The sequence below is a fragment of the Actinoplanes campanulatus genome, from assembly GCF_014647795.1.
Lineage (GTDB): Bacteria > Actinomycetota > Actinomycetes > Mycobacteriales > Micromonosporaceae > Actinoplanes > Actinoplanes campanulatus.
Window position 1 is genome coordinate 1 of record NZ_BMPW01000011.1, and the last position, 55,923, is coordinate 55,923.

The following is a 55,923-nucleotide window of genomic DNA, read 5'->3' on the forward strand; positions in this document are numbered from 1 at the left end:
TCACCCCACGAAATCCCTGTTCAGCGCCCCGCGCCGTGAGAATGCAATAGCCCTGCGCGCAGTCTCCGCATCGCCTCTTTCGTGTGGTGAAACGGTGAGGCCAGCAGAAAGAGGGTGTACTTGACGAGCATCAGGACGGCGAACAGCCGAGTGGTGTTGCGAATGACTTCGTAGAGGGTCGCCGAATCCATCAGGTGCGGTCTCCGACCTTCGAAAGGTGGGCGATGAAGCAGGAGACGGCACCCGTGGTGTCATCTATGAAGGTGACCACGATCGCCGAGTCCGATGCTTCGTCAAAGGGCTTCAACTGCGAAACGTCCGTGCCGACCGCGGTCACCCGGTAACCGAGCTGCCAGCCCTGGGTCGTGACGATGTTCACCAGGTCACCCGGGTATACCTGACCCAGATTCTTCGTGGTCAGCGTGTTCAGGCGCATGTAGATGAAGGCGCTGCCGAATACCTTCTGGCGCGGGCCGGCGTTCAGAAAGGTGTGAGCGATGCCCTTGGTCGCCTTCCACTGCCCACTGTGATACGTGGCCGGTGTGATGCGGATGTGCTTGCCGGCCTCGGGGAGTTTGATCATCTCGGGGGTGCCGAACATGCCCGGGCTGTACGTCGCGCGATAGGCATTGACCAGCTGGTCTTCCGTAGCCTCGTCGGACGTGAAGCGGACGCTCTCGACCACGTCGGACACCGGTATGTCGCGGTTGGCCATGGCCTCGTACGTGTTCGCCGAGGCGTACGCCGAAAAGAGGCCACTGGTAACCATGACGAGGGCGAGCGCTGAAATGCTCGTCATTCGAGCGCGGAATCGGCCCGTGCGTGACGTCTTACCCATGGTGGCTCCCGTAGCGCTCGATCAGTCGTTTCGTCCTGCGGTCTATCAGGTGACTGGTCGTCGCGGCGACGATGTTCGAAAGAACAGTCAGCCCGAAGACGATCAATACCAGCAGGAAGAGGGCGCGAAACGGTGACGCCCCGAAGTTCAATAGGGTGAACATAATCCTTCGACGCGGGGTCGGGCCGGCCCGCTGATATGCGCTGGGCGCATCCAGAGTGCCAACGTTGATGGGAAGGAGGTGTCGAAATCCGCAGCTTCGAAAATCGCGTGGGATCTCTTAGTTCGAGATGACCCGAATCGAGGTGATGCATAATTCGGCGCGGGTCGAACCCGTGACAAAGCGCGTCACAACATCTCCTTCCAAGCCCGTACGCGGTAAAGACAGCTCACGCACCGTACCTGGGAGTTCCCTTGGGGGCGCAACACCGAGTGACATAGACCCGATTGCACTGTGCAGCGGAGGTGATCACTCATCGTGACCGCTGCCGTATTCATCGCGATCGCATCGCCGCTCACCCGTAGACCTGTGAATCGGCGCGGGACCCTATGGAAGCGTTGACCGGCAAGGAGTTTTCGCTCTCGACTTTGGATCGTGAGCGCACTCTCGGGACGGATGCATGGCACGGTCGACGGGCGAGATTTGCGGCAGAAGCCCTGTTTGCCCGTGATGTACATCATGGCCTGCTCACCGGGATCCCGGCATCGTCGAGCAGGCCATGACAGCGGAGAGTAGTTGCGCCCTGATAGCAGAGCGTTAGTTCTACCGGGCTCAGCTCCGGGTGTGGCCGTTGCCGGTCACGATGTACTTCGTCGAGGTCAGCTCCGGCAGACCCATCGGGCCACGGGCGTGCAGCTTCTGCGTGCTGATGCCGATCTCCGCGCCGAAGCCGAACTCGCCGCCGTCGGTGAACCGGGTCGACGCGTTCACCATCACGGCGGCCGCGTCGACACCGGCCACGAACCGCCTGGTCGCGGCGACCGACTCGCTGACGATGGCCTCGGTGTGGCCGGTGCCGTACCGGCGGATGTGGTCCAGCGCGTCCTCCAGCGTGTCGACCACGGCGACCGACATGTCCAGGGACAGGAATTCCGTGCCCCAGTCCTCCTCGGTGGCCGGAACCACCGCGTCGCTGTAGCCGGCCACCCGCGGGTCGCCGTGCACGGTGACGCCGGCGGCCTCCAACTCGTCCAGGACCAGGGGCAGGAACGAGTCCGCGATCTCGGCATTCACCAGCAGCGACTCCGCCGAGTTGCACACCGAGCAGCGGTGCACCTTCGAGTTGAGCACGATGGCGAGAGCCTTCTCCAGGTCGGCGGCGGCGTCCACGTACACATGGCAGTTGCCCACTCCGGTCTCGATCACCGGCACCGTCGACTGCTCCACCACGGTTTTGATCAGCGAGGCGCCGCCGCGCGGGATCAGCACGTCGACCAGGCCGCGGGCCCGCATCAGCTCCTTCACCGAGTCGCGGGTGGTGGCGTCGAGCAGCTGGATGGTGTCGGCCGGCAGGCCCGCGTCGGCGACCGCTTTGCGCAGCACCGAGACGATCGCGGCGTTCGACGAGAAGGCCGAGCCGGAGCCGCGCAGCAGGGCCGCGTTGCCGGACTTGAGGCAGATGCCGGCGGCGTCGGCCGTCACGTTCGGCCGGCCCTCGTAGATCATGCCGACCACGCCGAACGGCACCCGGACCTGCCGCAGCTCCAGCCCGTTCGCCAGCGTCGAGCCGCGGACCACGTCACCGATCGGGTCCGGCAGGGCGGCGAGCTGGCGCAGGCCGTCAGCCATCGCGGCGATCCGCTCCGGCGTCAGCACCAGCCGGTCGATCATCGCCTCGGAGGTGTCGTTCTCCCGCGCGGTCGCCACGTCGACACCATTGGCGTGCACGATGTCGTCGGTCCGCTCGACCAGCCGGTCGGCCATCAGCAGCAGAGCCCGGTCCTTCTCGGCACGGGTGGCCGCGGCCAGGTCGAATGAGGCGATCCGGGCCGCGGAGGCCTGCTCCAGCACGCTCATGGCAAACCTTTCAAAGATCAAACAAGATGAGGGGTACGGCTAAAGCAGCACCAGATCGTCCCGGTGCACGACTTCTCGTTCATATCCCGGCCCGAGTTCCGCTGCCAACTCTGGTGTGGACCGTCCGAGCAGCGCCGGGAGCTCGATGGCGTCGTAGTTGACCAGGCCGCGCGCCACCGGTGTCCCGGACCCGGCGTCCACCAGATCCACCGGGTCGCCGGCCGCGAAGGACCCGTCGACCGCGGTGATCCCGGCCGGGAGCAGCGACTTGCGGCGGGCCACCACGGCCGCGACCGCGCCCTCGTCGAGGTGCAGGCGTCCGCGCGGCGCGGTGGCGTGGGCCAGCCAGAACAGCCGGGCCGCCGGACGGGACGCGGAAGCCTGGAAGAGGGTGCCGACCTCCTCGCCGGCCAGCGCCGGCCCGGCCAGCGGGGCGGCGGTCAGCACCACCGGGATGCCGAACCCGGTGGCGATCCGGGCGGCCTCCACCTTGGTCACCATGCCGCCGGTGCCGACCCCGGATTTCCCGGCCGAGCCGATCGTGATGCCCTCGAGATCGTTGTCGTCGCGGACCAGCGAGATCTTCCGGGACGCCGGGTCCGACGGGTTGCCGGTGTAGAGGGCGTCCACGTCGGAGAGCAGCACCAGCAGATCGGCGTGGGCGAGCGCGGCGACCAGGGCGGCGAGCCGGTCGTTGTCGCCGAACCGGATCTCCTCGGTGGCGACCGTGTCGTTCTCGTTGACGATCGGCAGAGCACCCAGGTCGAGCAGTTTGCGCAACGTCCGGTACGCGTTGCGATAGTGCGCCCGCCGGGTCACGTCGTCGACGGTGAGCAGCACCTGCCCGACGGTCAGCCCGTGCCGGGCGAACCCCGCCGCATACCGCCCGATCAGCAGACCCTGGCCGACCGATGCGGCGGCCTGCTGGGTGGCCAGGTCACGCGGTCGGCGGCGCAGTTGCAGCGGGGCCAGCCCGGCGGCGATCGCGCCGCTGGACACCAGCACCACCTCACGCCCGCCGGTCGCCAGCGCGCCCAGCACGTCGACCAGGGCGTCGACCCGTTGCTCGTCGATGCCGCCCGTCGCGGTGGTCAGCGAGGACGACCCCACCTTCACCACGATCCGGCGCGCACCGGTCACCACTTCCCGCACCCGGCCCATTGTGCTCGGCAGGCCGGTGTCGATCGTTGTCAGATCCCATATCGTGGCGGGTGATGACACCGCAGGAGTACGTCGAAGAGGTCCTGACCCTGGTGGAGAGCATCCCCGAGGGACGGGTCATGTCGTACGGCGCGATCGCCGAGGCCCTGGCCGACCGGTCCGGCCGCAACTCGCCCCGCCAGGTCGGCCGGATCATGGCGCTGCACGGCGGCGGCGTCCCGTGGCACCGGGTGTGCAGCGGCGGCGGCCGGCTCCCACCCGGTCACGAGGCGCGGGCCAGGGCGCTGCTGACGGCCGAGGGCGTGCCGATGCGCGGCGACCGGGTGCTGATGGCCGACGCCGGCTGGATGCCCTGGTGACGGGCCGATCCGGGCCGGGCGCGCCGGTGCGGCGAGGTGTGCGGTGAAAGCGGGTTCGCCGAGCCGTACAGCGTGGAGCGCGGCCCGCTATCGCGCCGCCCATCAGCTGCTCGAAGGCGGTTCGATCTTCGCGGACGCTCTGGCCGTACCGATGCTGGGTGAAGCGGAAGCGGATCTCCTGGCCGACGCCCCGCGCCGCGGCATGCGGCTGTTCATCGCGGCCCGGCACCGGTTCGCGGAGGACGCGCTGGCCGCTGCCGTGGATCGTGGCGTGCGGCAGGTGGTGGTGCTGGGCGCGGGCCTGGACACGTTCGCCTACCGCAACCCGCATCCGGGCCTGTCGGTGATCGAAGTGGATCATCCGGACACGCAGGAGTGGAAGCGGGAACGGCTGGCCGCGGCGGGCATCGCCGTTCCGGGCACGGTGCGTCACATCGGTGTCGACTTCGAGAAGGAGTCACTGGCCGGCCGGCTGCCGCTGGACGGTCCGGCCTTCTTCCTCTGGCTGGGCGTGGTGCCCTACCTGACCGCCGAGGGGTTCGCCGCGACGCTGGACGTGACAGCCGGGCACGAGGTGGTCTTCGACTACGCGCAGTCACCCGATCGGATGGTCGGTGAGCGGCGTGCCCATCTGGAGGCACGCGCCGAACGGGTGGCGCGGCTGGGCGAGCCGTGGCTCAACTACTTCGAGCCCGGGAAGATCGTCGCCGACCTGCGCGGGCGCGGTTTCACGCGGATCGAGGATCTGGGCCCGGCGGCGCTGGCGGCGCGCTATTTCGGCCGCCCGGACGTGCCGCCGGAGACGCCCGGCGGCCACGTCCTGCACGCCTCCTAGCGTCGCCGGGGACGCCCGGCGGGCATGGCTTGCACGCCTCCTGGCGTCGCCGGGGAGACCCGGCGGGCATGGCTTGCACGCCTCCTGGCGTCGCCGGGGACGCCCGGCCGGCCCGATCCGCGCGTCTCACAGCGTGAGCCCGGCCAGGGTCGCCGCGGCGCGCAGCTGGTAGTCGAAGAAGCCCCGGCGGTCCTCCTCGACCGAGTTCTTCAGCTGGCCGAACAGCTCGAAGCTGATGGCGCCGCAGATCTGGAAGAACGCGGCGATGGTGTCGGCGATGACGCGCGCCGGCACCCCGGGATGGTAGGCGGCCGCGATCGGCTCGAGCTCTTCAGCGAAACGCCCGGTCAGCGGTGGTCGCTCGACGATCACCCCGCTCGCGTACGCCTCCGCGATCGTCCGGCCGAGAAGCAGCAGCACCCGGGTCGCCGGCACGACGGTGTCCCGGGGCGCGGCGTATCCCGGGACCGGGCTGCCGTAGATCAGCGCCCATTCGTGCGGGTTGGCGACCGCCCATTCCCGTGCCGCGTGCCCGGCGGCCAGCCACCTCTCCAGCGGACTGTCCGCGCCGGCCGCCGCCTGCTCGGCCGCCTCGCCGACCGCGTCGTACGCGTCGATGATCAGTGCCGTGAGCAGGTCGTCCCGGCTCGCGAAGTACCGATAGACGGCCGACGAGGCCATGCCGAGGTCGCGGGCGACCGCACGCAACGACAGGTTGGCCCCGTCGGTGGCCAGGTGGCGGCGGGCCACCGACTTGATCTCTTCGGTCATCTCGGCCCGGACCCGGGCCCGCAGGTTGGCGGCGCTCATGCGGACCAGTGTGCCACAACGAGAGCAGTGCTCTTGCCTTTCATTGAATCCCATGCGACTGTTGTTCTCGACAGAGAGCACTGCTCGCAAAGGAGAACGCCATGCACCTCGTCGTCGGTTCCGGCCCCATCGGCTCCTCGGTCGCCCGCTTGCTGGCCGAGCGGGGCGAGACCGTCCGGATCGTCACCCGCAGCGGCGGCGGCCCGGAGCATCCGCTGATCGAGCGGGTCGCCGCCGACGCGTCGGACGCGCATCGCCTCACCGAGCTGGCCGCCGGCTCCGCGGTCGTCTACAACTGCGCGAACCCGAAGTACACCGAGTGGGCCACCAAGTGGTTCCCGATGAACAACGCGATGATCGCCGCGGCCGAGTCGGCCGGCGCGGTCTACGCCATCACCGGCAACCTGTATGGCTACGGGCCGCAGCCCGGCGGCCTGATGACCGAGAGCACCCCGCCGGCCGCGACCGGTCGCAAGGGCCGGATCCGCAGCCGGATGTGGCAGGACGCGCTGGCTTCCGGGGTCCGCACCGTCGAGGCCCGCGGCTCCGACTACCTCGGCGCGGGCGCGGCGGGCGTCTTCTCCGCCGTCCTGCTCCCGGCCATGGCCGCGGGCCGCACCGCCTGGGCGCCGGCCGACGTCGACGTGCCGCACACCTTCACCTACACCGGCGACATGGCCCGCGCCCTGGTCGAGCTGGCCGCCGACGAGCGGGCGTGGGGCAGGGCGTGGCACGTGCCGTCCCCGGCCGCGATCACCATCCGCGAACTGGCCGACCGCTACGCCGTGATGACCGGCCAGCCCAAAATCAAGATCCGCAGACTGCCGCGCTTCGTGATGCGCGCCGCCGGCCTGGCCGTCCCGATCGCCCGCGAGCTGGCCGAGATGGACTACCAGTTCTACGCGCCGTTCATCCTCGACTCGTCCCTCACCGAACGCACCTTCGGCCTGACCGCCACCCCGATCGAGGTGGCCCTCCGCGAAACCGCCGCCGACGCCGAAGCCATCGCCGCCCGCCGCATGTGACCACGACAGCCCACCGCCGGTCCCGCGCGGTCGTCGCACTGCCCGCGGCCGGCCGCCCTACCGCCGCCCACGACCGGGACGGGTTGCCGCAGCCCCGCCGTCGCGCCTGGTCAGAGCAGTAGATCCACTCCGCCGCGGTGCCCGGTCAGAGCAGTAGGCCCACGCCGCCGCGGCGTGGGTCGCCGGCCGCCCCGACCCGGCCCACCGCCGTCACCCCGCCGAAGTAGTGGTTGATCTCCGGCCACTCGACGATCTGCCAGCCGGTGTCCGCCAGCGCCGCGAGTTCCGCGGGCGGGCAGCCGGCTTCGGCGTGCACGGTGTCCTCGACGACGTGGAAACGCGGCCGGGCGATCGCCTCCGGCACACTCAGCCCGTCGACCAGCACCCCGAGCAGCGTGTCGACCAGCGCGGTACGGATCCGCGACGCCCCCGCCGACCCCGCCGCCACGGCCAGCCCACCGTCCGGGGCGATCACCACGAGCGGGCACATGTACGACGACATCCGCCGCCCCGGCACCAGATCGTCGGTGAGCAGCTCACCCTCGCCGAGCATCGAGTTCAGGTTGATGCCGAGGCCGGGCAGCCACACCCCGGCGCCGAGGCCCAGCGTCGTGGTGATGACGCAGGCGTTCCCCTCGGGGTCCACCACCGACACGTTGGTGGTGTCACCGAGCCGCTGCTTACCCCGGTTGAGCAGCGCGGACGCCACCCCAGGGGCCCGTCCGGGGCGGGACAGGTCGTCCGGCAGCGCCCCGATCGTGTCGACCGTCCGGTTCAGGTCGTGCCGGGCGTGCACCCGGTACCCGGCCATCGTGGCGTGGTCCACCGGCGTCTCGTGCACCCGGTACTCGGCCAGGTCGGCCGGCCCGATCGCGCCGCCGGCCGCCCGGACCGTCTCCACCAGCACGTCGGCGTACGCCCCGGTGTAGAACACCTCCGGCCCGTCACCGGCGAGGGCGTCCATCGCGGTCGCCAGCCCCGGGTGGAAGAGCAGTTCGTCGCCCTGGAGCAGCCGTCCACCCGGCTGGTAGAGCGCCGCCCCCTCGCCGTACGCCAGCGCCGGCGCACACGACTCCAGCGTGCGTGCGTGCGCGGCGGGCAGCAGCACCCCGGTCCGCGCCAGCCCCGCGGCCGGCGCCACCACCTCCGGCCACGGCAACCGGCCCCAGCGCCGGTGCACCTCGCCCAGCCCGGCCGGAATCCCGGGGACCGCCACGCTCGCCCCGCCGATCGAGTAGGTCTGTGGCAGCCCACCGAAGAACACGTCGACCGCCACCATCGCCTCCGGCTTCCGGTCGCCGTCCAGGCCGGGCACCGCCACGAAGAAGTCGAGGCAGGTGACCTCGCCGGTGCTCGCCTCGAAATAGGTGGCGAAACCGCCGCCGCCGAGCCCCGTGTAGACCGTTTCGGCGACACAACAGGCCAGGACGGCACCCACCGCCGCGTCGGCGGCCGACCCTCCGGCCTGCAGAATCCGGACCCCCGTGCGTGCGGTCGCCGGGTGACTGGCGGCGACGCCGGCCGCAACGCTTTTCATGCGGCGAGCGTAGGAGAAACCGCCCGATCTTGGTTACGATGCGCGTCGATGACGACCAGTGGTCCCCCTCCCGAGGTAACCCGGACGAGTGTTCTTCCCGGCGGCGTTTTGGCTGGGTATGCGCTCGGATCGGTGGTGACGGGCGCCTTCGGCACGGTGCCCGGTTTGCTTCTTCTGCCTTATCTGACCGACACGCTCGGTGTTGCCGCGGGTGTCGCCGGATTGCTGGTCCTCCTTCCGAAGGCTTGGGACGTCATCGTCAACCCGGTGGCCGGCCGGATCTCCGACCGCACCGGCTCCCGCCGGCCGTTCATGCTCGTGGCCGGCCTGCTGCTGGGCCTCCTCTTCGCGTCGATCTTCGCGGCGCCGTTCCCCGGCGGGGGCGCTTCCGGCGCCTACGTCGCCTTCGCCTTCCTCGCGGCGGCCACCGCCTTCGCCTTCTTCCAGGTGCCCTACGTGGCGATGCCGGCCGAACTGACCGACGGCTACGCCGAGCGCACCCGGCTGATGACCTGGCGGGTCGCCGTCCTGGCGCTGACCATCCTGGTCTCCGGCGCACTCGCGCCACTGGTGGTCGACCTGACCGGCGGCGGCCGCGAGGGCCACCGGTGGTCCGGCGCGTTCATCGGCTCACTCATCGTCGCGGGCACGCTCGCCACCTTCTTCGGTACGCGTGGAGCACTCACCCACACGGCCACCGCCGCCGAGCCGAGTCTCCGTGCCCAACTGCGCGTGGCGGCCGGTAACGCCCCCTTCCTCGCTCTGCTGATCTGCTGGGTCGTGCAGGCGGCCGGCATCGGCACCATGCTGGCCGGCGTCAAGTACTTCGCCGACCACGTGATCGTCCAGGAGGCCGGCGCGACCTTCCTCTTCGCCGCCTTCGTCGGCCCGGCCCTGCTGGTCATGCCGCTCTGGACGGCGATCGGGAAGCGGCACGGCAAACTCCGCTCGCTCGTGGCCGCGTCGCTGCTCTTCGCCACCGGGGCCCTGGTCCTGCTCGCCGCCCCGGCTCTGCCCGGCGTCGGGGTCTATCTCATCGTCGCGCTGGTCGGCGCCGGCTACGCGGGTCAGCAGGTGTTCGCCATGGCGATGCTGCCGGACTGCATCGCCCACGACACCGAGCGCACCGGCCGCCGCCAGGCCGGCGTCTTCACCGGTCTGTGGACCGCGGGGGAGACCCTCGGGCTGGCGCTCGGCCCCGGTATCTACGCATTGATCCTCCAGATCTTCGGCTACGTCTCGTCGGCCACCGGCGAATCGGCCGTGCAGAGCGACACGGCGCGGCTCGGCGTGCTGCTGGGTTTCACGGTCGTCCCGGCCCTGCTGGTCGGCGCGGCCGTGCTGTTGCTGCGACGCTACGACGACCGGACCGGCGCCGCCGGTGGGCCTGTGGACAACTCGCCGGTGTGGACAACCGAGAAGTAGGCGTCCCGGGAGGGGTAGCGTCGCGGGCATGATCAATGCGCTGCCGGAGAAGGGCGTGCCGGGCGAGCAGATCCTCGCCGAGCTGCGTGAGCTGCGCGGTGGTGACCTGCCGACACACGGCGGGCGCCTCTTCGCCTATGTCTACGACCCCGCTCTGGACGGCCTGGACGACCTGGCCCGGGCCGCCCACGCCACGTCCGCGCACGTCAACGGCCTCGACCCGACCGCCTTCCCCTCCCTGCTGGCGATGGAGAATGCCCTGGTCGCCGCGGCCGCCACGGTGCTCCACGGCGGTCCGGCGACGGTCGGCAGCGTGACCAGCGGCGGGACGGAGTCGCTGATCCTGGCGGTCAAGGCGGCCCGCGACGCCCATCCCGAGATCGCCGGACCACGCCTGGTCGTCCCGGCCACGGCACACGCGGCCTTCGCGAAGGCCGCGCACTACCTGCGGGTGGAGCTCGACACCGTGCCGGTGAAGGACCTGCGGGCCGATCCGGTGGCGATGGCCGCCGCGATCACCCCGGAGACCGTGCTGGTCGCGGCCTCCGCCCCGAGCTACGCGCACGGCGTGGTCGATCCGATCCCCGAGCTGGCGGCCATCGCCGCCGAGCGTGGCGTGCGATTCCACGTGGACGCGTGCTTCGGCGGCTGGATCCTGCCCTATCTGCGGCGGCTCAGCGCCGACCTGCCCGATTTCGACCTCTCCGTGCCCGGCGTCACGAGCATCTCGGTCGACCTGCACAAATACGCGTATGCGCCGAAGGGCGTCTCGATCCTGCTGCACCGGGACGAGGCGCTGCGCCGCCCGCAGTATTTCGCCTACGCCGACTGGCCCGGCTACACCATGATCAACCCGGTGATCTCATCCACCCGCTCGGGCGGCCCGGTCGCCGCGGCCTTCGCCACGCTGCGCTCCATCGGCGATACCGGCTACCTGGAGCTGGCCACCCGCACCCGCGAGGCGGTCGCGATGCTGGCCGCCGCGGTCGAGGCGACCGACGGCGTCCGCCTCTACGCCCCACCCGAGACCAGCGTGGTCTGCCTGGCCGCCGACGGCGTCGATCTTTTCGTCCTGGCCGACGAGCTGGCGGCCCGAGGTTGGCACACCCAGCCGCAGATGGCCTATGCCGACCTCCCGCCGACCATCCACCTCACGGTGACCGCGGCTGTCCGCGCGACCGCCGCCGACTTCGCCCCCGACCTGACCGCGGCGGTCGAGGCAGCCAGGGCCCGGGGCCCGATCGAGCTGCCCGAGCTGCCCCCGCTCACCCCCGAGATGATCACCCCGGAGCTGATCGCCTCCCTGGCCGAGGGCCTGGGCCTGGCCGGCGGCGACTTCACCCAGATGGCCTCGGTGAACGCGATCCTGAACGCGGCCCCACCGGCCCTCCGCGAAGCGCTCCTGACGGGTTTCCTGAGTCTGCTCCAGCGCCCGGCGCGACCAAATGACGCGATGACGCGATGATTGCTTCAGATAGACTGCGGCGGTGCTGTATCCAACCCCCACGCTGACCGCGGTCGACCAGGAAGTCCTGGCCGACGTCGAAGCGATGCGGCAGGCCATGCGACATCAGATCCGGGCCAACCCTGCTAGGTGGACGCATGGCCTGCGGAAATACCTGACGGCCGACACCATTGCCGCCTCGAATTCGATCGAGGGTTTCCGCGTGTCCACCGCTGATGTCCAGGACCTGATGGACGGGGAACGTGATGTCGAGGTCTCCGACGAAAACCGTGAGGAGACGCTCGCCTACCAGCGCATGATGACCTACGTGCAGACGCTGCACGACGTCACCGACTTCACCTACAGCAAGAGCCTGCTCAACGCGCTGCACTGGATGTTGCAGGGCCATCGGCACACCGCCCGCAAGCCCGCGGGCCAGTGGCGCGGCGGCCCGGTCTACGTCACTGATCCCCGAGACCCCGGCATCGCCGCCTACACCGCTCCTCCCGCCATCGATGTGCCCGGGCTGATGGATGAACTGGTGGAGTGGCTCAACTCTGACGACGGCACTCATCCGCTGGTCCGGGCGGCGATGGCTCACCTGCATCTGGTGTCGATTCACCCGTGGACCGACGGTAACGGCCGCATGTCGCGTTCCCTGCAGACCCTGCTCATCGCGCGGGAGGGGGTGCTCGCCCCGGAATTCTCCTCGATCGAAGCGTGGCTGGGCCGCCCCGGTAACACCTGGGAGTACTACAAGGAGTTGCAGCGCCGGGGTGCCACCTACCGGCCGGACCAGGACGTGTCCGGCTGGATTCGGTTCAATCTGACCGCCTATCACCAGCAGGCCCAAACCGTGCGGGGTCGGATGGACCGTTCGGCCGCGGTGTGGGAGGTGCTCCTGTCCTTCGCCGGCCCGGCGGGTCTGAACGAGCGGGTCCTCTCCGCACTGCACGACGTCGCGGTGGTCGGCCGCATCCGCCGGGCGCGCTACGAGCAGGCCGAAGGACTGACCCTGCAGCAGGCACAACGCGATCTGCGGGACCTGGTCACCGCCGGTCTGCTGGCGCCGGTCGGGCGGACCCGGGCGCGCTACTACACCGAGGGGCCGGGCTTCCCGGAGCGGGTGCTCGAGGTGGCGCGCACCCCGATGACGCTCAGCGAGCCGTACCCGGATGCAGTAGGTTGACGCCGTGGCCCTTCCTGGAGTGCTCGGAGAACCCATCCGGTTCGTGCTGAACTGGGGGCGCCGCTATTCGCTCTGGGTGTTCAACTTCGGGCTGGCCTGCTGTGCGATCGAGTTCATCGCGTCGAGCATGGCGCGGCACGACTTCATGCGGCTCGGGGTGATCCCGTTCGCGCACGGGCCGCGCCAGGCCGACCTCATGGTGGTCTCCGGCACGGTCACCGACAAGATGGCGCCGGCCATCAAGCGGCTCTACGACCAGATGCCCGAGCCGAAGTATGTGATCTCCTTCGGCTCCTGCTCGAACTGCGGTGGGCCGTATTGGGATTCGTATTCGGTCACCAAGGGGGTCGACCAGATCATCCCGGTCGACGTCTACGTGCCGGGCTGCCCGCCCCGGCCGGAGGCGCTGCTGCACGGCATCCTGCGCCTCCAGGAGAAGATCGCCGCCGAGCGCTCCGGCCCGGGAGGCGTCCACCGGCCCGACCCGCTGGCGCTGACCGCCCCGGTGGTCCGTCCACCGAAAGACGCGCGGTAGGGCCGCGGCAGAGTCCGTTGCGAGGCGTTCGGCAAGGCCGCGGCTGTAAATGGCTTAGCAAGAAGTCCGTCAATGCATTGCAATCGGTCGGGTCCGGGCTGAAAGGCTGAACCCCGTTCGTGTGGAAGCACCGATCGGGGGTTCCATGGCACGCGTACTCCGCAGCACGCTTGGCGCGATCATCGCGACCGCGCTGGCGCTGACCTCACTGAACTGGGCCACACCGGCCGTGGCGCGGGGCGCCACGACACCCAACGCCGTCGTCACCTGGCACATCCACGCGCAGACCGCCATCTACGACGTCGGCCGGCAGACGCCGAACGCCGCGTCCCGCAGTTTCGCGATGGTCCAGGGCGCCGTCTTCGACGCGGTCAACGCGATCACCGGCGCCCCCTACAAGCCGTACCTGGTGGCGCCCCGGAGCCGTCGCGGCGATTCGGTTCCCGCGGCGGTCGCCGCCTCGGCGTACCGGGTGCTGGTCTCGCTCTTCCCGGCTCAGGCCGACGCGTTGCGCGCACGGTACGAGGAAGAGCTCGCCAGGATCCCGGACGGTCGCGCGAAGCGCGGCGGGATCGCCGTCGGAGAGGCCACCGCCGCCGCGATGATCGCCGACCGGACCGGTGACGGGGCCTTCGACACCAGCGTGACCTGGCCGGTCAGCGAGGTCCCGGGCGAGTACCGGCTCACCCCGCCGAATTTCGTCCAGACCGGCGCCTGGTACGCGTTCCTCAAACCGTTCGTGATCAGCGACCCGAGCCGTTACCGGGTCCCCGGCCCGCCCGTACTGACCAGCGCCGACTACGCCCGCCAACTGAACGAGGTGAAAGCCACCAGCACGAACCGCACCCCGGAGCAGACCGAGGCGGCGATCTGGTGGGACGACTTCCACATGGTCGAGTGGGAGATGCGGCGGGTGCTGGCCACCGGCCAGCGGCTCGGCAACCTGGCGACGGCCCGCCTGTTCGCCCAGACCGACATGGCCACCGTCGACGCGCTGATCTCCTGCTACCAGCAGAAACGCCGCTGGAACCTGTGGCGGCCGGTGACCGCGATCCGGCTGGCCGACACCGACGGCAACCCGGCCACGGTCGCCGACCCCGCGTGGCAGCCGCTGCGGGTGACCGCGCCGTCGCCGGAGTGGCCGTCCGGGCACGCCTGCTACACCTCGGCCACGATGGTCAGTTTCCGGACCTTCTTCGGCCGGGACGGGCTTCCGTTCCACGCCTACAGCCCGGACTCCGGCACCACCCGCTACTTCGACAGCTTCGCGAAGGCCCAGGCCGAGGTGCAGCTGGCCCGGATCTGGGCGGGCGTGCACTACCGCGAGGCGACCGTCCTGGGCGACCGGCTGGGCACGGCCGTGGCCCGTGAGGTGCTCCGGGACTTCTAACCGAGGATCTCCCGCGCGCCCTGGCGCAGCAGCGAGGCGGCCACCGACGTCCCGAGCACCACCGGGTCGGTGGCCCACTCGTGCGCGTCCAGCACGATCTTGCCGTCCAGGCTGATCACCCGGGCCCGCAGGCTGATCCGCCCGTCCGGCTCGGTGCGCGCGTAGCCACCGATCGGCGAATGGCAGCTGCCCTGGAGGATGTGCAGCATGGTCCGCTCGGCCTCGGTCTCCCGCCCGGTCCGCGGGTCGGCGAGAAGCTCCGCGATCTCCAGCGCCGCCTCGTCGTCCTGCCGGCACTGCAGCACGAGAGTCCCGCTCCCGACGGCGGGCACGAACGTGTCGACGTCGATCGTGTGCCCGACACGTGACGGCATGCCGATCCGGTGCAGGCCGGAGACCGCGAGGAGCAGCGCGTCGTACTCTCCCGCGTCGAGCCGGGCCAGGCGGGAGTTGGCGTTCCCGCGGATCGGCACCGGGGTCAGGTGCGGCCAGTGCAGGGCGAGCTGGGCGATGCGGCGGACGGCCGACGTGCCGATGCGCGCCCCGGCCGGCAGGTCGTCGAGGCTCAGCCCTCCAGGGTGGACCAGGCAGTCCCGTACGTCGTCCCGGCTCAGGTAGGCGGCGAACACGGTGCCCGCGGGCGCCGGCCGGTCGCCCGGGACGTCCTTGACGCAGTGCACGGCCAGGTCGGCCCGCCCGTCCAGCAGCGCCTGGTCGACCTCCTTGGTGAAGGCGCCCTTGCCGCCCAGCTCGGAGAGCGCACCCTGCCATCGGTCGCCGCTGGTGGTGAGGGGCACCACCTCGACGGTCACCTCTGGTCGCCGCTCGGCGAGCATCCGGCGGACACGCTCGACCTGAGCGAGCGCCATCGGGGAGGATCGGGTGCCGATACGCAGCAGGCGTGATGCGGGCATAGCGGAAAGGGTAGCGGCTGACGGCGGATCGGTGAGTAGCGTGACCCGCATGGGTTCTCAGTCGCGCGCAGACTTCATCATCGATGTCCTCACCCGCGAGTTCGGTGAGCTGATGGCGCTCGATCCGCCCGCGTTCCGCCGCAAGTTCCGGAAGATGGCGGCCTCACCGTTCGCGTTCTACCGCGGCAGCGCCTCGCTGTTCTACGCCGACCTGAGCGGTGACCACCGGGACGACAGCTTCCTCGACGAGCGGACCAGCCGGGTCTGGATCCACGGTGACCTGCACGCCGAGAACTTCGGCACCTACATGAACTCGTCCGGCCGCCTGGTCTTCAACGTCAACGACTTCGACGAGGCGTACGTCGGCCCGTACAGCTGGGATCTGAAGCGCTTCGCGGCCAGTGTCGCGCTGATCGGGTATTCGAAGGCGCTGTCCGACGACGCCATCACGGCGCTGGTGACCACGTTCGCCCGGGCGTACCTGATCGAGTTGCGGGCCATCGCCCAGGGGGGTGACGACGCGATCGGCTCGATCACCCTGGAGAACGCGGCCGGTGTGCTGCGGCGGGTGCTCCAGCAGGCACGGCTCAACACCCGGGTCGACCTGCTCGGCGAGCAGACCACGATCGACGACTTCGACCGCCGGTTCTCGATGGGCGACGGCGTCTACGAGGTGGACACGGTCACCCACGCCAAGGTCCGGGAGGCGTTCGACCGCTATCTGGGCACGCTGCCGCAGGGCGCCCGGCCGGTGGCGATGCACATCAAGGACATCAAGCTCCGCAAGGGCGTCGGGATCGGCTCGGCCGGGCTGCCGTCGTACAACCTGCTGCTCGAAGGGCACACCGAGGCCCTCGAGAACGACGTGATCATCTACATGAAGCAGGCGCAGGTCCCGGCCGTCGCCCGGTGGATCGACGACGAGCGGGTGCGCGGCTACTTCCAGCACCAGGGCCACCGGACGAGTGAGTCGCAGCGGGCCCTCCAGGCGCACGCCGACCCGTGGCTGGGCTTCACCGAGCTGGACGGGGTGGGGCAGTTGGTCGCCGAGGTCTCCCCGTACGCCGCGGATCTCGACTGGTCCGAGGTGAGCGAGCCGGAGGAGCTGACCGGGGTGATCGCCGACCTGGGCCGCGCGGTGGCCCGCATGCACTCGGTCGCCGACGACGAGTCCAGCCACGACCTCGTCGACTTCTCCACCGAGGAGGCGATCGTCGCGGTCGTCGACAAGGACGAGGCCGGATTCGTCCGGCACCTGGTGGAGTTCGCGCACCGGTACGGTGACCAGGCCCGCGAGGACCATCAGGACTTCGTCGACGTGTTCCGCAACGGCCGCCTCCCCGGCCTGTGAGCTAATTCGGGACGAACTGCACCATGAAGTCGGTCGATTCCCCTTCGGCGGCGTCGTACGAGATCCGGTAGTAGAGATCCCCGCTTCCCCGAGCCGGCTGGAAGTCGAACCGCTTGGGCGGCCAGGAGCAGGGCACCCGAACGGTGTCGACGTTCTTGCCGGACTTCTTCAGGATCTCGACCACGAGCGTGCCGTGCCCGGTGCAGGCGGAGAGGATCTTGAAGTCGACGCCGACGTGGCTTGGCAGGTCGTCCTTGAAGCCCCCGCGGCCGGCGCTGGTGCTGCCGCCGGACCCGAACCCCTTGTCCGAGGTGAGTTTCAGCGCCGCCGTCGGGTTGGCCTTGTCGTCCCCCTTGATCAGCGGTGCGCCGGTGTCGCTGGTGACCCGGTAGGCGAACCCGGCGGAGCGAGGAGCGGCCGTGCTGTCCGCGATCTTGTAGTCGACGCCGATGACGCCGTTCATCTCGAACTCGGTCTGCACCGGCGTCGGCGGTTCCGAGCAGGGCACCTTCAACCGGGCCAGCTCGACGGGCTCGGTTTGCAGGCTCTCGCTGCCCGGATTGCCCATCACCAGAAGCGTGAACTCCCCGGTCCCGGCGCAGGCGGCACGCAGGGTCAGCACGCCGTGGTAGACGGTGCTCGACGCCGACCAGGTCGGTGTCAACTCGGTGGCCCCCTCGACGGCGGCCGGCGTCGCGGACGTGCCGAGCGCGACCTTCGCGGTCTGCTGCAACCGCACCGGGTCGGCGGGAAGCTCACGTTTCGCAGGGGGCGGCGGGCGCAGACCCACGATCACGCCGCCGACGAGGGCGAGCACCACGGCGGCGGCCACGGACACGACCTGTCGCCGGCGGCGGATCCGTACCGTGCGGCGGGCCGCCTCGGCGCCCGGCGGGCGGATCATCTGGACCGCCATCGGGCGGGTCCGCGCGAAGATCTCCTCGAGCTGGTCAGACATGGGTCACCCCCTCCGCATCGGCGCCGAGCAACACGGCGAGCGTGCCGCGCGCCCGGTGCAGCCAGGACTTGACCGTCCCCTGGGCCACACCCTCCCGCTCGGCGATCTCCGCGATCGTCAGGTCGCCCAGGTAGTGCAGCACCATGGCGCGCCGCTGGGCGGCCGGCAGTTCGGCCAGGGCGGCGACCAGCGCCACCCACTCACCGGTCGGCCCGGGCAGCTGCGGCTCGTCGGTGCGCTGCTTACGCAGGAAGTTCAGGGCGGTACGGGCCCGGCGCCACCGGCTCACCGCCAGGTTCCAGGCGGTACGGCGGACCCAGGCGGCCGGATCGTCGTACCGGGAGATCGAGGACCACCGGGGCAGGGCCCGGCAGAACGCCTCCTGTACGACGTCCTGGGCCTCCTGGCGGTCACCGAAGTACGCGTACAGCTGCACGGTCAGCCGTGTGTAGTGCGCGGCGTAGACCTCATCGAACGTCGGTGGATCGTGGTGCACGGCGGCCGGCGTCTCCGATCGTTGGTCGGCGATGGCTGTCACGGCGACTACACGCGCGTGCCCGGCGGAAGGTTGCGGAAGCCGCCCGGATCATAGGATGAGCGGCATGACGCCCGAAGAGGTCGGTGAGCGCCTGGTCGCCCTGCTGGCGACGGACGATCCGGAGACGGGCCCGGTGACGGCCGAGATCTCCGGCGGCGGCCCGGGCCACGCCCGTGCGGTGGTGGACGTGCCGGCCGCCCGCTGGTGGTTCGCGGCCGAGGTGGTCCGTGACCCGGGGGCGCTGGGCTGCGACTTCTTCGACTGGCTCTCGGCCGTGGACGAGGTGGACGGCGGCTTCTCGGTGCTGGCCCACCTGTGGTCCACCCGCCGCCGGCACGGGCTGCTGCTGCGCACCCGGGTGCCGCGGGAGCATCCGGAGGTGGAGTCCCTGGTGGACCTCTACCCGGGCGCCGAGTGGCACGAGCGGGAGACGTACGAGATGTTCGGCATCTCCTTCGCCCGGCATCCCGGCCTGCGCCCGCTGCTGCTGCCCCCGGAGTTCGAGGGGCATCCGCTGCGCAAGGACTTCGTGCTGGCCGCGCGGGTGGCCAAGCCGTGGCCGGGCGCCAAGGAGCCGGGCGAGTCGGAGGGCGGCACGGCCAAGCGCGCCCCGATGCGCCCACCCGGCGTCCCCGCACCGAACGAGTGGGGCCCGCAGAAGAGCGAGAAGGAGGAGCAGCCGTGATGGAGCTCCTCGTCCGGGTGGGCGCCGTGATGGCCGCCTTCCTGGTCCTGCCGCTGGTCATCGGCCAGGCCGAGCACAAGGTGATGGCCCACATGCAGGGACGGGTCGGCCCGATGTACGCCGGCGCCTTCCACGGCTGGGCACAGCTGGTCGCCGACGGGGTGAAGTTCGTCCAGAAGGAGGACATCACTCCACGTGCGGCGGATCGGACCGTGTTCCGGCTGGCCCCGATCGTGGCGCTCTTCCCGTACCTCATCGTGATCTTGACCTTGCCGCTCGGCCCGGACCTGGTCGCGCAGAGCTTGGACATCGGGTTGTTCCTGGTCCTGGCCGTGCTCGGGATCGGCGTGGTGGCCGTGCTGATGTCCGCGTGGGCCTCGGCGAACAAGTACAGCCTGCTCGGCGGCGTCCGCGGCGCCGCCCAGCTGCTCGGCTACGAGCTGCCGCTGGTCCTGGCCGCGGCGAGCGTCGCGATGGCGGCCGGCACGCTGAGCCTGCCCGGCATCGTCGAGGCCTGGCGGCCCTGGTGGCTGATCTGGCAGGCGCCGGCCGCGCTGGTGTTCTTCATCGCCGGGCTGGCCGAGATCCGGCGCCCTCCCTTCGACATGCCGATCGCCGACTCCGAGCTGGTCTTCGGCTACATGACCGAGTACACCGGGCTGCGTTTCGCGTTCTTCCTGCTGGCCGAGTACGTCGGCATCGTGGTGATCGCCGGTCTCACCACGGTCCTGTTCCTGGGCGGCTGGCACGGGCCGTTCGCGGAGCAGTTGGGCTGGCTGTGGACGCTGCTGAAGGTCGCCGCCCTGTCCTTCGTGATCATCTGGTTCCGGGTCACCTACCCCCGTCTGCGCGAGGACCAGTTGCAGCGCCTCTGCTGGCTGATCCTGGTCCCGGTCTCGCTCGCCCAACTGGTTATCACGGTGGCCGTAAAGTCGCTCCTCTGAAACGCCGGGGCAAGGTCGCGCCGAACAGGCCGAGCGGGCAGGATGTTCCCTTGTGAGTGAGAACGGCGACCGCAACGTGCCCGGCAAGGGTCTGCTCGACGGGCTCGCCGTAACGCTGAAGACCCTGACGCGGCGATCCGGCACCCAGCAGTACCCGGACGTGCAACCCGATCTGCCGCCGCGCTCTCGCGGCGTGATCGCGCTGTCCGAGGAGAACTGCACGGTCTGCATGCTCTGCGCCCGTGAGTGCCCCGACTGGTGCATCTACATCGATTCGCACAAGGAGGAGGTCGTCGTCCCGGGCGCCGCGCGCGCCCGCCAGCGCAACGTGCTGGACCGGTTCGACATCGACTTCTCCCTCTGCATGTACTGCGGCATCTGCATCGAGGTCTGCCCGTTCGACGCGCTGCACTGGACGCCCGAGTTCGAGTACGCGGAGACCGACGTCCTCTCCCTGCTGCACGACAAGACCCGGCTGGGGGAGTGGATGCGCACGGTGCCTCCGCCGCCGGCCCACGACGTGCTCGGCGAGCCGTCCAAGGAGGAGGCCACGGCGGCGCGCAAGGCCGCGGGCCCGGGCGCGGCCACTGCCGCCAAGACCGCAAGACCAGCGACGGTACGAGCTCCGCGCGCCGAAACCACGGAGGACGGGAAGTGACCGTCGCCGACGTGCTGCTGCTGGCCCTCGGCACGGTCGCTGTCGGCTCGGGCGCGCTCGTCGTCACCAGCGCCCACCTGGTCCGCTCCGGCCTCTACCTGGTGGTGAGCCTGGGCGCGATCGCCGGCCTCTACCTGGTCCTCGGCGCCGAACTGGTGGCCTGGGTGCAGGTCCTGGTCTATGTCGGCGCGGTCGTGGTGCTGCTGCTGTTCGCGGTGATGCTGACCCGCGCCCCGATCGGCCCGTCCGCCGACCTGGACCGGCCCGCCCTCCCGGCCGTCCTGATCGGCGGTGGCCTCGGCGCCGGGCTGGCGGTGCTGTTCGCCGACGCGTTCCGCTGGGTCCGCTACCCGGAGGCGGATCCGGGCACCGCCGAACGGGTCGGCGAGCAGATCTTCGGCGCCTGGGTGCTGCCCTTCGAGGTGATCTCGATCCTGCTGCTGTCCGCCCTGGTCGGCGCGATCGTCCTGTCCCGGCCGGACGTCGGCGCCCGACCCACCCCGGAGGCCTGATGCACGTCGTCATCCCGTACGTGGTGGCCGCCCTGCTGTTCGGCCTGGGCGTCTACGGCGTGCTCCGCAGACGCAACGCGATCCTGGTGCTGATGGCCGTCGAGTTGATGCTCAACGCGGTCAACCTGATCCTGGTCACCGCGGACGTCTCGCTGCGCTCCGCGCTCACCGGTGTGGCGGTCGAGTCGTGGGCCCGCCCGGGCGCGGCCGTGCCCGGCACCGGCGGGGTCCTGGCACTCTTCGTGATCGTGCTGGCCGCCGCCGAGGTGGGCGTCGGGCTGGCGATCGTCCTCCAGTTCTACCGGATGCGTAAGGCGGTCGTGGTCGACGACGTGCGGCTGGACGGCGACGAGGAGCGGGTGGCCGGGTGAGCATCGACGTTGCCGGGCCGCTGCTTCCCCTCGTACCCCTGCTCGTGGGTTTGATCGGTCTTGTCCTGCCGCCGGGCGACGGTGGCCGGGCCCGCCGGCGTCTCGCCGCCGGACTCGGTGTGGCCGGCGCCGCGGTGGCCCTCCTCCTCGCGGTCCGGCTGGTCCTCGACCCGGCGGACGACCCCCAGAACAGCGGCCTCACCCTGGCGAACTTCGGCTACCTGGAGGTGCGGTTCGGCACGTTCGTCGATGCCGCGGCCGGCTACGTGGCACTCGCCGTCACGGTGGTCGCCCTGTTCGTCCAGATCTACTCGATCGCCTACCTGCACGACGACCGCCGGTACGCGCCCTACGCCGCACAGGTCAGCCTCTTCACCGGCGCGATGCTGCTGGTCGTCACGAGCAGCGACCTGATCCTCATGCTGCTCGGCTGGGAGGTGATGGGCGCCTGCTCCTACCTGCTGATCGGCCACGACCGGCGGCTGCCCGAGGCGCCGGCCGCCGCGGTGAAGGCCTTCCTGGTCACCCGGGTCGGTGACGTCGGCTTCCTGCTCGGCATCGCCGTCCTGATCGCCGACGCCGACAGCACCTACCTCGGCGACGTGCTCACCCACGACTATTCGGCCGGCACCCTGACCGCCGCCCTGCTGCTGATCCTGGCCGGGGTGGCCGGCAAGAGCGCCCAGTTCCCGCTGCACACCTGGCTTCCGGACGCGATGGCCGGCCCCACCCCGATCTCCGCGCTGATCCACGCCGCCACCATGGTCGCGGCCGGTGTCTACGTGGTGGCCCGGCTCTACCCGCTCTACCGGCAGTCCCCGGCCGCACTGGCCACCCTCGCCGTGATGGCCGCGATCACCATCCTCATCGGCGCGCTCTCGGCTATGGCCCAGGACGACCTGAAACGGGTGCTGGCCTGGTCGACCGTGTCGCAGATCGGGTACATGACCGGTGCCCTGGCCGTCGGCTCGCCCGCCGCCGCCCTGTTCCACCTGCTCACCCACGCCGCGTTCAAGGCGCTGCTGTTCCTCGCGGCGGGCGCGGTGATCCACGCGGTCGGCACCAACCTGATGTCCCGGATGGGCGGCCTGCGCACCCACATGCCGGTCACCTTCTGGTCGTTCGTGATCGGCCTGGGCGCGCTCGCCGGCGTGCCGCCGCTCTCCGGCTTCTGGTCGAAGGAGAACGTGCTGACCGCCGCCGCCCACGCCACCGAGGGCGGCGAGACGGCGCCCGCCTGGGCCGCGTGGGTGGTCTGGCTGGCCGCGCTCCTCTCGGTCGGGATCACCGCGTGGTACGCGACCCGCCTCCTGCTGCGCACGTTCTTCGGCGTCTCCCGGGCGTACGGTCCGGACGGCCCGGACTGGGAGGTCGGCTTCGATGACGGCAGCTACCGGACCCCGGCCGTCCCGCACGATCCGCCCGCACTGATGCGCTGGCCGCTGATCCTGCTCGGGATCCCGGCCGCGCTGCTCGGGCTGGCCGCCTTCGCCCCCGGCTTCCGGACAGCCCTGGAACTGGAGGATCCGCACCTCGGCGTGGCGGTGGCCCTGCCGATGCTGCTGCTCGTGGCCGGCGCCGGGACCGCGTGGTGGCTCTGGCGGGCGGCGCCCGGCGCCGACCCGGCTCTCGTCCTCGGCCGTGCCGAGCCGTTCCTGGCCGCCGGGTTCCGCCTCGACGAGGTCCAGGACCGCTTCGTGGTCCGCCCGGTCAAGGCGGTCGCCCGCGTGGTCACCGCGTTCGACACGAACGACGTGGACGCCGTCGTCATGGCCACCGGCACCGGCACCCGGAGCGCCGGTGAACTGCTGAAACAGGCACACCGGCGACCGCTGCCGGCCGCCGCGGTCGCGGTCTGCGCCGCCGCCCTGGTGCTGGGGGCCGTCGCCTGGTGGGGGGCCGTGGCATGAACAACCTGCTGATCGCGCTGCTCGTGGTGCCCGCGCTGGGGGCCGTCGTCGTCGCTCTGCTGCCGGACCGGCGGGCCCGGCTCGTCTCCACCGGCTTCGCCGCCGTCACGTTCGTGCTCTCGGTGCTGCCGATCCTGGTCCGCCCGAACGAGTACACCTGGTTCGCCTACCAGCCCGGCGACGGCCCGCCGATGGTGCCGTGGGCCGAGATCGACCTGCCCTGGGTGCCGGCCCTCGGGCTGGAGTTCCACCTCGGCGTGGACGGGATCTCGTACCCCCTGATCGTCCTGACCGGGTTGCTCACCCTGCTCTGCTGCGCGTACAACCGGAAGGGCCGCGCCCTGGCCGCGCTCCTGCTGGTTCTGGAGGTCGGCGTCCTCGGCACCTTCCTGGCCCTGGACCTGATCCTGTTCTTCCTGTTCTTCGAGGTCGTCCTCCTGCCGATGTACGCGGTGATCGCCGGCTGGGGCGGACCGAACCGCCGGGCGGCGGCCCGCAAGTTCGTCCTCTACACGCTGGCCGGCTCGGTCCTGCTGCTGCTCGGCGTGCTGCTCGTGGTGACGTCGGCCGGCACCGGCGACCTGGTCACCCTGACCGGCGCTGCCGAGACCGGCGCCGCCGAGCTCAGCCCGGAGACCCAGCGCGTGGCCTTCGTCCTGCTGGCTCTCGCGTTCGCGGTGAAGGCCCCGCTCTGGCCGCTGCACACCTGGCTGCCCGACGCGCACACCGAGGCCCCGACGGTCGGGTCGGTGCTCCTGGCCGGCGTGCTGCTCAAGATGGGCACGTACGGGATGATCCGGGTCGGCGTCGGCGCGGCCCCGGAGGGCGCCGCCTGGGCCTCGCCGGCCCTCGGCGTCCTGGCCGTGGTCGCGATCGTCGCCGGCGCGCTGATCTGCCTGCGCCAGACCGAGCTGAAACGCCTGATCGCCTACTCCAGCGTCGGCCACATGGGCTTCGTGCTGCTCGGCATCGCCACCATGTCGATCACCGGCGTCCAGGCCGCCCTGGTCGGCAACGTCGCCCACGGCCTGATCACCGGCCTGCTGTTCTTCCTCGCCGGGACGATCAAGGACCGTACCGGGACGGGCTCCCTCGACCTGATCGGCGGCCTCCGGGAGACCGCCCCGCGCCTGGCCGGGCTGCTCGGCTTCGCCGCCATCGCCTCGCTCGGCCTGCCCGGTCTGGCCGGGTTCTGGGGCGAGGCGTTCGCGGTGATCGCCGCGGTCAAGCGCGGCGGCCCGTTCTGGCTCACCCTGGCGGCCGTCGCCGCGGTCGGCGGGGCCCTTACCGCCGCCTACTTCCTGCGCCTGCTGCGCCGGGTGACGCACGGCCCGGCCACCCCGGCGGTGGCCGCGTCGAGCCCGGCCGTCACCCGGATCGAGTGGCTGGCCTGGACCCCGCTGATCCTGCTGACGCTGGCCGTCGGCGTGGTCCCGGCCCTGGTCCTCAACGACACCGTCGTGCCGCTCGCCAACCTGCTGGGAGTGAAGCTGTGACCAGCCAGGCCGTCGACCACGTCGCGCTGCTGCCGCTGTACGCCGCGGCCGGCACCGCGATCCTGGCCCTGCTCGCCGACCTGTTCGCCGGGAAGCGCGCGGTGACGATCACGGCCACCCTGCTCGGCGCCCTCGCCACCGGGGTGACCGCCCTGGCCGTGGGCCCGTGGGACGCCACCTTCTGCGTCCCGGGCGGCTGCTCCTGGGTGCCGTCCTGGCCGGCCGCGGCGACCGCCGCGCTGTTCGCCGGCCTGACCGCCGGGGTTCTCGCCCTCTCGGTTCCCGCGCTGCGCCTCGGCGCCGCCCCGGCCGGTGAGTTCTGCTTCCTGCTGGCCTGCTCGATGACCGGCGGCGTCACCGTCGCCTACGCGGGTGACCTGCTCACCCTGATCGTCGGTCTGGAGACCCTCACCCTCCCGCTGTACGTGCTGGTCGGCCTCCGCAGGTTCGCCCCCGGCGAGCGGACCACCACCGACGCGGCCTCCGCCTCGGTCACGTTCTTCCTGATCAGCGTCATCTCGACGGCGATCGTCCTGCTCGGCATCGCCCTCAACTACGCCGCCACCGGGGCCGTGCACCTGGGCATGCTGGGTCCCGCCCCGGCCCCGTTCGCCGCCCTGGCCGGGGTCGGCGCCGCGCTGCTGGTGATCGGCCTGGCCTTCAAGGTGGCCGCCGTGCCGCTACACGCCTGGGCGCCGGCCACCTACGACGGCGCCCCGGTGCCGATCGCCGCCTACCTGTCGACCGCCTCCAAGCTGGGTGGTGTGCTGGCCCTGGCCGCGGTCGCCGCCCGGCTGGACACCAGCGCCGTGGTCGCGGTCCTGGCCGTGCTGACCATGACCGTCGGCAACCTGGTGGCGCTCCGCCAGACCCGCATGGTGCGGCTGCTCGCCTGGTCGTCGATGGCCCAGGCCGGCTACATCCTGGCCGCCCTGGCCCTCGGCGCCCCCGGTGTTCCGGCGGCCCTGGCGTACGCCGTGTTCTTCATGGTCCTGGAACTGATCGCCTTCGGTGTGGTGGTGGCCCTGCGCCCAGTCGCGGCGGACGGCGGCACCCTCGACGACTTCCGTGGCGCGGCCCGCAGGCACCCGTGGCCGGGTGCGGCTCTCGTCCTGGCGCTGGCCGGTCTCGCCGGTCTCCCGCCGGGTCTGGCCGGCCTGTTCGCCAAGGTGTCCGTGGTCGAGGCCCTGGTGGCCGAGGGCTGGATCTGGCTCGCCGCGGTGGTCGTGGTCAACGCGGTGATCGCCCTCGCCTACTACGTACGGGTCGGAGCCCTGCTCTACACCGGCCCCGCCGAGGACACCGGACGTCGCCCGGTGAGCCGCCCGGTGGCCGCCGTCCTGGTCGCCACCACGATCGTGGCCGTCGTTCTCGGCTTCGCCCCGCAGTTGCTTCTCGGCGCCCTCTGAGAACCGGGTTCAGCGAACTCACAGCGCGTACACGGATGAACACGCTGGTCGACGCTGTTCCCTGGAGTGCGGGCCACCAGCCCGCAAGCCGAAGGAGGAACGTTGCACAGCCACCACAACGGCCTCAAGACCGCCGCCCTGCTCGGACTGCTCACCAGCCTGATCCTCGCCGTGGGCTACTGGCTGGGCGGCAGCGCCGGCCTCGTCATCGCCGTGCTGATCTCGCTGGCGACGAACGCCGTCAGCTACTTCTACTCCGACCGGATCGCCCTGCGGGCCATGGGCGCCCGCCCGGTGACCGAGGCGGAGCTGCCCGGTCTCTACCGAATCGTCCGCGAGCTGGCCACCGAGGCCGGCCAGCCGATGCCCCGCCTCTACGTCTCGCCGGCGCTCCAGCCCAACGCGTTCGCGACCGGCCGCGACCCGGAGCACGCCGCGGTCGCGGTGACCGTCGGCATCCTGAACCTGCTGGAGCCGCGTGAGCTGCGCGGTGTCATCGGGCACGAGCTGTCGCACGTCTACAACCGCGACATCCTGATCTCCAGCGTCGCCGCCGGCCTGGCCGGGATCGTCACGATGCTGGCCAACCTGGCGTTCTTCCTGCCGTTCGGCGGCTCGGACGACGACGACGGCCCGAACCCGGCCGGCCTGCTGCTCATGATGATCCTGGGCCCGCTGGCCGCGTCGATCATCCAGCTGGCGATCAGCCGGAACCGGGAATTCGAGGCGGATGCCTCCGGGGCCGCGCTCACCGGTGATCCGCTCGCTCTCGCGAGCGCCCTCGAGAAGATCCATCACGGTACGGCCCGCGCGCCGCTGCCGGCCGGCGGACAGCTGACCAGCGCCGCCCACCTGATGATCGCCAACCCGTTCTCCGGTGGAGGGATCGCCGGGCTGTTCTCCACCCACCCGCCGATGGCCGAGCGGATCCGGCGCCTCCAGGAGCAGGCCGCGTTGGTCCGTCGCTGGTGACGCGCGCGACAACGGCCGATCTTTCAGGTCTGTCAACCGACCGCCGACGTTAGCCTCGAAACTCGTTTCGCTCGTTACCGTCGGCAGTCGGAGGCCAGCTCGTGACCGCATTGCGTCAGTACCTTGGCGTATGGCACCTACCGGGCGCGAAGGTCCTTCTGGTGGTCGGCATCCTGGCCCGCCTCGGTATCGGGATGACCCCGCTGGCCCTGCTCCTGCTCGTCGAGCAGGCCACCGGACGGTATGCGGCGGCCGGTCTCGCAGGTGGCGTCTACGCGCTGGCCGGCGCCGCGGTCAGCCCGATCGCCGGCCGCCTCGCCGACCGGATCGGCCCGGCCCCGATCCTCCTGGCCACCGCGATCCTGCACCCGCTGGCGCTGGCCGCCCTGCTGCTGGCGAGCCGGGGCGGCGCGGATGCCCTGGAGTGGATCTTCGTGGCGTCGGCGGGAGCCGGCGCCACCTACCCGCCGCTGACCGCGGCGATCCGTCGCGCCTGGACCGACATGACGTCTCCCGGCACCGGCCGGCACCAGCTGCGCTCGGCCGCCATCGCCGCCGAGACCTCGCTGTTCGAGCTGGTCTTCGTGCTCGGCCCGATGCTGGTGGCGGCCCTCATGGTGATCTCCGGTCAGCCCGAGTCGGCGCTGATCAGCGCCGCCGTCGCCACCCTCGCCGGTACGGCGTGGATCGCCCGCCTCCCGGTCATGCGGCACCGCGGCGGCCACGACCCGGCGGCCGCCGCGAAGGGCCTGGGCCCGCTGCGGACCGGCGGCTTCCCGGCGCTGCTGCTGTGCGTCGGCGCCCTCGGCGTCGCGTTCGGCGCGGCCGGCGTGATCGTCCCGGCGTACGCCGCACAGCACGGCGGCGGCGCGTCCCTCGGCGGGGTGCTGCTCGGCGTCTGGGGCATCGGCAGCGCGATCGGCGGCATCTGGTTCGGCACCCGCCGCCCGGCGATGACCCTGTCCCGCCAGTTCGCCTGGCTGCTGGCCGCCGTGTCGACGAGCTTCCTGCTGCTGGCGTTCATGCCGAGCCCGCTCTGGCTGGGCACGGCCCTGGTGTTCGGCGGCGCGACCATCGCCCCCGCCCTGACCGTGGAGAACAGCCTGGTCGGCCGGATCGCCCCGGCCGGGATGATGAACGAGGCGTACACCTGGATGATCACCGTTTCGGTCAGCGGCAGCGCGGCCGGCGGCGCCGTGGCCGGTGCGATCGTCGACCAGCCGGGCGGTCTGCCCTGGTCGTTCGTGTTCGCCGCGGTGGTCCTGCTGCTCGCCGCCGGGGTCGCCGCGATCCCCGAGGGGTCGATGGCCCGCGCCGACCGGCACGCCACCGAGCGCCTCGCCACCGAACCGGTGTGAGCGTCGCGCGATAGCCTGGCGACAGGCTTGGTGTGGCGAGGGGGGCGGCTGTGTCCAAAGAGGTCGAGAGCATGCGCGCGGCGGATTCGGACCGCCAGCAGATCGCCGACCAGTTGAAGGCCGCGCTCGACGAGGGCCGCCTCTCCCTGCACGAGTACGACGAGCGCATCGGCGCCGCCTACGCCGCACGTACGTACGCCGAATTGCTCTTGATCGTCAAAGATCTGCCCCGCCCCGGCGTCAGCGCCGCCGAGGTGCGCGCTCAGGCGCGGAAGGCCGCCCGTCGCCTGCCGACCGCTCTGCTCGTTCTCTGGACCATCTGGGGTGCGCTCGCCGCGGTCAACGTGGTGATCTACGCCCTGGTCGCGGTCTCCATCACCGAGTTCGTCTACCCGTGGCCGATCTGGCTGCTGGTTCCGGGTGTCGCGCTCGGTGCGGTGACCGCCGGAGTGCAAGTGATCCGCAATCAGAATCGGGGAGACTGAGTCCCGCATGACCGCACCGACCCGCGTTCCGCTCTCCGTGCTCGACCTGGCCACGGTCCGCGAAGGGCACGGCAGCGCCGACGCGCTGCGCGGCACCATCGAGATCGCCAAGGCCGCCGACGAACTCGGCTACCGCCGGTTCTGGGTCGCCGAGCACCACAACATGCCGGCCGTCGCCTCCACCTCGCCACCGGTGCTGATCGGCGCCGTGGCCGCACACACCCGGCAGATCCGGGTCGGTTCCGGCGGCGTGATGCTGCCCAACCACATGCCGTTCGTGGTGGCCGAGCAGTTCGCCATGCTGGAGGCGCTCTACCCGGGCCGGGTCGACCTGGGCATCGGCCGCGCCCCCGGCACCGACCAGGCGACCGCGGCGGCCCTGCGCGGGGTCTCGCCCTACCTGACCGTGGAGCAGTTCCCGGAGCATCTGCGCACCCTGCTGGGCCTGCTCGGCGACGAGCGGGTGCCGACCGAGCGGCTCACCGCCACGCCCGCCGCGGAGAGCTTCCCCGAGGTGTGGATGCTCGGCTCGTCGACCTACGGGGCCCAGGTGGCGGCCGCGCTCGGGCTGCCGTTCTGCTACGCGTACCACTTCGCCGCGAGCTCGGACGTCGACGGCGCCCTCCGCCTCTACCGCAACGGGTTCCAGCCGTCGCCGCGCTACCCCCGGCCATGGGTGATGGTCAGCGCCTCCGTGCTGGCGGCCGAAACCTCCGAGGAGGCCCGCTTCCTGGCCGGTCCCAGCCGGGTGATGGCCCTCAGCCTGCGCACCGGCCGGCTCGGCCCGATGATCTCCCCGGAGGCGGCGGCCGAACGCGAACTGTCCGACCTGGACCGTGCCCTGCTCGATTCGCTGCCCGGCACCCAGTACGCGGGCACCGTCGAGGAGGTCGTCTCCGGCCTCGACACGCTGGTCGCCCGGACCGGCGCCGACGAACTCATCCTGGCCGGAGCGGTCCACGACCCGGCCACCCGCATCGACAGCCTGGCCCGGATCGCCAAGGCCTGGGGCCCGGTCGCCGGATGACCTGGCACCTGACCTCCGACGTGGAGACCTTCGCCGCCACGGCGGGCACCTTCCTCTTCATCGGCCTGGCGAACCCGGCCGGCAACGCCCTCTACCCCAGGCTGGGCTACCGGTCGACAGAAGACCGAGCGGTGGTGGAATTCTCCTCATGACCAGTGGCATCGTCCTCTCCCTGAACGTCGGCGGCTCCGAACCCAACCCGGCGAAGAAGGACTCCGGCCGGACCGGTATAGGCAAGCGCCCGGTGGACCACCCGATAACGGTCCGCCGCCCCGGCCCGAAGACCACCGGCCTGCACAGCGGCGTGGTAGGCGACTTCATCGGCGACACCCGACATCACGGCGGCGACGACCAGGCGGTGTACGCGTACGCCGTCGAGGACTACGCCTGGTGGTCCGCAGAGCTGTCCCGCGACCTGCCCCCCGGCCTGTTCGGCGAGAACCTGACCACCCAGGGCCTGGACCTCTACAACGCCGTACTGGGCGAACAGTGGCGAGTAGGCGACACGGTGATCCTGGAGACCACCTTCGGCCGCATCCCGTGCTCCACTTTCCAGCACCGCATGGCCGAGCCCCGCTGGATCAAGCGCTTCGCCGACTCCAACCGCACCGGCGCCTACCTCCGCATCCTCCAGGAGGGCGAAATCCACCCGGGCGCGCCCATCGAGGTGATCCACCGCCCCACCCACGGCCTGACCCTCGCCGAGGCCTTCGACATCTACATGCACACCCCGGAAAACCTGTCCCGCCTCCTGGTGGCCGAAGCCCTGCCCCCCGATCTCCGCACCGAGATCGAAAAGCGCCTGACCCCCACACCCTCCTGACGGAACCCCCCCCAGAAACGAAACGGCCGGCGCCGTGTAGGCGCGTCGCCGGCCGGTCGCTCAGAAGTTCTGGTCGCCGTAGAGGCGCATCTGCGTCTCCGTCGCGAGCCGGGCTTGCTCTTCCTCGTCGACCTGCGACCGCCATCGCAGAAAGGCTTCTTGGGCTTTCATCAGCGGCTCGGCGTAGGCGCAACTGTGCGCGACGTTCCGGAAGCTAATCCGCCCTTCGAGTACGTCCCGGGCCATCTCAGCCGGCGCCGATGTCGACGAGCCGGGCGAAGAGGTCATGAAGCTGGCCCATCAGCTGCCGATGGCCGGGAGCGACGAAGCCGATCAGCCCTTGGTCGAGGATCGTGAAGCTGCCATGGCCCGAGACGTACCGGTCGGCTTCCTCGGCGACGCGTTCCACGTCGCCGAGCTTGCGCGCGTACTCGGGCACCTGGAAGGGATCAGTTCTGAGGGTCATAGCGGCGTGATCCTGTTCGTGATGACAACCGCCAGGACCATCAGGCCCGTTCCGATGACCGCGAGGAGCAGGCTTCGCCGCCAGAGCCGCGTGGTCTCGGCGATGTCGCTGGTCCGGTGCAGTTTGACCGCGTCGATGATCGAGTAGCTGAACGCGGCCGCCGGCAGGAGCAGGATCGGCCAACCGATGAGCGGAATGGGGCTGCCCGAGGCGGTGGAGACCACGACGCCGAACAGCACCAGCAGATAGATCCCGGCAGGGAAGATTGCCAGCTTGCCGGCGCTGCGCTGCATATCAAGTCTCGGATTGTCCACAGCCGTCCTCTCCGGTGACTACCTGGATCCGAGGGCTACCAACTTGACTAGGCAAGTTTGAGACCCGTGGCCGCCATCGATGCGACCAGCGTTGTTCTCCTGGCTGGGGCAGCCCGCCGCCGTACCCGTCCTATCTGTGGGGTGTTCGATGACGGTCGGCCGCCGGTGCGCGGATCGTCTCGGCGGGCGGTCAGGAGAGGGGCAGTACGGGCCTCTAAAGGATCTTTGCGTGTTCCCGTCATGTTCCCGTGGAGGGCTGTAGACGGCCGGATCTTGCCGGACTCGCCAGATCCCAACGAGAACGGCCCCGGTCAGCGTTTCCGCTGGCACCGGGGCCGTTTCCTGAGCCTGTGGCGGGTAGAGGATTCGAACCTCTGTAGCTTTCGCGACGGATTTACAGGGAGCGCTGGATCATCGGTCCTTCGGTGGCGCTGAGCAGGTCTTTTTCTCTCTGGCAGGTGGCTTGTGATGCCTGCTGCCCACGATTCGCCCACGGTGGGCGGTTCTTACCCCAATGCCCCGCCGATCCGATCGTTCACCCCGCGTCCCCACCGTCGATGCAGTTGGCGTAGACCCGGAGCAGAACCGCGACGCTGTGACCAAGCCGGTGCGCTACTTCAGTCGCCGGGACCCCAGCGTTCAGCCACAGTTGGACAAGATCCGCGCCGGGCGCCTCACACCAGAGTCGATCGCAATCCGGATCCTGCTGCCCGACCTGGCGCAGCCCGCAGTCGTCCCCTCCCGCGCTGAACCGGCCGGAGACGACCCCGCCGTCCGCGAACGTGCCGCCCGCATCGCCCGCCGGCACACCGAGGCCATCGTCGAATCGGTGGGCGAGCTGGACACACTCGGCCTGGTCCGCAACGCGACCACGGAGATCCGCGCCTACGGCACCACGGTCCTGTCGAAGATGTACATCCTCAACCGCGACGAAGTCTTCTTCGGCTTCTACCCGGTCGTCCGCAACACCGTCTCGGTCGACAAGCAGGCCGTCACGATCTTCGACGTGCTGGGCAAAGACGTCCCGCTCTTCCACTACGCGACCAGCGGCGACGACGGCGACGCCGGAGACCAGTTCGTCCAACAGTCCCGCGCCTGGTTCGACAGCGTCTGGGACACCATCGCGCACGAGTACACCCCGTGAGCGTGGACCTGGTCGGTAGTACTCGCTGTCTGCTGATCGATTTCGACGGCCCGATCTGCTCTGTCTTCGCCGGCTACCCCGCCGCCGCAGTCGCCGACGAGTTGCGCGCCGTCATCCGCCAACGCTGTGGAGGCCACCTTCCGCCGGCCGTCGCGCAGCTGTCATCCGACCCGTTGCGGATCCTCGCCGAAGTCGCAGCCGGGGGAGACGACCGGCTAACCCGGGAGATTGCTGACACCTGCCGCGACGCCGAAGTCAACGCCGTCGCCTCAGCCACCGCAACGCCCGGCGCCGAAGACGTGCTCCGTGCCGCACAAGCCACCGGGCGCCAAGTCGTCATCGTCAGCAACAACGCCACCGCCGCGATCGACGCCTACCTTAAATGCCACGATCTCACCCGCTACATCACCGCCGTGTCCGCGCGCTTCGACGGGATGAACCCGCAGCTACTCAAGCCGCACCCGTTCCTGCTCGAAGCCGGACTCACCCCCACCAACACCGAACCGGCGGAAGCCGTCTTCATCGGCGACTCGGTAACCGACATCGAGGCCGGCCGGACCGCCGGCATCCGCACGATCGGCTACGCCAACAAACCCGGCAAACACCAACGCCTCACCAATGCGGGCGCCGACCTCGTCATCGACTCCATGGTGACCCTCGCCGAGGCGGTACAGCAGACCCCAGCCAGGCAAGCACGATGACCGCCCAGTACGCCGTACCGGCCCCCGTGCTGGCCAACGTCCGCCGCCGTTGGCCCGACATCGCCGAACACTGGATCGCCCACGTCGCCACCGACTTCCGCACCCTCTGCGAGCGCTACCAGGCCACCCCGCGCGAGGTCTTAGCCGCACGGTACGGATTCGTCACCGCCGTCGACACGCCAAACGGACCCCTCGTGCTCCGAAGCAGCCCCGACCCCCACGGACGCGGCCAAGCCGCCGTAGCAACCGCACTCGCTGACCTAGGCGCTGCCCCACAGGTACACGAAGTGGTAGCCACCGACCACGGCGCCTGGACCGTGCTCGAACGAGTGCTTCCCGGAACGCCACTCAGCCAGGCCGACCCGGCAACCGTCAACCCTCAGGCGCTCTTCGCGCCGTTGGCAGCGATGCGGGACCAGCCGCCACCTCTTCCCGGGATGCCGTCAATCCTTGACTGGCTCCGCGATCGCCTCGAAGACGACCAGCTCACCGACCTCCGCCCTGGTACCACCGTCGCCCCCGCAGAGGAACGGAAGGCCGCGCTCGCAATCCTGGCTGACTTGGCTCGCGACCACATACCGGGTCTCTGTCACGGCGACGCCTCCAGCGGCAACATCATCGCCAACGGCCCGCGCCACTGGAGGTACATCGACCCGCGCGGCGTAACAGGCGAACACACTTACGACGCCGCCGTTCTCGCAATCCGGATCGTTACTGCCTACCCATCTCCCGACCTCCAGGCGCAGATCGCCGACCTGGCGCAAGTCAGCCCCGTCCGTCTTCGCAACTGGATGAAGGTCGCCCAAGCTGCACGGGTGTAGCGGAATGTACTGAACTTTGTACATCTGAACGCGGACCAGGTCGAATTCGATGCTTCCAAGCATCAGTGCTGGCGTGCTCACATGCCGATGAGAGGGCGTTAGGGCCGACCTGGTGAAACCACCGTTGGACCTCTCGCTATACCTTCTTGAGGGTGTACGCCGCTGCGTATGGCGCCATGAAATTGCGTAGTCCAGCCCCGAGCTTCCGGGAGTGCCGTGCCCGCCCCGCCGATCCTGCTCGCCTTGGCCGGAAACCGCGCACTGCTTCCAGAACACATCGATGCCCTCTTGGCAATTAACGACCCGGAGTTGTCGCGGGAAGTGGCGCGGGAACAGCGCCTCACCTCCGCGCAGATCGACCGACTTGCCGGTAGTGGCCAGCGCGACATCCTGGTGGCGCTGATCGAGTCAGGCAACCTCGCGGTAGAGCGCATTCCGAACGATGACCCGTGGGCACTTCTTGCCGCCGTCGACCGGGGCGACGCCCCTGACGACTTGCTGCACAGGCTTGCCACCTGGCCGGATGCCGCAGTACGGCTGGCGCTGGGTGAGCATGCGTCGGAGCGGCTAGACATCGCGCAGTTCGTGGCCGACGATGAAGACTGCTCGGTGGCTGCCTGCGCGGCTCGGCTCTGGGAACTTCCCGAGAAGCTGGCGCTGCGGCTATCAAGGCGTGCCGAGGGCTGCGTTCGGGCCGCCCTGGCGTCGAACATACATGCTCCGGGTGTCATTCTGGCTGGCTTGATCGGCGATGAAGGCGAGCCTGGGACGATCCCGTGCCCGCATCGGCCCGACACCGCGGCGGTCATGAGGGAGGTAAGGCTGCTGGCTGCCGGCAATCCCGCGACTCCCGTAGGCGTGGTCGAGCCGTTGACCGTTGGACCCGATCCCACATTGGCGCTGGCACTCGCGTACAGATCAGACCTACGCGACGAGACCTATCGGCACCTGCTGGAGCTTCGCGACCACAACGTAATTGCCCGGGTCGCGATGAACTGGGCGGCACCTCCCGATCTACTCCGCGAACTCTACGACCTCGACGCCGGCCGGTGGCGACACTGCGTCCTGGCGAATCCACGGACCCCGCTGGATCTGCTCGTGCGATACAGCCGCGAGGACGGTTCACCGCCCACCGACAATCACCCGGACCTCGACGGGTTGCTCGCCTTGGCCCGACACGCTGACCCGCGGGTCAGGCTCGTCGCCGCGGCAAGCCACAGTCTTCCGGCAGATGTCCGCGCGACCTTGATCGAAGACGCGGACTTCGAAGTCGCAAACCGAGCTACCCGCTTCTACGCCGTGTCCGCCGAACAGGTCCGTAGGCTCGTAACGCGTTACGGTTCACTCGCCTTCTCACACGTGGCCGGTCACCCAGCTTGTCCGCCCGACGTACTGCTCACCATCGCGACGGATCCGACCAGCTCAGACGAGGCAATCATCGACGTCGCGGTACACGAAGCGGCACCGCCCGCCGCCTTGGCTGCTTGCCTCAGACATGCGCATGCGGCCGCCGGCATCGCGGGCAATCTGGCGACGCCGCCGGACATCCTCACCAAACTCGCATCCCATTCGGATCCCGAAGTCCTATGGGAACTCGCGAGAAATCCAAGCCTCCCCGCTACTGCCGGAGATCTCATCCTCAAAGTCCTCACGACAAGCTGATCGACTGCTCGCCTTCCCCGCATTCATCTGCCGCAGTCCGGTTGCGGTCAACTGAGTTCCGCTTTCAGCCGGTCAGCCCAGTCCTTGTGAGCAAGATCGGCCCAGACCAGAATGTCGCGCCAGTCGCCCTGGGCAATTGAGACAGCATGAAGGAATCGCTGGCTGCTTCCGTCAGCAACGAGAACCACGGCTGCTTGAATACGCTCGGTGCCTTCAGGGGTGTCTCCCGGCTCCCCGTGGATAGCTTCGGCAAGCAGGCCGAGAACAGGTTCGACTTCGTCCGGCGCGAAGCGTCGGGAAACGTAAGCCTGGAGACGGTCGCTGATCATACGAGCCAGCATGCCCTCGCCAGGCAACCGTGATCCGAAAGGCGATCTCGTAGCCGGTTGACCAGCGCGCTCTTCTAGCCGCGTCCGCGCTCTCGGCTGTCGCAGACACCTGGCGGCCGTACTGCCGAGTTGTCCTTTTCTGGATCAAGGCGCCGCGCAAGCGCGGCGCGGGCCGGACGCCCTCGGGCTGCTGGCGGGCTCCGCCCGGCATCGCCCGGCGCGCCGGCCGATTCTCGACTCTGCTCCAGACCGTGACGATCGCTGCTTGGGTCAGTCGCCGTCGTTGCTTCCGGCGATCGCTGCCGCACCGCTTCGCGGCTTGCCACCGAATGCGGGTCGACGGGTGCGGGAGAGGGCTGCCGGGGCGATGCGTTCGATCTCCACGCGATCGGCTGACGGGATGATCCACCTGCCCACGATCCGCCCACAACTGCTTGTGGAGAGCCGGACTCGGCTGGACTCCGCTAGATCACAACGAGAACGGCCCCGGTCAGCGTTTCCGCTGGTACCGGGGCCGTTCTCAACGCCTGTGGCGGGTAGAGGATTCGAACCTCTGTAGCTTTCGCGACGGATTTACAGTCCGCTCCCATTGGCCGCTCGGGCAACCCGCCTGGGCTACTACCGCGGTTTCCCGCGGCAGCGGACACAACAATAGCCGTACCGCGGCTCGGTTCAACAACCGGGTACGGTCGGCATGTCGCGGGCTTCCCGGGAGCCCGCTGTAAGCATCGACAAGCATCCAGCCGCAGGAGTCTGATCATGGCAGCCAACCCGTCGTTCGACATCGTCAGCAAGGTCGACCGGCAGGAGGTCGACAACGCTTTCAACCAGGCGGAGAAGGAGCTCGGCACCCGGTTCGACTTCCGGGGCACCGGCACGAGTCTCGCCAAGTCGGGGGAGGCGTTCACGATCACCTCGGAGACGGAGGAGCGGGCGACCGCCGCGCTCGATGTCTTCAAGGAGAAGCTGGTGAAGCGGAGCATCTCGCTGAAGAGCCTGGACGCCGGTGAGCCGCGCCAGTCCGGCAAGACCTTCAAGATCGACCTCAAGGTGGTCGAGGGCATCGAGACCGAGAAGGCCAAGGCGATCAGCAAGAAGATCCGGGACGAGGGCCCGAAGGGTGTGCAGGCCCAGATCCAGGGTGACCAGCTTCGGGTCACCGGCAAGAAGCGCGACGATCTGCAGGCGGTCATCGCTCTGCTGAAGCAGGAGGACTTCGGGGTCGCGTTGCAGTTCACCAACTACCGCTGATCTCAGTGGCCGCCGAGCGGGGTCCGGGCCGAGAATCGGGGCCATGGACCTGACCGACGCCGTCCTCTCGTTCGCCCTGCTCGGTGCGCTGTTGACGATCACCCCCGGTTTGGATACCGCGCTGGTTCTGCGGGCCGCGGTCACGATGGGCCGGGGTCCGGCGTTCGCGACCGCGCTGGGCATCGGCGCGGGTGCGCTGGCCTGGGGCGCGGCCGCCGCGGTGGGGGCGTCCGCGCTGTTGGCGGCGTCGAGCGTGGGCTACACGATCCTGCGGGTGGTCGGTGCCGCGTACATGATCTTCCTTGGGGTGCGGATGATCGCCGCCGCGTTGCGCCGTGGTGGCCGCATCGCGGAGGCCGAGACGGCGAAGATCGTTCCGACGTTCTGGAGCACCTTCGGCCGGGGTTTCCTGACCAACCTGCTCAACCCGAAGGTGGGCGCCTTCTATCTGGCGGTGATCCCGCAGTTCGTGCCGGAGGGCGCCGACCCGCTGGCGACCGGTCTGCTGCTGGCCCTGGTGCACGACGTGGAGGGTCTGCTCTGGTTCGCCGCGATCATCATGGGCGCGCAGGCGGCGCGTGGCTTCCTGGCCCGGCGTGCCGTCCGGCGTACCGTCGACGCCGGAACCGGCGCGGTCCTGCTCGGTTTCGGCGTCCGGCTGGGGTTGTCCAGTCAGTAGAGAAAGCCCATGGGCGGAGGCGAGCGCGTGATCGATCCGGTGGTGGACGAGTCCTGGCTGCGGGATCACCGTGTGGTCCTGGCCGACGTGCGGTGGTATCTGGACGGCCGTTCCGGCCGGGAGGCCTACGAGCGCGGCCATCTGCCCGGCGCGGTCTTCATCGATCTGGACACCGCGCTGGCCCGGCACGCGTCGCCGGCCGAGGGCCGGCATCCGCTTCCGGATCCGGAGACTTTCGCGGCTGCGATGGCGGCGGCCGGGATCGGCGATCAAGATCAAGTTATCGGGTACGACGACGCCGGCGGAGTCGTGGCGGCCCGCCTGGTGTGGCTGCTCCGGTCGATCGGGCACGACGCCGCGCTGCTGGACGGTGGCTTGACCGCCTACCGGGGCGAGCTGACCACCGAGGTCCCGCGGCGCCAAGCCGCGACGTTCACCGTCCGGCCGTGGCCCGCCGACCGGCTGGCCTCGCTGGAGGAGACCGTGGCGGCGCCGGGCGTGGTGCTGGACGCGCGGGACCGTTCCCGGTTCCGCGGCGACGCCGAGCCGGTTGATCCGCGTCCGGGTCACATTCCGGGCGCCCGCAGTCTCCCCTGCCGGGACAATGTCGACGCCGAGGGCCGTTTCCTACCGGTGCCGGCGTTGCGCGAGCGGTTCGCCGCGGTGGGCGTGGACGGCTCGGGTGACGTCATCTCCTACTGCGGCTCCGGTGTGACCGCCTGCCACAACCTGATCGCCCTGGAGCATGCCGGCCTGGGCGCCGGCCGTCTCTTCCCGGGTTCCTGGTCGCAGTACGCCCACACCGACCGTCGCGCCGCCACCGGGGACTGATTCAGGCCCGGTCGACGCGGGCCTGGTCCTCGATCCACCGTTGGTGGGACTCCCAGGCGGCCTGTTTGCTGGTGCCGAGGGCGGCGCCGATCCGGGTCCAGGAGGCGCCGGCGGCCCGGGCGGAGCGGACCATCGTCTGCCGTCCGTACCCCGCCTTGCGAATGATCACCTCGCTGAGCGCGAGCATCTCGAGGGTCTCGTCGGGGGAGAGGGCGGTTTCGTTGTCCGGGTCCATGGCGGCGAGGGCGTCGCGCATCCGGAGAGCGTCGTAACGATCGGTCGCCGTGGTGAGTGTGTGCCGCCGTTCCAGTTCGTCGGGGGAGGCCATGAAGGCAGTCTTTCGTCAGGCTGTCTTGACGTCAAGCAGCCTTGACGACCGAGTGCGAGTTTGCCTCACTTCTCCGCCTAAATGGGCTATAAAGCCGTCAATTCTTCAGCAGTAGGCGTGAGGGTCTGTTCAGCCGTTCGGCCAGGATTTGCCGGAGCGTCGCCACGACCCGCCGCTGAACGCTGCCTGTCGCACAACTGGTGTGGCACCATCATGTGACCCCCACCCTGATGCGATTCCCCGACTCGAGGAGCAGGACTATGTCTGCAAAAAAGCTGGGCCGCTTCGCTGGCTTGGTTTTTGTGCTTGCCGTTGTCTTCGGTGGCGTCACCGTTGGGGCATCGACAGCTGAGGAAGCGACCAGCGCGGTCCAGGTTCAGAGCAACCCGGCGCTTGACTGGGCCTGATGGGTCACACAGGTTGACTGACTAGGGGCCGATCGGCTAGAGAGGATTCTCGATGGTCGAGCGGTCCCCGGTCCGGCATGGTGGCGCGCAGCGGGCGTGGTTGATCACGTGGCCGCTGGTGGTGTTCGCGCTTGTCTGCACGGCGGGCTTCTGGGTGGCCGAGCCTGGGTGGTATAGCGCTTGGCCGGCCGGCCTCGCGTTCTTCATCGCGTACCTGATCGCCTATCGGGACGTTTTCAACGTCGTCATCTGGCGCAGCAGCTTCACCGTCGCGGTCACCGACGTGCCGCTTGTTCTGGCCCTGTTCTACCTACCACCGGTGATGGTGGTCCTGGTGGTGAGCGGCGCCAATCTGGTGCACCACTTCCGGGCGAATTATCCGGTCACGAAGCTCTCCTTCAACGTCGCCAAGTCGGCCGCCGGCAACTGCGCGGCCCTGCTGCTGATCGCCTCCTTCGCGCCCATCGAGGACGCCGGCCCGCGCACCTGGGCCATCCTGGCCGCCGCGGTCGGCCTCAGCTATCTGGTCGAGCTCCTCAGCCTCGCCGGTGTGTTCACGCTCGTGCAGAGCCCGCGTACCGGCCGGGACGCGCTTCGCGCCGGCTTCTCCGCGATGACCGTCGACGGCATCAACATCGTGGTCGGCCTCATCTTCCTGGTCGCGCTCGAGGCGACCGCCTGGTCCGCCATCCTGCTCGCCATCCTGGTCGCCGCCCTGGTGATGGTCCTCCGGTCGTACGCGGAGTTCTTCCGCCGTCACCGGACCCTGGCCGAGGTCTACGAGCTGACCCAGGCGGTCCGGGACGAGAGCGGCCGCAGCGGTCTGCCCGACGTGCTGCTGGGCCGGGTGCGCTCGCTGATGCAGTCGGAGTTCGCGACGCTCTGGCTCGCCCCGCAGGGCCGGCATCCGGAGGTGCTGCTGACCGCCCGGGTCGAGCATCGGGGCCTGCTGGACATCGCGCCCATACCGGAGGAGGTCCGCCAGCGGGCGGTCGAGTTGAAGTCGGCGGTCGGTGTCGGCGCCCGCTTCGCCGAGACCGAGGACCTGCGGCCCTGCCTGCGGTCGGCGAAGGTCAAGGACGCCCTGGTCATCCCGTTGCGCTCGGGCCAGGCCATCATCGGCACGCTGGAGGTCGTCAACCGGGTCGGCGACAACCGTACCTTCCGGGAAGCCGACGTGCAGGTGCTTGAGACGATCGCCGCGCACGCCGCGGTCGCGGTGGAGAATTCGCGGTTGGTCGACCGGCTGCGCTACGACGCGTACCACGATCGGCTGACCGGCCTGCCCAACCGGCGCCGGGTGATCGACGCGCTCGCCGAGTCGGTCAAGGTCCGCGCCGAGGACGAGGTCGTCGCGATCATGCTGTTCGACGTCGACGGCCAGCGGAACGTGAACGAGTCGATGGGCCATGCGGCCGGCGACAAACTGCTCGTCGAGGCCGCCGACCGGATCCGCGGCATCGCCGACCCGGGAGCGCTGGTCGGCCGGATCGGTGGGGACGAGTTCGTGGTCACCCTGCGGGCCGCGAGCATCGACGCCACGATCGAGATCGCCACCCGGATGCGGGAGAGCCTCCGCGGCCCGATGGCGGTGGGCTCGCTCACCCTGGACGTGAACACAGCGGTCGGCGTCTCGATCTATCCCGACCACGGCAGCGACCCGGAGACCCTGCTCCAGCGGGCCGAGCTGGCCGCCAACGCGGCCAAGGTCCTGCCGTACGGCGTGCAGCCCTTCCACCCGGCCCTGGAGTCCCGTGCGGTCCGCCGCCTGGGCATCGCCGCCGACCTGCGCCGCGCCCTCGACAACGAGCAGCTGGAGGTCTACTTCCAGCCGAAGGTGACGCTCGCCGACCGGCACGTGCTGGGTGTCGAGTGCCTGGCCCGCTGGGTGCACCCGGCGCACGGCGAGGTCGCCCCGGAGGACTTCGTGGCGGTCGCCGAGCACACCGGCCAGCTGGCCCGGCTCACCGAGGTGGTGCTCGTCGCCGGCCTGCGCCGCTGCCGAGCCTGGACCGACGCGGAGCGGCCGCTCGCCATCGCGGTCAACCTCTCCGCCCGGACTCTGCTCGACTCGCACTTTCCGGAGCTGGTCCGGGACCTGCTGGAGGAGCACGGGGTGGATCCCGGCCTGGTCACCTTCGAGGTGTCCGAGCCGGGCATGCTGGGCGACATCGAGCGGGTCCTGCCGTCCCTCTACCGGCTGCGCGATCTGGGCGTGCGCCTGAGCGTCGACGACTTCGGGACGGGCGCCTCGTCGCTGGCCTATCTGCGCCAGTGGCCGGTCCACGAGGTGAAGATCGACGACAGTTTCGTCCAGGGCATGGCCACCGATTCGGGTGACCTCGCGATCGTCCGTGCGGTGATCGGCCTGTCCCGGGAGTTCGGCCTCACCGTGGTCGCCGAGGGTGTGGAGAGCGAGCTGACCCTGGAGCTGCTCGAGGAGATGGGCTGCGAGATCGGTCAGGGCTATCTGTTCAGCCGGCCCCTGCCGTTCGAGCGTCTGGAGGCCTGGCTGAGCGCTCAGACCGAGCCGGAGTCCACCCCCACCGGTGAGGTCCGCCGGCTCCGAGCAGTCATCTGACCAGGCGTTTCCCGGTAAAGGGGGTACTGATTTCACCCCCGCCGACAGGCCGTGTAGTCTTACTCCTGCAGCGAGCGAGAGATCGCAAGCCGCAAGCCCCCTTAGCTCAGTCGGCAGAGCGTCTCCATGGTAAGGAGAAGGTCTACGGTTCGATTCCGTAAGGGGGCTCTACCGGGTTCGTTCCGCCTCGTCAGGCGCTGAACTGATGAGCCTGGCTCGGCGGTGTAGCTCAGTCGGTAGAGCAAACGACTCATAATCGTTGTGTCGCCGGTTCAAGTCCGGCCATCGCTACTCTTCTGTAATGCCCCACCGGGGCCCCACTTTGCGAAGCGGCTGACCGAGCGTCTACGCTGGTTCGTCGTCAGTAAGAAACCCGTTAGCAGGAAGGCACCCCGCCGTGGCCAAGGCGACCGACGTCCGTCCGAAGATCACCCTGGCGTGCACGGAGTGCAAGGACCGGAACTACATCACCAAGAAGAACCGGCGTAACGACCCGGACCGCGTGGAGCTGAAGAAGTTCTGCCCGCGCGACGGGAAGCACACCCTGCACCGCGAGACCCGTTGATCTCGCGCAACATCTGATCTTCACACTGCGCCGCCCGGAGTCATTCCGGGCGGCGCAGTGCTGTTTCCGCAGCATCCTCGATATTTTTGCACTCACAGTGCTATTTCTGCGGTGGCCCCGGAGGGTAGTTTGTGGGGCATGCCTCTGGACCAATCGTTCGTCGGCCGTAGCTGGCCGCCCACCGAGCCGTACCTGGTCGGTCGGGAGAAGATCCGTGAGTTCGCCCGGGCGATCGGCGCCACCGACGCGGCGTACCACGACCCCGCGGCCGCGCGTGCCCTCGGTTATCCGGACGTGGTGGCCCCGCCCACCTTCCCGGTCGCGATCACCATGGCGGCCAGCCGTCAGGTCATCGCCGACCCGGCCCTGGGCCTCGACTACACCCGGGTGGTGCACGGCGACCAGCGGTTCGCCTACACCCGTCCGGTGGTCGCCGGGGACGCCCTGGTCTGCGTCAATTCGGTGGACGAGATCATCAGTCGGGGTGGGCACGAGTTCATCACGACCCGGACCGAGGTGACCACCGAGGCCGGCGAGCCGGTGGTGACCGTCTGGTCGAAGCTGGTCCAGCGCGGTGAGGAGCACTGATGACCGACGCATTGGAGCCGAAGACCTTTCGGGTGACCCGGGCCGATCTGGTCCGCTACGCGGGCGCCTCGGGCGACTTCAACCCGATCCACTGGAGTGAGCGGGTCGCCACCGGCGTCGGGCTGCCCGGCGTCATCGCGCACGGCATGTTCACGATGGCCCTGGTGGGCCGTGCCGTCACCGAGTGGGCCGGCGCGCCGGACGCGGTGGTCGAGTTCAGTGTGCGGTTCAGCCGCCCCGTCCCGGTGCCCGACACCGACGAGGGGACCGAGGTCGTGGTGTCCGCCACGGTCAAGGAGGTCACCGATGAGGGGCACACTCGGCTGAGCCTGACTGCGACATGCAACGGGGACAAGGTACTGTCCTTGGCACAGGCGCTCATCAGTAAGCGGTAGCCCGGGTTGGGGTAATGCCGGGCGTACCGGTACAGTGATGCGCCGTGGGGCTGTGAGTCGAAAGACAGCAGCTCCGCAAAGGGGTGTAGCTCAATTGGCAGAGCAGCGGTCTCCAAAACCGCAGGCTGCAGGTTCAAGTCCTGTCACCCCTGCGCATTTCTCCTCGACGTGCCCGCCCGGTGCGCGGTCCGCACAAATTCCGCGTCCGGTCGAGCTCTGACGGGATTCAAGACCACCGACGACGGAAGTAGGGCGAAGTGGCCGAGAAGGACCGGCCCGGTGACGACGTCCCGGGCGACGACGAGCTGCTCGCCGCCGCCGCCGGTGGCGATGTTCCGGACGACAACGCCGATGACGCGCTGGTGACCGCCGGTGGTGGCACCGCTGTCGCCGAGCGGAGTGACTCGGAAAGCCCCAAGGCCAAGAAGTCGGGCCGGCGTTCGGGTCTCTTCGGCCGGGTGGGCGGCTTCTTCCGTGAGGTCGTCAGCGAGCTTCGCAAGGTCATCTGGCCGACCCGTAAAGAGCTGCTCACCTACACCGGTGTGGTGATCGTCTTCGTGGTGGTCATGACCACCATCGTGGCCGGCCTGGACTACGCGTTCGGTAAGGCGATGCTATGGGCGCTGGGCTGACGTCCAGCGATCCGCGAACCGAAGACTTTTGGAAGTGAGCGAGCGTGCCTGAGTACGACGACGAGACCGCGCAGTTTGCTGACGAGCAGTCGTCGCCGGAGACCGAAGAGCCGGTCGAGGCCGCCGAGCCGGTCGAGGCTCAGGCGCCCGAGGCTGACGAGGACTACGACCCGGTCAAGGAGCTGCGGCAGAAGCTGCGCTACGCCCCCGGCGACTGGTATGTCGTGCACTCCTACGCGGGCTACGAGAACAAGGTCAAGACCAACCTCGAGACCCGGATCACGAGCCTCGACATGGAGGACTTCATCTTCCAGGTCGAGGTGCCGACCCGCGAAGAGGTCGAGGTCAAGAACGGCAAGCGCAACCAGGTGCAGGCCAAGGTCTTCCCCGGCTACATCCTGGTCCGGATGGACCTGAGCCCGGAGTCCTACTCCTGCGTGCGCAACACGCCCGGTGTGACCGGCTTCGTGGGCGCCACCGACCGGGTCGACCGGCCGGCCCCGCTCTCCCTCGACGAGGTGCTGAAGTGGCTGGCCCCGGCTGTCCAGGCCGAGGAGAAGAAGGCGAAGCCCGAGATCAAGGTGCTCGACTTCGAGGTGGGCGACTCGGTCACGGTGACCGACGGCGCGTTCGCCTCGCTGCCGGCCTCGATCAGCGAGATCAACGCCGACCAGCAGAAGCTCAAGGTCCTGGTGTCGATCTTCGGCCGGGAGACCCCGGTCGAGCTGAACTTCAACCAGGTCACCAAGATCTGATCGTCGGATCCCCGGCGATATCAGTGGGAGGGGCCGCGCATTCGAAGCGGCCCCGCCATCTACCACAGGAGTAAGAGAAATGGCTCAGCGCAGCAAGGTGTACCGCGCCGCCGTCGAGAAGATCGACGCCAACAAGCTCTACGAGCCGAAGGACGCGGTCGCCCTCGCCAAGGAGACCGGCTCCGCCAAGTTCGACGCCACCGTCGAGGTCGCGATGCGCCTCGGTGTCGACCCGCGTAAGGCCGACCAGATGGTCCGCGGCACCGTCAACCTGCCGCACGGCACCGGTAAGACCGCCCGCGTGATCGTGTTCGCCCAGGGCGCGAAGGCCGAGGAGGCCGTCGCGGCCGGCGCCGACGAGGTCGGCACCGACGAGCTCGTCGCCCGGATCCAGGGTGGCTGGCTGGACTTCGATGCCGCGATCGCGACGCCGGACCAGATGGCCAAGATCGGCCGGATCGCCCGGATCCTCGGCCCGCGTGGCCTCATGCCGAACCCGAAGACCGGCACCGTGACCATGGACGTCACCAAGGCCGTCAACGAGATCAAGGGCGGCAAGATCACCTTCCGGGTGGACAAGCACTCCAACCTGCACCTGATCATCGGCAAGGCGTCCTTCTCGGCGGAGCAGCTGATCGACAACTACGGCGCGGTCCTCGACGAGGTCCTGCGCTCGAAGCCGTCGGCCGCCAAGGGCAAGTACCTGAAGAAGGTCACCATCACCACCACGATGGGCCCCGGCATCCAGGTCGACCCGAACGTGCAGAAGAACCTGCGCGGCGCGGACGCCACCGCCTGACGGTCGCATCTCTCGAAATCCCTCGGGGACTTCCCCGGGGGATTTCGCGTTCCCCGGGCCTGCGTCGAGGGCGATCTCTGTGGCAGGCTTCCGGCCGTGCGCTTCGACAAAGTCTGGTTCCGGTACGCGCGACGCGCCGACTGGACGCTCCAGGACATCGACGCCGCCGTGGAGCCCGGGCAGACGATCGTGGTGCTCGGCCGCAACGGCGCCGGCAAGTCGACCCTGCTGCAACTCGCCGCGGGGGTGCTCCGCCCGTCCCGCGGTGTGGTCCGTGACCGGCCGGCCGTGGTGGGCTGGGTCCCCGAACGCTTCCCGGCCACCCAGCCGTTCACCACGATCGGCTACCTGCGCTCGATGGCCCAGGTCCGTGGCCTGCCCGCGGCCGACGCCGACCGGTGGCTCGAGCGGCTCGGCCTGACCGGGCACGCCGAGACCCCGCTGCCGGACCTGTCCAAGGGCACCGCGCAGAAGGTCGGCCTGGCCCAGGCTCTGCTCACCACACCCGGCCTGCTGGTCCTGGACGAGCCGTGGGAGGGTCTCGACGCCCCGTCCCGTCAGCTCATCCCGGAACTCGTCACCGAGGTCACCGGCGCCGGCGGCGCGGTCCTGGTCAGCGATCACCGGGGCGAGATCGCCAACCTGCCGGGCGCGATCCACTGGACCGTCACCGGCCACGGGCTGCACCACACCGGCGAGCCCGAGCCGGACACCGGCGCCGACGAGGTGGTGGTCGAGGTGGTGGCGCGACGGCACGAGGCCGCCGCGACGGTGGACCGGCTCCGTGCCTCCGGCCACCGTGTCCTCGGGGTCCGGGAGCGAGACCCGGCCGGGGTACGCGGAACGAGCTCCGTCCCGGGGCAGAGGGCGATGGGCGTACCCGGAATCGAGAGCACCGAGAGCGAGGGGCGATGATCGCGCTGACCCGGATGCGCCTCGCCGGTTTTCTGCGCGGTGGTCGCGCCGTGGCGCCCCTGATCACCGTGCTGGTGATCCTCTCCATCCTCTACGGTGGCGGGCCGTCGCTCGCCATGCACGCCTACGCCTACTCGGCGGTCTGCCTGTTCCCGGTGCTGGCCTGGCTCACCAAACTGCTGCTGGACACCGAACCGGACGCTCAGCGCCGGCTGGCCCGCCTCGCCGTCGGCCCGTTCCGGGAGGGCGCTGGCGGCCTGCTCGCGGCCGTGCTCCTCGCCTCGGTGGTGTGCCTGGTCGCGATGCTGGCCCCGTGGCCGTTCGGCGCGATCGCCCCGCCGCGACCCGATACCGCCGAACCGTCGACGCAGACCGGCATCCTGCTCGGGATCCTGGCACACGTGCTGTCGACGGCCGCCGCCGTGACGCTGGGCGCCCTGTCCGGCCGAGCGGTCACCCGGCGGGTCCTGCCCGGTGTCGTGGTCCTGGTGAGCGGCTCGATCCTGGTCATCGTGCTCGGCCTGACCGGCTCGATCGCCCCGTGGCTGGTGCCGCCGGTGATGGCCACCGCCCGGGAGATGGGCGGGGACCACCCCCCGAACGCCGCCACCCTGCTGGTCCTGGTCGTCTGGACGGTCCTGTGGTGTGCCGTGGCCCTCACCGGGTACGCCGGCTTGCGGCGCGCACGCTCGTAGTCCCGCCCCGATTTGGCGTTCCGTGACAGGTCCGCGTACTGTGCATCTCGAAGTTCCACCCATAGACCGCTGGTCGCCGCAGCAGCCGTCATCTCGACGGACGCCGTGGCCGAAGGTCCCGCTGAAAGCGGGCGACCCGCGTAGGGAGAACGGTTCGTGATCGTCGACCGCGTGTGAGCGTGTGTTCGAGTCCGCCCCGTGCCCTGCGCCGGGGCGTTTTGCTTTGTACGGACCCTCTCGACCAGTGGCTGAAGCACTGAGAGAGGAGGGACATGGCGGACAAGCCGGTCCGGGCCGACAAGGCTTCGGCTGTTTCCGAGCTCACGGATCACTTCCGTGGTTCGGCGGCCACCGTGTTGACCGAATACCGCGGCCTCACCGTGAAGGAGCTCACCGAGCTCCGGCGGTCGCTGGGCGGCGAGAACAAGTACGCCGTCGCCAAGAACACGCTCGCGAAGCGTGCCGCGGCTGACGCGGGTATCGAGGGCCTCGACGCGCTGTTCACCGGTCCTACCGCGCTCGCCTTCGTGAACGGTGACGTGGTCGAGGCGGCCAAGGGCCTCCGTGCCTTCGCCAAGGCCCACCCCGTTCTCGTCATCAAGGGCGGTGTCTTCGAGGGCAAGGCCATCACGGCGGACGAGGTCAACAAGCTTGCTGACCTCGAGTCCCGTGAGGTTCTGCTGGCCAAGCTGGCCGGCGCCATGAAGGCCAACCTGAGCAAGGCCGCTGCCACCTTCCAGGCGCCCCTCACCAAGACGGTGCGCACGGTCGAGGCTCTGCGGGCGCAGCGCGAGCAGGCCGGTTCCACCGAGGCCTGATGCCTCGCGTGAACCGTTAAACGTCAGAAAACTTAGGAAAGGTTGCCTCACATGGCGAAGATCAGCACCGAAGACCTGCTCGAGGCCTTCAAGGAGATGACCCTCATCGAGCTCTCCGAGTTCGTGAAGGAGTTCGAGAACGTCTTCGACGTCAAGGCTGCCGCCCCGGTCGCCGTTGCCGCCGCCACGGGTGCCGCCCCGGCCGAGGCCGAGGCCGAGAAGGACTCCTTCGACGTTGTCCTCGAGGGCGACGGTGGCAAGAAGATCCAGGTCATCAAGGTCGTGCGTGAGCTGACCGGCCTGGGCCTCAAGGAGGCCAAGGACGCCGTCGAGTCCGCCCCGAAGGCGATCCTCGAGGGTGTCAACAAGGAGAAGGCCGAGGCCGCCAAGGCCAAGCTCGAGGGTGAGGGCGCCAAGGTCACCCTCAAGTGATCTAACGCTTCACAGTGTCATCGGTCGATGGCGGGGATCCGTTCCGGGTCCCCGCCATCGCTGTTTCTCGAGCCGTCCGCGCAGCTCAACGGCGCGCCGTCGAGCGGTCCTCGCCGCGGGCGGCAAAGACTGCCAAAGTTCGCCATTTGTACGTCACGGGCCCTCCGGTGCGCCGGGCGGATGACCGCGGGCGTCCGACCCGCGGCACAGCCCTTGACTGTGTGTCGGCGGACAGGCACGCTGACATCAGCAAGTTTCCGCGCTTGCGACAGCCGCCCGCTGGGTAACGGATCTACTGCCGATACCTGTCGGACTGGCACCAGAGGGTTAGTTGCCGCGTTTCTGAGCGGCCCCGTCCCGGCCCTGACCGTAGAGGTCCAGGTCAGCCGCGACGGTGGCATGTTCCGCAGGCCACCTCGGGTGTGGGCTGGACAGCGGTTAGCCAAGCGGCTACACTGCTAGTTTGCGCTGCCTTCTGTCTTGAAGCCTCTCGGGATATCCATGTGGATAACTTCCCGGGGGCTCATTGGAGTGCACGCAGACCAGTTGCATCAGCAACTCAGCCGCATAGCAGCACCGGTCCTCGGAAGGACGCATCTTGGCAGCTTCCCGCCCTGCGAAGACCAGCCGTACGTCGAGCGCTTACGCACCCCGCCGGGTCTCTTTCGGCCGGATCACCGAGCAGCTAGAGGTCCCCAACCTCCTCGCACTCCAGACCGAGTCCTTCGACTGGCTGGTCGGCAATGAGGGTTGGCAGGCCCGGACGACGGACGACCCGCACGCCCACTCGGGCCTCGCAGAGATCCTCGAAGAGATCAGTCCCATTGAGGACTTCTCCGGCACCATGTCGCTGTCCTTCTCGTCTCCGCGCTTCGACGAGGTGAAGGCCTCGATCGAGGAGTGCAAAGAGAAGGACCTGACCTACTGTGCCCCGCTGTTCGTGACCGCGGAGTTCACCAACAACACCACTGGCGAGATCAAGAGCCAGACCGTGTTCATGGGTGACTTCCCGATGATGACCCCCAAGGGGACGTTCGTCATCAACGGCACCGAGCGGGTCGTGGTGAGTCAGCTCGTCCGTTCGCCGGGCGTGTACTTCACCAAGGAGCCGGACAAGACCTCCGACCGCGACCTCACCAGCGTCAAGGTCATCCCGAGCCGGGGTGCCTGGCTGGAGTTCGACATCGACAAGCGCGACACCGTCGGTGTCCGTATCGACCGCAAGCGTCGGCAGGCCGTCACCGTCCTGCTGAAGGCGATCGGCTGGTCCGCCGACCAGATCCGTGAGCGCTTCGGCTGGTCCGAGCTGCTCATGACGACGCTGGAGAAGGACCACATCGCCGGGCAGGACGAGGCCCTGCTCGACATCTACCGCAAGCTGCGCCCGGGCGAGCCCCCCACCCGGGAGAACGCGCAGACCCTGCTCGACAACCTCTTCTTCAACCCGAAGCGGTATGACGTCGCCAAGGTCGGCCGGTACAAGTTCAACAAGAAGCTCGAGATCGACGTGCCGATCGTCCGTGGCACGCTGACCGAGGAAGACGTCGTCCGTACCGTCGAGTACCTCTGTCGGCTGCATGCCGGTGAGGACGGTTACGAGGCCGACGACATCGACCACTTCGGCAACCGGCGCCTGCGCACGGTCGGCGAGCTCATCCAGAACCAGGTCCGCGTGGGCCTCTCCCGGATGGAGCGGGTCGTCCGTGAGCGGATGACGACCCAGGACGTCGAGGCGATCACGCCGCAGACCCTGATCAACATCCGGCCGGTCGTGGCCGCGATCAAGGAGTTCTTCGGCACCTCGCAGCTGTCGCAGTTCATGGACCAGACGAACCCGCTCGCGGGTCTGACCCACCGTCGCCGTCTGTCGGCGCTCGGCCCGGGTGGTCTGAGCCGTGAGCGGGCCGGCTTCGAGGTCCGCGACGTGCACCCGTCCCACTACGGCCGGATGTGCCCGATCGAGACCCCTGAGGGCCCGAACATCGGTCTGATCGGCGCGCTCTCGACGTTCGCGCGGGTCAACCCGTTCGGCTTCATCGAGACGCCGTACCGGAAGGTCGAGAACGGTGTCGTCAGCGACGAGGTGCACTACCTCACCGCCGATGAGGAAGACCGGTTCATCAAGGCCCAGGCGAACGCCGTGCTGTCCAGCGACGGCACCTTCGCCGAGGACCGCGTCCTGGTCCGCCGTAAGGGCGGTGAGGTCGACTACGTGCCCGGCACCGAGGTCGACTACATGGACGTCTCGCCGCGGCAGATGACCTCCGTCGCGACCGCGATGATCCCCTTCCTCGAGCACGACGACGCGAACCGTGCCCTCATGGGCGCGAACATGCAGCGTCAGGCCGTGCCGCTGGTCAAGGCGGAGTCGCCGCTGGTCGGCACCGGTATGGAGTACCGCGCCGCGGTCGACGCCGGTGACGTGGTCGTCGCCGAGGTCGGCGGTGTCGTCGAGGACCTGTGCGCCGACTACGTGACGGTGCACCAGGACGACGGCCACCGGCGTACCTACCTGCTGCACAAGTTCCGCCGGTCGAACGCGGGCTCCTGCGTCAACCAGAAGCCGATCGTGTTCGAGGGCGACCGCGTCGAGGCCGGCCAGGTCATCGCCGACGGTCCCTGCACCGACGAGGGCGAGATGGCGCTCGGGCGCAACCTGCTCGTCGCCTTCATGTGCTGGGAGGGCCACAACTACGAGGACGCGATCATCCTGTCGCAGCGCCTCGTGCAGCAGGACGTCCTCACCTCGATCCACATCGAGGAGCACGAGGTCGACGCCCGCGACACCAAGCTGGGCCCGGAGGAGATCACCCGCGACATCCCCAACGTCAGCGAGGAGATGCTCGCTGACCTGGACGAGCGCGGCATCATCCGGATCGGCGCCGAGGTCGTCCCCGGCGACATCCTGGTCGGCAAGGTCACCCCGAAGGGTGAGACCGAGCTGACCCCGGAGGAGCGCCTGCTCCGCGCCATCTTCGGTGAGAAGGCCCGGGAGGTCCGGGACACCTCGCTGAAGGTTCCGCACGGCGAGACCGGCACGGTCATCGGCGTCCGGACGTTCTCCCGCGAGGACGGCGACGAGCTGCCCCCGGGTGTCAACGAGCTGGTCCGGGTCTACGTCGCCCAGAAGCGGAAGATCCAGGACGGCGACAAGCTCGCCGGCCGGCACGGCAACAAGGGCGTCATCTCCAAGATCCTGCCGGTCGAGGACATGCCGTTCCTGGAGGACGGCACCCCGGTCGACATCGTGCTCAACCCGCTGGGTGTGCCCTCGCGTATGAACATCGGCCAGGTCCTGGAGACCCACCTCGGGTGGATCGCCAAGACCGGTTGGTCGGTCGAGGGTGAGGACGAGGACTGGAAGCGTCAGCTCCGCTCGATCGAGGCCCACGAGTCTCCCGCCGACAGCAACGTCGCGACCCCGGTCTTCGACGGTGCCCAGGAGGAGGAGATCAAGGGTCTGCTCGAGTCGACGCTGGTCAACCGCGACGGTAAGCGGCTGGTCAACGGCGACGGTAAGGCGCAGCTGTTCGACGGTCGCTCCGGTGAGCCGCTGCCGGACCCGATCTCGGTCGGCTACGTCTACATCCTCAAGCTGAACCACCTGGTCGACGACAAGATCCACGCTCGGTCGACCGGCCCGTACTCGATGATCACGCAGCAGCCGCTGGGTGGTAAGGCGCAGTTCGGTGGCCAGCGGTTCGGCGAGATGGAGTGCTGGGCCATGCAGGCCTACGGGGCGGCCTACGCCCTGCAGGAGCTGCTCACCATCAAGTCCGACGACGTCCTGGGCCGAGTGAAGGTCTACGAGGCCATCGTCAAGGGCGAGAACATCCCGGAGCCGGGAATCCCGGAGTCGTTCAAGGTGCTTCTCAAGGAGCTCCAGTCGCTGTGCCTGAACGTTGAGGTGCTGTCCAGCGACGGTGTGGCGCTCGAGATGCGTGAGACCGACGACGAGGTCTTCCGGGCCGCGGAGGAACTCGGCATCGACCTGTCCCGTCGCCCGAACGAGGGCGTCAGCAGCGTCGAAGAGATCTGACGGAGAGCGTCCTCGGCCGGCCCCGATCACCGGGGCCGGCCGGGGGCGCCCCCGCCGGCCTTGAATTCACCCGAGCAACGAAACACGAGGGATAGTCCAAGTGCTCGACGTCAACTTCTTCGACGAGTTGCGCATCGGCCTTGCTACCGCTGACGACATCCGGCAGTGGTCGCACGGCGAGGTCAAGAAGCCCGAGACGATCAACTACCGCACCCTCAAGCCCGAGAAGGACGGACTCTTCTGCGAGAAGATCTTCGGTCCGCAGCGGGACTGGGAGTGCTACTGCGGTAAGTACAAGCGCGTCCGGTTCAAGGGCATCATCTGTGAGCGCTGTGGCGTCGAGGTGACCCGCTCCAAGGTCCGGCGTGAGCGCATGGGCCACATCGAGCTGGCCGCCTCCGTCACCCACATCTGGTACTTCAAGGGCGTTCCGAGCCGGCTGGGCTACCTGCTCGACCTGGCTCCGAAGGACCTCGAGAAGATCATTTACTTCGCCTCGTACGTGGTGACGAGCGTTGACGCCGAGTCGCGTCACCGTGACATGTCCACGATCGAGAACGAGATCTTCGCCGAGAAGCGCCAGTCCGAGAACGGCCGCGACTCCGAGATCGAGAAGCGTGCCGCGAAGCTGGAGCAGGACCTCGCCGAGCTCGAGGCCGAGGGTGCCAAGGCCGACGTGCGCCGCAAGGTCAAGGAAGCCGGCGAGCGCGAGATGCGCCAGATCCGGGACAAGGCGCAGCGCGAGATCGACCGCCTCGACGAGGTGCTCGACACCTTCCGCAAGCTCGACTCCAAGCAGCTGGTCACCGACGAGCTGCTCTACCGCGAGCTGCGCGACCGCTTCGGTGAGTACTTCACCGGTGGCATGGGCGCCGAGGCGATCAAGGCCCTGCTCGAGAACATGGACCTGGACGCCGAGGCGGAGAACCTTCGGGAGATCATCCGTTCCGGCAAGGGCCAGCGGAAGATTCGGGCGCTCAAGCGGCTCAAGGTCGTCGCGGCGTTCCTGAACACCCGCAACTCACCGCTCGGCATGGTCCTGGACTGCGTCCCGGTCATCCCGCCGGACCTGCGCCCGATGGTGCAGCTCGACGGTGGCCGTTTCGCGACCTCCGACCTGAACGATCTGTACCGCCGGGTCATCAACCGGAACAACCGCCTCAAGCGACTGATCGACCTCGGCGCGCCCGAGATCATCGTCAACAACGAGAAGCGGATGCTCCAGGAGGCCGTCGACGCGCTGTTCGACAACGGCCGTCGTGGCCGGCCGGTCACCGGTCCGGGTAACCGCCCGCTGAAGTCGCTCTCCGACATGCTCAAGGGCAAGCAGGGCCGGTTCCGTCAGAACCTGCTCGGCAAGCGTGTCGACTACTCGGGTCGTTCCGTCATCGTCGTCGGCCCCCGGCTCAAGCTGCACCAGTGCGGCCTGCCGAAGCAGATGGCGCTGGAGCTGTTCAAGCCGTTCGTGATGAAGCGCCTGGTGGACCTGAACCACGCGCAGAACATCAAGTCCGCCAAGCGGATGGTCGAGCGGCAGCGCCCGGTCGTGTGGGACGTCCTCGAAGAGGTCATCTCCGAGCACCCGGTTCTGCTGAACCGTGCGCCGACCCTGCACCGTCTGGGCATCCAGGCCTTCGAGCCGCAGCTGGTCGAGGGCAAGGCGATCCAGATCCACCCGCTCGTCTGCACCGCGTTCAACGCGGACTTCGACGGTGACCAGATGGCGGTCCACGTGCCGCTGTCGGCCGAGGCGCAGGCCGAGGCCCGGATCCTGATGCTGTCGTCGAACAACATCCTCAAGCCGGCCGACGGCAAGCCGGTCACCATGCCCACCCAGGACATGGTCATCGGGCTGTACTACCTGACCCACATGACGCCCGGTGCCAAGGGCGAGGGCCGGGTGTTCAGCTCGGACGCCGAGGCGCGGATGGCGTTCGACAACGGTGAGCTGCACCTCCAGGCGCCGGTGAAGATCCGTCTTCGGGACGTCATCGGGGTGGACAACGGCGCCAAGGGCGAGGCCTGGGTCGCGCCGGAGGAGTGGGTCGAGGGCGACCCGGTGCTGGTCGAGACCACGCTGGGCCGCGTCATCTTCAACGAGACGCTGCCCACGGGCTACCGGTACGTGAACTACGAGATCCGCAAGGGTCAGCTGTCGGCGATCGTCAACGACCTCGCCGAGCGCTTCCCCAAGGTCGCCCTGGCCGCGACCCTGGACGCGCTCAAGGAGGCCGGCTTCCACTGGGCCACCTGGTCCGGTGTGACGATCGGCATGGGCGACGTCATCGGTCCTCCGCGCAAGCCGGAGATCCTCGCTCGGTACCAGGTCGAGGCGGACCGCATCGACAAGCAGTACCAGCGTGGTCTGATGACCGGTGAGGAGCGCCGCGGCGAGCTCATCGAGATCTGGACCAAGGCGACCAACGAGATCTCCAAGGAGATGGAGACGGCGCTGCCGCAGGAGAACCCGCTCTGGGTGATGATTAACTCCGGCGCTCGCGGTAACCTCCTCCAGCTCCGGCAGATCGCCGCGATCCGTGGTCTGGTGGCCAACCCCAAGGGCGAGATCATCCCGCGGCCGATCACCTCGTCGTACCGTGAGGGTCTGACCGTTCTGGAGTACTTCATCTCCACGCACGGTGCCCGTAAGGGTCTGGCTGACACCGCCCTGCGTACCGCCGACTCGGGTTACCTGACCCGTCGTCTGGTGGACGTCTCGCAGGACGTGATCATCCGCGAGGAGGACTGCGGCACCGAGCGCGCGATCCCGATGCAGGTGGGCGAGCGCGAGGCGGACGGC

56 protein-coding genes, 4 tRNA genes and 1 pseudogene (1 of these 61 only partly in view) are annotated in these 55,923 nt (G+C 69.5%); 46 read left to right on the forward strand and 15 right to left on the reverse strand.

Translation table 11 applies throughout. The features are described from left to right. Positions 1 to 20: 20 nt before the first annotated feature. The 4 genes from IEZ13_RS21425 to proB all read right to left on the reverse strand — a co-directional run bounded on the left by IEZ13_RS21425 (position 21) and on the right by proB (position 4,007). Positions 21 to 191, reverse strand: a complete 171-nt coding sequence (locus IEZ13_RS21425) for a hypothetical protein (protein ID WP_183222776.1) — start codon at positions 189 to 191, stop codon at positions 21 to 23. Continuing rightward, entirely contained in the window at positions 191 to 838 is a 648-nt protein-coding gene (locus IEZ13_RS21430) for a hypothetical protein (protein WP_183222777.1), read from the reverse strand. The genes IEZ13_RS21425 and IEZ13_RS21430 overlap by 1 nt, the downstream gene beginning before the upstream one ends. Positions 839 to 1,610: 772 nt before the next feature. After that, positions 1,611 to 2,855: a glutamate-5-semialdehyde dehydrogenase gene (locus tag IEZ13_RS21435; protein WP_183222778.1), complete on the reverse strand. Its 1,245-nt coding sequence runs from the start codon at positions 2,853 to 2,855 to the stop codon at positions 1,611 to 1,613. A 39-nt stretch (positions 2,856 to 2,894) separates the two neighbouring features. Further along, a complete protein-coding gene (gene proB, locus IEZ13_RS21440) occupies positions 2,895 to 4,007 on the reverse strand; it encodes a glutamate 5-kinase (RefSeq protein WP_183222779.1) in 1,113 nt (370 codons plus the stop codon). Positions 4,008 to 4,069: 62 nt separating this feature from the next. On the opposite strand from proB, the gene IEZ13_RS21445 reads away from it, so the two are divergent. Further along, on the forward strand, positions 4,070 to 4,375 hold the full coding sequence (locus IEZ13_RS21445; protein WP_183222780.1) for an MGMT family protein: 306 nt from the start codon (positions 4,070 to 4,072) through the stop codon (positions 4,373 to 4,375). Positions 4,376 to 4,418: 43 nt separating this feature from the next. Then, entirely contained in the window at positions 4,419 to 5,210 is a 792-nt protein-coding gene (locus tag IEZ13_RS21450) for a class I SAM-dependent methyltransferase (RefSeq protein ID WP_183222781.1), read from the forward strand. Positions 5,211 to 5,336: 126 nt separating this feature from the next. On the opposite strand, the gene IEZ13_RS21455 is transcribed toward IEZ13_RS21450, so the two are convergent. Beyond that, entirely contained in the window at positions 5,337 to 6,020 is a 684-nt protein-coding gene (locus tag IEZ13_RS21455; RefSeq protein WP_183222782.1) for a TetR/AcrR family transcriptional regulator, read from the reverse strand. A 101-nt stretch (positions 6,021 to 6,121) separates the two neighbouring features. Between IEZ13_RS21455 and IEZ13_RS21460 the strand changes: the two genes are divergently transcribed. Beyond that, a complete protein-coding gene (locus tag IEZ13_RS21460; protein ID WP_183222783.1) occupies positions 6,122 to 7,045 on the forward strand; it encodes an NAD-dependent epimerase/dehydratase family protein in 924 nt (307 codons plus the stop codon). Positions 7,046 to 7,190: 145 nt separating this feature from the next. Here the strand turns inward: IEZ13_RS21460 and IEZ13_RS21465 are convergent, their stop codons facing one another. Next, on the reverse strand, positions 7,191 to 8,582 hold the full coding sequence (locus IEZ13_RS21465) for a gamma-glutamyltransferase (protein ID WP_183222784.1): 1,392 nt from the start codon (positions 8,580 to 8,582) through the stop codon (positions 7,191 to 7,193). A gap of 48 nt (positions 8,583 to 8,630) precedes the next feature. On the opposite strand from IEZ13_RS21465, the gene IEZ13_RS21470 reads away from it, so the two are divergent. The 5 genes from IEZ13_RS21470 (at position 8,631) to IEZ13_RS21490 (ending at position 14,565) form a co-directional block, all read left to right on the forward strand. Further along, positions 8,631 to 10,007, forward strand: a complete 1,377-nt coding sequence (locus IEZ13_RS21470; RefSeq protein WP_183222785.1) for an MFS transporter — start codon at positions 8,631 to 8,633, stop codon at positions 10,005 to 10,007. 28 nt (positions 10,008 to 10,035) lie between these two features. After that, entirely contained in the window at positions 10,036 to 11,472 is a 1,437-nt protein-coding gene (locus tag IEZ13_RS21475; protein ID WP_183222786.1) for a pyridoxal phosphate-dependent decarboxylase family protein, read from the forward strand. A 22-nt stretch (positions 11,473 to 11,494) separates the two neighbouring features. After that, positions 11,495 to 12,640, forward strand: a complete 1,146-nt coding sequence (locus tag IEZ13_RS21480) for a Fic family protein (protein WP_183222787.1) — start codon at positions 11,495 to 11,497, stop codon at positions 12,638 to 12,640. Between the two features lie 4 nt (positions 12,641 to 12,644). Further along, positions 12,645 to 13,175: an NADH-quinone oxidoreductase subunit B gene (locus IEZ13_RS21485; RefSeq protein ID WP_183222788.1), complete on the forward strand. Its 531-nt coding sequence runs from the start codon at positions 12,645 to 12,647 to the stop codon at positions 13,173 to 13,175. Positions 13,176 to 13,320: 145 nt separating this feature from the next. Then, entirely contained in the window at positions 13,321 to 14,565 is a 1,245-nt protein-coding gene (locus IEZ13_RS21490; RefSeq protein ID WP_183222789.1) for a vanadium-dependent haloperoxidase, read from the forward strand. On the opposite strand, the gene hemC is transcribed toward IEZ13_RS21490, so the two are convergent. Beyond that, the gene (gene hemC / locus IEZ13_RS21495; protein WP_183222790.1) at positions 14,562 to 15,479 is read right to left on the reverse strand and encodes a hydroxymethylbilane synthase; all 918 of its coding nucleotides are present in this window, start codon (positions 15,477 to 15,479) and stop codon (positions 14,562 to 14,564) included. The two genes, IEZ13_RS21490 and hemC, sit on opposite strands and share 4 nt — an antisense overlap. A gap of 49 nt (positions 15,480 to 15,528) precedes the next feature. On the opposite strand from hemC, the gene IEZ13_RS21500 reads away from it, so the two are divergent. Further along, positions 15,529 to 16,830: a DUF2252 domain-containing protein gene (locus IEZ13_RS21500; RefSeq protein ID WP_183222791.1), complete on the forward strand. Its 1,302-nt coding sequence runs from the start codon at positions 15,529 to 15,531 to the stop codon at positions 16,828 to 16,830. Between the two features lies 1 nt (position 16,831). Here the strand turns inward: IEZ13_RS21500 and IEZ13_RS21505 are convergent, their stop codons facing one another. Continuing rightward, positions 16,832 to 17,788, reverse strand: a complete 957-nt coding sequence (locus tag IEZ13_RS21505; RefSeq protein ID WP_183222792.1) for a hypothetical protein — start codon at positions 17,786 to 17,788, stop codon at positions 16,832 to 16,834. Beyond that, positions 17,781 to 18,317: an RNA polymerase sigma factor gene (locus tag IEZ13_RS21510; RefSeq protein ID WP_229794912.1), complete on the reverse strand. Its 537-nt coding sequence runs from the start codon at positions 18,315 to 18,317 to the stop codon at positions 17,781 to 17,783. The genes IEZ13_RS21505 and IEZ13_RS21510 overlap by 8 nt, the downstream gene beginning before the upstream one ends. 73 nt (positions 18,318 to 18,390) lie before the next feature. Here IEZ13_RS21510 and IEZ13_RS21515 point away from each other — a divergent pair, with 73 nt between their 5' ends. The 14 genes from IEZ13_RS21515 (at position 18,391) to IEZ13_RS21580 (ending at position 30,976) form a co-directional block, all read left to right on the forward strand. Then, a complete protein-coding gene (locus tag IEZ13_RS21515) occupies positions 18,391 to 19,011 on the forward strand; it encodes an NADH-quinone oxidoreductase subunit C (RefSeq protein ID WP_183222793.1) in 621 nt (206 codons plus the stop codon). Further along, positions 19,011 to 19,955: an NADH-quinone oxidoreductase subunit NuoH gene (nuoH, locus tag IEZ13_RS21520; protein ID WP_183223033.1), complete on the forward strand. Its 945-nt coding sequence runs from the start codon at positions 19,011 to 19,013 to the stop codon at positions 19,953 to 19,955. Before IEZ13_RS21515 ends, nuoH begins: the two co-directional genes overlap by 1 nt. A 52-nt stretch (positions 19,956 to 20,007) precedes the next feature. After that, the gene (locus tag IEZ13_RS21525) at positions 20,008 to 20,613 is read left to right on the forward strand and encodes a NuoI/complex I 23 kDa subunit family protein (protein WP_183222794.1); all 606 of its coding nucleotides are present in this window, start codon (positions 20,008 to 20,010) and stop codon (positions 20,611 to 20,613) included. Then, positions 20,610 to 21,125, forward strand: a complete 516-nt coding sequence (locus tag IEZ13_RS21530) for an NADH-quinone oxidoreductase subunit J family protein (RefSeq protein ID WP_183222795.1) — start codon at positions 20,610 to 20,612, stop codon at positions 21,123 to 21,125. The genes IEZ13_RS21525 and IEZ13_RS21530 overlap by 4 nt, the downstream gene beginning before the upstream one ends. Then, positions 21,125 to 21,496 carry an NADH-quinone oxidoreductase subunit NuoK gene (gene nuoK / locus IEZ13_RS21535; protein WP_183222796.1) on the forward strand — a complete coding sequence of 124 codons (372 nt, stop codon included), beginning with the start codon at positions 21,125 to 21,127 and terminating at the stop codon, positions 21,494 to 21,496. The genes IEZ13_RS21530 and nuoK overlap by 1 nt, the downstream gene beginning before the upstream one ends. Beyond that, a complete protein-coding gene (locus IEZ13_RS21540) occupies positions 21,493 to 23,406 on the forward strand; it encodes an NADH-quinone oxidoreductase subunit 5 family protein (RefSeq protein ID WP_183222797.1) in 1,914 nt (637 codons plus the stop codon). Before nuoK ends, IEZ13_RS21540 begins: the two co-directional genes overlap by 4 nt. Next, complete coding sequence (locus IEZ13_RS21545) at positions 23,403 to 24,902, forward strand: complex I subunit 4 family protein (RefSeq protein WP_183222798.1); 1,500 nt, start codon at positions 23,403 to 23,405, stop codon at positions 24,900 to 24,902. The genes IEZ13_RS21540 and IEZ13_RS21545 overlap by 4 nt, the downstream gene beginning before the upstream one ends. Beyond that, the gene (locus IEZ13_RS21550; protein ID WP_183222799.1) at positions 24,899 to 26,311 is read left to right on the forward strand and encodes an NADH-quinone oxidoreductase subunit N; all 1,413 of its coding nucleotides are present in this window, start codon (positions 24,899 to 24,901) and stop codon (positions 26,309 to 26,311) included. Before IEZ13_RS21545 ends, IEZ13_RS21550 begins: the two co-directional genes overlap by 4 nt. 102 nt (positions 26,312 to 26,413) lie before the next feature. After that, positions 26,414 to 27,283: a zinc metalloprotease HtpX gene (htpX, locus tag IEZ13_RS21555; protein ID WP_183222800.1), complete on the forward strand. Its 870-nt coding sequence runs from the start codon at positions 26,414 to 26,416 to the stop codon at positions 27,281 to 27,283. A 101-nt stretch (positions 27,284 to 27,384) separates the two neighbouring features. After that, positions 27,385 to 28,641 carry an MFS transporter gene (locus IEZ13_RS21560; RefSeq protein WP_183222801.1) on the forward strand — a complete coding sequence of 419 codons (1,257 nt, stop codon included), beginning with the start codon at positions 27,385 to 27,387 and terminating at the stop codon, positions 28,639 to 28,641. A 50-nt stretch (positions 28,642 to 28,691) separates the two neighbouring features. After that, positions 28,692 to 29,126, forward strand: coding sequence for a DUF1707 SHOCT-like domain-containing protein (locus tag IEZ13_RS21565; RefSeq protein WP_229794863.1), 435 nt, complete (start codon positions 28,692 to 28,694; stop codon positions 29,124 to 29,126). Between the two features lie 7 nt (positions 29,127 to 29,133). Continuing rightward, the gene (locus tag IEZ13_RS21570) at positions 29,134 to 30,153 is read left to right on the forward strand and encodes an LLM class flavin-dependent oxidoreductase (RefSeq protein ID WP_183222802.1); all 1,020 of its coding nucleotides are present in this window, start codon (positions 29,134 to 29,136) and stop codon (positions 30,151 to 30,153) included. Then, positions 30,150 to 30,305, forward strand: a complete 156-nt coding sequence (locus IEZ13_RS21575) for a GNAT family N-acetyltransferase (RefSeq protein ID WP_183222803.1) — start codon at positions 30,150 to 30,152, stop codon at positions 30,303 to 30,305. The genes IEZ13_RS21570 and IEZ13_RS21575 overlap by 4 nt, the downstream gene beginning before the upstream one ends. After that, complete coding sequence (locus IEZ13_RS21580; protein WP_183222804.1) at positions 30,302 to 30,976, forward strand: MOSC domain-containing protein; 675 nt, start codon at positions 30,302 to 30,304, stop codon at positions 30,974 to 30,976. Before IEZ13_RS21575 ends, IEZ13_RS21580 begins: the two co-directional genes overlap by 4 nt. A 247-nt stretch (positions 30,977 to 31,223) precedes the next feature. On the opposite strand, the gene IEZ13_RS21585 is transcribed toward IEZ13_RS21580, so the two are convergent. The 3 genes and pseudogenes from IEZ13_RS21585 to IEZ13_RS46665 all read right to left on the reverse strand — a co-directional run. Beyond that, positions 31,224 to 31,415 (reverse strand): hypothetical protein, encoded by a 192-nt coding sequence (locus IEZ13_RS21585; protein WP_183222805.1) that lies wholly within the window; start codon positions 31,413 to 31,415, stop codon positions 31,224 to 31,226. A 23-nt stretch (positions 31,416 to 31,438) separates the two neighbouring features. After that, the gene (locus tag IEZ13_RS21590; protein ID WP_183222806.1) at positions 31,439 to 31,756 is read right to left on the reverse strand and encodes a hypothetical protein; all 318 of its coding nucleotides are present in this window, start codon (positions 31,754 to 31,756) and stop codon (positions 31,439 to 31,441) included. Positions 31,757 to 32,262: 506 nt separating this feature from the next. Further along, a pseudogene (locus IEZ13_RS46665) lies at positions 32,263 to 32,411 on the reverse strand (integrase); the annotation flags it as partial. Here IEZ13_RS46665 and IEZ13_RS21595 point away from each other — a divergent pair. The 4 genes from IEZ13_RS21595 (at position 32,352) to IEZ13_RS21610 (ending at position 36,084) form a co-directional block, all read left to right on the forward strand. Continuing rightward, a complete protein-coding gene (locus tag IEZ13_RS21595) occupies positions 32,352 to 32,900 on the forward strand; it encodes a hypothetical protein (protein ID WP_183222807.1) in 549 nt (182 codons plus the stop codon). The pseudogene IEZ13_RS46665 and the gene IEZ13_RS21595 overlap by 60 nt on opposite strands. After that, entirely contained in the window at positions 32,897 to 33,601 is a 705-nt protein-coding gene (locus tag IEZ13_RS21600; protein WP_183222808.1) for an HAD family hydrolase, read from the forward strand. The genes IEZ13_RS21595 and IEZ13_RS21600 overlap by 4 nt, the downstream gene beginning before the upstream one ends. Next, complete coding sequence (locus IEZ13_RS21605) at positions 33,598 to 34,422, forward strand: phosphotransferase (RefSeq protein WP_183222809.1); 825 nt, start codon at positions 33,598 to 33,600, stop codon at positions 34,420 to 34,422. Before IEZ13_RS21600 ends, IEZ13_RS21605 begins: the two co-directional genes overlap by 4 nt. A gap of 216 nt (positions 34,423 to 34,638) precedes the next feature. Then, positions 34,639 to 36,084: a hypothetical protein gene (locus tag IEZ13_RS21610; RefSeq protein ID WP_183222810.1), complete on the forward strand. Its 1,446-nt coding sequence runs from the start codon at positions 34,639 to 34,641 to the stop codon at positions 36,082 to 36,084. Positions 36,085 to 36,131: 47 nt separating this feature from the next. Here IEZ13_RS21610 and IEZ13_RS21615 read toward each other — a convergent pair whose 3' ends face one another. Together IEZ13_RS21615 and IEZ13_RS21620 are read right to left on the reverse strand one after the other, a co-directional pair. Continuing rightward, on the reverse strand, positions 36,132 to 36,413 hold the full coding sequence (locus tag IEZ13_RS21615; RefSeq protein ID WP_183222811.1) for a hypothetical protein: 282 nt from the start codon (positions 36,411 to 36,413) through the stop codon (positions 36,132 to 36,134). A 530-nt stretch (positions 36,414 to 36,943) separates the two neighbouring features. Further along, positions 36,944 to 37,024 (reverse strand) — tRNA-Tyr (locus tag IEZ13_RS21620). A 148-nt stretch (positions 37,025 to 37,172) separates the two neighbouring features. Here IEZ13_RS21620 and IEZ13_RS21625 point away from each other — a divergent pair. Genes IEZ13_RS21625 through IEZ13_RS21635 form a run of 3 tightly spaced genes read left to right on the forward strand, consistent with a single transcriptional unit; the run spans position 37,173 to position 39,174 of the window. Further along, on the forward strand, positions 37,173 to 37,664 hold the full coding sequence (locus IEZ13_RS21625) for a YajQ family cyclic di-GMP-binding protein (protein WP_183222812.1): 492 nt from the start codon (positions 37,173 to 37,175) through the stop codon (positions 37,662 to 37,664). Positions 37,665 to 37,707: 43 nt separating this feature from the next. Beyond that, a complete protein-coding gene (locus IEZ13_RS21630) occupies positions 37,708 to 38,343 on the forward strand; it encodes a LysE family translocator (RefSeq protein WP_183222813.1) in 636 nt (211 codons plus the stop codon). Positions 38,344 to 38,370: 27 nt separating this feature from the next. Beyond that, complete coding sequence (locus tag IEZ13_RS21635; protein WP_183222814.1) at positions 38,371 to 39,174, forward strand: sulfurtransferase; 804 nt, start codon at positions 38,371 to 38,373, stop codon at positions 39,172 to 39,174. A gap of 1 nt (position 39,175) precedes the next feature. Here IEZ13_RS21635 and IEZ13_RS21640 read toward each other — a convergent pair whose 3' ends face one another. Next, positions 39,176 to 39,502: a hypothetical protein gene (locus tag IEZ13_RS21640; RefSeq protein WP_183222815.1), complete on the reverse strand. Its 327-nt coding sequence runs from the start codon at positions 39,500 to 39,502 to the stop codon at positions 39,176 to 39,178. Positions 39,503 to 39,961: 459 nt separating this feature from the next. On the opposite strand from IEZ13_RS21640, the gene IEZ13_RS21645 reads away from it, so the two are divergent. From IEZ13_RS21645 to IEZ13_RS21720, 16 genes are all read left to right on the forward strand, one after another. After that, positions 39,962 to 42,490, forward strand: a complete 2,529-nt coding sequence (locus IEZ13_RS21645) for a putative bifunctional diguanylate cyclase/phosphodiesterase (RefSeq protein WP_183222816.1) — start codon at positions 39,962 to 39,964, stop codon at positions 42,488 to 42,490. 95 nt (positions 42,491 to 42,585) lie between these two features. Next, a tRNA-Thr gene (locus IEZ13_RS21650) sits at positions 42,586 to 42,658 on the forward strand. A 50-nt stretch (positions 42,659 to 42,708) separates the two neighbouring features. Further along, positions 42,709 to 42,781: transfer RNA gene (locus IEZ13_RS21655), tRNA-Met, on the forward strand. Between the two features lie 106 nt (positions 42,782 to 42,887). After that, positions 42,888 to 43,055 carry a 50S ribosomal protein L33 gene (gene rpmG / locus IEZ13_RS21660; RefSeq protein WP_014687739.1) on the forward strand — a complete coding sequence of 56 codons (168 nt, stop codon included), beginning with the start codon at positions 42,888 to 42,890 and terminating at the stop codon, positions 43,053 to 43,055. Positions 43,056 to 43,193: 138 nt separating this feature from the next. Then, positions 43,194 to 43,643: a MaoC family dehydratase N-terminal domain-containing protein gene (locus tag IEZ13_RS21665; RefSeq protein ID WP_183222817.1), complete on the forward strand. Its 450-nt coding sequence runs from the start codon at positions 43,194 to 43,196 to the stop codon at positions 43,641 to 43,643. Further along, on the forward strand, positions 43,643 to 44,038 hold the full coding sequence (locus IEZ13_RS21670; RefSeq protein ID WP_183222818.1) for a MaoC family dehydratase: 396 nt from the start codon (positions 43,643 to 43,645) through the stop codon (positions 44,036 to 44,038). The genes IEZ13_RS21665 and IEZ13_RS21670 overlap by 1 nt, the downstream gene beginning before the upstream one ends. A 79-nt stretch (positions 44,039 to 44,117) precedes the next feature. Then, positions 44,118 to 44,190 (forward strand) — tRNA-Trp (locus tag IEZ13_RS21675). A 105-nt stretch (positions 44,191 to 44,295) separates the two neighbouring features. After that, the gene (gene secE, locus IEZ13_RS21680; RefSeq protein WP_183222819.1) at positions 44,296 to 44,670 is read left to right on the forward strand and encodes a preprotein translocase subunit SecE; all 375 of its coding nucleotides are present in this window, start codon (positions 44,296 to 44,298) and stop codon (positions 44,668 to 44,670) included. A gap of 44 nt (positions 44,671 to 44,714) precedes the next feature. Next, complete coding sequence (gene nusG / locus IEZ13_RS21685; RefSeq protein WP_183222820.1) at positions 44,715 to 45,425, forward strand: transcription termination/antitermination protein NusG; 711 nt, start codon at positions 44,715 to 44,717, stop codon at positions 45,423 to 45,425. Between the two features lie 79 nt (positions 45,426 to 45,504). Beyond that, positions 45,505 to 46,224, forward strand: coding sequence for a 50S ribosomal protein L1 (rplA, locus tag IEZ13_RS21690; protein WP_183222821.1), 720 nt, complete (start codon positions 45,505 to 45,507; stop codon positions 46,222 to 46,224). Positions 46,225 to 46,320: 96 nt separating this feature from the next. Further along, positions 46,321 to 47,139: an ATP-binding cassette domain-containing protein gene (locus IEZ13_RS21695; protein ID WP_183222822.1), complete on the forward strand. Its 819-nt coding sequence runs from the start codon at positions 46,321 to 46,323 to the stop codon at positions 47,137 to 47,139. Beyond that, entirely contained in the window at positions 47,136 to 47,834 is a 699-nt protein-coding gene (locus IEZ13_RS21700) for a hypothetical protein (RefSeq protein WP_183222823.1), read from the forward strand. The genes IEZ13_RS21695 and IEZ13_RS21700 overlap by 4 nt, the downstream gene beginning before the upstream one ends. A 272-nt stretch (positions 47,835 to 48,106) precedes the next feature. Further along, the gene (gene rplJ / locus IEZ13_RS21705) at positions 48,107 to 48,652 is read left to right on the forward strand and encodes a 50S ribosomal protein L10 (RefSeq protein ID WP_183222824.1); all 546 of its coding nucleotides are present in this window, start codon (positions 48,107 to 48,109) and stop codon (positions 48,650 to 48,652) included. A gap of 51 nt (positions 48,653 to 48,703) precedes the next feature. Continuing rightward, positions 48,704 to 49,084, forward strand: a complete 381-nt coding sequence (gene rplL / locus IEZ13_RS21710; protein WP_183222825.1) for a 50S ribosomal protein L7/L12 — start codon at positions 48,704 to 48,706, stop codon at positions 49,082 to 49,084. Positions 49,085 to 49,682: 598 nt separating this feature from the next. Beyond that, positions 49,683 to 53,123: a DNA-directed RNA polymerase subunit beta gene (gene rpoB, locus IEZ13_RS21715; RefSeq protein WP_183222826.1), complete on the forward strand. Its 3,441-nt coding sequence runs from the start codon at positions 49,683 to 49,685 to the stop codon at positions 53,121 to 53,123. Between the two features lie 100 nt (positions 53,124 to 53,223). Continuing rightward, positions 53,224 to 55,923, forward strand: the 5' portion of a protein-coding gene (locus tag IEZ13_RS21720) for a DNA-directed RNA polymerase subunit beta' (protein ID WP_183222827.1). Its footprint extends 1,191 nt past the window's final position; only the first 2,700 of its 3,891 coding nucleotides appear in the window; its start codon is at positions 53,224 to 53,226; the stop codon falls past the right edge of the window.

Bases quoted from the DNA above. Each gene is read 5' to 3' on its own strand.
- IEZ13_RS21425 (WP_183222776.1), bottom strand. From the start codon at position 191: ATGGATTCGGCGACCCTCTACGAAGTCATTCGCAACACCACTCGGCTG.
- IEZ13_RS21430 (WP_183222777.1), bottom strand. From the start codon at position 838: ATGGGTAAGACGTCACGCACGGGCCGATTCCGCGCTCGAATGACGAGC.
- IEZ13_RS21435 (WP_183222778.1), bottom strand. From the start codon at position 2,855: ATGAGCGTGCTGGAGCAGGCCTCCGCGGCCCGGATCGCCTCATTCGAC.
- IEZ13_RS21445 (WP_183222780.1), top strand. From the start codon at position 4,070: ATGACACCGCAGGAGTACGTCGAAGAGGTCCTGACCCTGGTGGAGAGC.
- IEZ13_RS21455 (WP_183222782.1), bottom strand. From the start codon at position 6,020: ATGAGCGCCGCCAACCTGCGGGCCCGGGTCCGGGCCGAGATGACCGAA.
- IEZ13_RS21460 (WP_183222783.1), top strand. From the start codon at position 6,122: ATGCACCTCGTCGTCGGTTCCGGCCCCATCGGCTCCTCGGTCGCCCGC.
- IEZ13_RS21465 (WP_183222784.1), bottom strand. From the start codon at position 8,582: ATGAAAAGCGTTGCGGCCGGCGTCGCCGCCAGTCACCCGGCGACCGCA.
- IEZ13_RS21470 (WP_183222785.1), top strand. From the start codon at position 8,631: ATGACGACCAGTGGTCCCCCTCCCGAGGTAACCCGGACGAGTGTTCTT.
- IEZ13_RS21475 (WP_183222786.1), top strand. From the start codon at position 10,036: ATGATCAATGCGCTGCCGGAGAAGGGCGTGCCGGGCGAGCAGATCCTC.
- IEZ13_RS21490 (WP_183222789.1), top strand. From the start codon at position 13,321: ATGGCACGCGTACTCCGCAGCACGCTTGGCGCGATCATCGCGACCGCG.
- hemC (WP_183222790.1), bottom strand. From the start codon at position 15,479: ATGCCCGCATCACGCCTGCTGCGTATCGGCACCCGATCCTCCCCGATG.
- IEZ13_RS21500 (WP_183222791.1), top strand. From the start codon at position 15,529: ATGGGTTCTCAGTCGCGCGCAGACTTCATCATCGATGTCCTCACCCGC.
- IEZ13_RS21505 (WP_183222792.1), bottom strand. From the start codon at position 17,788: ATGTCTGACCAGCTCGAGGAGATCTTCGCGCGGACCCGCCCGATGGCG.
- IEZ13_RS21515 (WP_183222793.1), top strand. From the start codon at position 18,391: ATGACGCCCGAAGAGGTCGGTGAGCGCCTGGTCGCCCTGCTGGCGACG.
- nuoH (WP_183223033.1), top strand. From the start codon at position 19,011: ATGGAGCTCCTCGTCCGGGTGGGCGCCGTGATGGCCGCCTTCCTGGTC.
- nuoK (WP_183222796.1), top strand. From the start codon at position 21,125: ATGCACGTCGTCATCCCGTACGTGGTGGCCGCCCTGCTGTTCGGCCTG.
- IEZ13_RS21545 (WP_183222798.1), top strand. From the start codon at position 23,403: ATGAACAACCTGCTGATCGCGCTGCTCGTGGTGCCCGCGCTGGGGGCC.
- IEZ13_RS21570 (WP_183222802.1), top strand. From the start codon at position 29,134: ATGACCGCACCGACCCGCGTTCCGCTCTCCGTGCTCGACCTGGCCACG.
- IEZ13_RS21575 (WP_183222803.1), top strand. From the start codon at position 30,150: ATGACCTGGCACCTGACCTCCGACGTGGAGACCTTCGCCGCCACGGCG.
- IEZ13_RS21580 (WP_183222804.1), top strand. From the start codon at position 30,302: ATGACCAGTGGCATCGTCCTCTCCCTGAACGTCGGCGGCTCCGAACCC.
- IEZ13_RS21605 (WP_183222809.1), top strand. From the start codon at position 33,598: ATGACCGCCCAGTACGCCGTACCGGCCCCCGTGCTGGCCAACGTCCGC.
- IEZ13_RS21615 (WP_183222811.1), bottom strand. From the start codon at position 36,413: ATGATCAGCGACCGTCTCCAGGCTTACGTTTCCCGACGCTTCGCGCCG.
- IEZ13_RS21625 (WP_183222812.1), top strand. From the start codon at position 37,173: ATGGCAGCCAACCCGTCGTTCGACATCGTCAGCAAGGTCGACCGGCAG.
- IEZ13_RS21630 (WP_183222813.1), top strand. From the start codon at position 37,708: ATGGACCTGACCGACGCCGTCCTCTCGTTCGCCCTGCTCGGTGCGCTG.
- IEZ13_RS21640 (WP_183222815.1), bottom strand. From the start codon at position 39,502: ATGGCCTCCCCCGACGAACTGGAACGGCGGCACACACTCACCACGGCG.
- IEZ13_RS21645 (WP_183222816.1), top strand. From the start codon at position 39,962: ATGGTCGAGCGGTCCCCGGTCCGGCATGGTGGCGCGCAGCGGGCGTGG.
- IEZ13_RS21665 (WP_183222817.1), top strand. From the start codon at position 43,194: ATGCCTCTGGACCAATCGTTCGTCGGCCGTAGCTGGCCGCCCACCGAG.
- IEZ13_RS21670 (WP_183222818.1), top strand. From the start codon at position 43,643: ATGACCGACGCATTGGAGCCGAAGACCTTTCGGGTGACCCGGGCCGAT.
- rplA (WP_183222821.1), top strand. From the start codon at position 45,505: ATGGCTCAGCGCAGCAAGGTGTACCGCGCCGCCGTCGAGAAGATCGAC.
- IEZ13_RS21700 (WP_183222823.1), top strand. From the start codon at position 47,136: ATGATCGCGCTGACCCGGATGCGCCTCGCCGGTTTTCTGCGCGGTGGT.
- rplJ (WP_183222824.1), top strand. From the start codon at position 48,107: ATGGCGGACAAGCCGGTCCGGGCCGACAAGGCTTCGGCTGTTTCCGAG.
- rplL (WP_183222825.1), top strand. From the start codon at position 48,704: ATGGCGAAGATCAGCACCGAAGACCTGCTCGAGGCCTTCAAGGAGATG.